The 54,385-nt window shown below is 63.6% G+C and carries 59 protein-coding genes and 4 pseudogenes (1 of these 63 cut by a window edge); 29 read left to right on the top strand and 34 right to left on the bottom strand.

The window, feature by feature from the left end; translation table 11 throughout:
• Together NKH83_RS09045 and NKH83_RS09040 are read left to right on the top strand one after the other, a co-directional pair.
• On the top strand, positions 1–411 hold the 3' portion of the coding sequence (locus NKH83_RS09045; protein ID WP_352803448.1) for a coiled-coil domain-containing protein. It extends 1,023 nt beyond the left edge of the window; only the last 411 of its 1,434 coding nucleotides appear in the window; its start codon lies off the left edge, out of view; it ends in the stop codon at positions 409–411.
• Positions 412–543: 132 nt separating this feature from the next.
• On the top strand, positions 544–2,106 hold the full coding sequence (locus tag NKH83_RS09040) for a serine hydrolase (protein WP_352803445.1): 1,563 nt from the start codon (positions 544–546) through the stop codon (positions 2,104–2,106).
• 29 nt (positions 2,107–2,135) lie between these two features.
• Here NKH83_RS09040 and NKH83_RS09035 read toward each other — a convergent pair whose 3' ends face one another.
• Entirely contained in the window at positions 2,136–3,071 is a 936-nt protein-coding gene (locus tag NKH83_RS09035; RefSeq protein WP_352475600.1) for a hypothetical protein, read from the bottom strand.
• A gap of 265 nt (positions 3,072–3,336) precedes the next feature.
• Between NKH83_RS09035 and NKH83_RS09030 the strand changes: the two genes are divergently transcribed.
• Positions 3,337–3,777, top strand: coding sequence for a lipid-binding SYLF domain-containing protein (locus NKH83_RS09030; protein WP_352475599.1), 441 nt, complete (start codon positions 3,337–3,339; stop codon positions 3,775–3,777).
• A gap of 18 nt (positions 3,778–3,795) precedes the next feature.
• On the opposite strand, the gene NKH83_RS09025 is transcribed toward NKH83_RS09030, so the two are convergent.
• Positions 3,796–4,428, bottom strand: coding sequence for a TetR/AcrR family transcriptional regulator (locus NKH83_RS09025; protein WP_352475598.1), 633 nt, complete (start codon positions 4,426–4,428; stop codon positions 3,796–3,798).
• 706 nt (positions 4,429–5,134) lie between these two features.
• On the opposite strand from NKH83_RS09025, the gene NKH83_RS09020 reads away from it, so the two are divergent.
• From NKH83_RS09020 to NKH83_RS09010, 3 genes are read left to right on the top strand one after another with little or no spacing between them, the layout of a single operon-like run.
• Positions 5,135–5,620, top strand: coding sequence for a (2Fe-2S)-binding protein (locus tag NKH83_RS09020; protein WP_352475596.1), 486 nt, complete (start codon positions 5,135–5,137; stop codon positions 5,618–5,620).
• Entirely contained in the window at positions 5,617–6,600 is a 984-nt protein-coding gene (locus tag NKH83_RS09015) for an FAD binding domain-containing protein (RefSeq protein WP_352475595.1), read from the top strand. The genes NKH83_RS09020 and NKH83_RS09015 overlap by 4 nt, the downstream gene beginning before the upstream one ends.
• A complete protein-coding gene (locus NKH83_RS09010) occupies positions 6,597–8,918 on the top strand; it encodes a xanthine dehydrogenase family protein molybdopterin-binding subunit (RefSeq protein ID WP_352475594.1) in 2,322 nt (773 codons plus the stop codon). Before NKH83_RS09015 ends, NKH83_RS09010 begins: the two co-directional genes overlap by 4 nt.
• Positions 8,919–9,154: 236 nt before the next feature.
• Here NKH83_RS09010 and NKH83_RS09005 read toward each other — a convergent pair whose 3' ends face one another.
• A complete protein-coding gene (locus NKH83_RS09005) occupies positions 9,155–10,165 on the bottom strand; it encodes a zinc-dependent alcohol dehydrogenase family protein (protein ID WP_352475593.1) in 1,011 nt (336 codons plus the stop codon).
• Between the two features lie 106 nt (positions 10,166–10,271).
• On the opposite strand from NKH83_RS09005, the gene NKH83_RS09000 reads away from it, so the two are divergent.
• Positions 10,272–11,201 carry a LysR family transcriptional regulator gene (locus NKH83_RS09000; RefSeq protein WP_352475592.1) on the top strand — a complete coding sequence of 310 codons (930 nt, stop codon included), beginning with the start codon at positions 10,272–10,274 and terminating at the stop codon, positions 11,199–11,201.
• Between the two features lie 49 nt (positions 11,202–11,250).
• Here the strand turns inward: NKH83_RS09000 and NKH83_RS08995 are convergent, their stop codons facing one another.
• The gene (locus NKH83_RS08995; protein ID WP_254819707.1) at positions 11,251–12,015 is read right to left on the bottom strand and encodes a slipin family protein; all 765 of its coding nucleotides are present in this window, start codon (positions 12,013–12,015) and stop codon (positions 11,251–11,253) included.
• Positions 12,012–13,406, bottom strand: coding sequence for an NfeD family protein (locus tag NKH83_RS08990; protein WP_352475591.1), 1,395 nt, complete (start codon positions 13,404–13,406; stop codon positions 12,012–12,014). The genes NKH83_RS08995 and NKH83_RS08990 overlap by 4 nt, the downstream gene beginning before the upstream one ends.
• 85 nt (positions 13,407–13,491) lie before the next feature.
• Here NKH83_RS08990 and NKH83_RS08985 point away from each other — a divergent pair.
• A pseudogene (locus tag NKH83_RS08985) lies at positions 13,492–13,616 on the top strand (HAD family hydrolase); the annotation flags it as partial.
• A 17-nt stretch (positions 13,617–13,633) separates the two neighbouring features.
• On the opposite strand, the gene NKH83_RS08980 reads toward NKH83_RS08985, so the two are convergent.
• From NKH83_RS08980 to NKH83_RS08965, 4 genes are all read right to left on the bottom strand, one after another.
• Positions 13,634–14,188 carry an RES family NAD+ phosphorylase gene (locus tag NKH83_RS08980; RefSeq protein ID WP_352475590.1) on the bottom strand — a complete coding sequence of 185 codons (555 nt, stop codon included), beginning with the start codon at positions 14,186–14,188 and terminating at the stop codon, positions 13,634–13,636.
• Positions 14,189–14,536 carry a hypothetical protein gene (locus NKH83_RS08975; RefSeq protein ID WP_352475589.1) on the bottom strand — a complete coding sequence of 116 codons (348 nt, stop codon included), beginning with the start codon at positions 14,534–14,536 and terminating at the stop codon, positions 14,189–14,191. It lies immediately after the preceding gene.
• A gap of 156 nt (positions 14,537–14,692) precedes the next feature.
• The gene (locus tag NKH83_RS08970; RefSeq protein ID WP_352475588.1) at positions 14,693–15,457 is read right to left on the bottom strand and encodes a pseudouridine synthase; all 765 of its coding nucleotides are present in this window, start codon (positions 15,455–15,457) and stop codon (positions 14,693–14,695) included.
• A gap of 93 nt (positions 15,458–15,550) precedes the next feature.
• Positions 15,551–16,990 (bottom strand): LuxR C-terminal-related transcriptional regulator, encoded by a 1,440-nt coding sequence (locus tag NKH83_RS08965; protein WP_352803436.1) that lies wholly within the window; start codon positions 16,988–16,990, stop codon positions 15,551–15,553.
• A gap of 132 nt (positions 16,991–17,122) precedes the next feature.
• Here NKH83_RS08965 and NKH83_RS08960 point away from each other — a divergent pair, with 132 nt between their 5' ends.
• Entirely contained in the window at positions 17,123–17,431 is a 309-nt protein-coding gene (locus NKH83_RS08960) for a hypothetical protein (protein WP_352803432.1), read from the top strand.
• A gap of 405 nt (positions 17,432–17,836) precedes the next feature.
• Here the strand turns inward: NKH83_RS08960 and NKH83_RS08955 are convergent, their stop codons facing one another.
• A complete protein-coding gene (locus NKH83_RS08955; RefSeq protein WP_352803925.1) occupies positions 17,837–18,481 on the bottom strand; it encodes a peroxiredoxin-like family protein in 645 nt (214 codons plus the stop codon).
• A gap of 487 nt (positions 18,482–18,968) precedes the next feature.
• On the opposite strand from NKH83_RS08955, the pseudogene NKH83_RS08950 reads away from it, so the two are divergent.
• Positions 18,969–19,195: pseudogene (locus tag NKH83_RS08950) on the top strand (tyrosine-type recombinase/integrase); the annotation flags it as partial.
• Between the two features lie 99 nt (positions 19,196–19,294).
• Here NKH83_RS08950 and NKH83_RS08945 read toward each other — a convergent pair.
• Complete coding sequence (locus NKH83_RS08945; protein ID WP_352803429.1) at positions 19,295–20,041, bottom strand: cation efflux transmembrane domain-containing protein; 747 nt, start codon at positions 20,039–20,041, stop codon at positions 19,295–19,297.
• A gap of 62 nt (positions 20,042–20,103) precedes the next feature.
• Here NKH83_RS08945 and NKH83_RS08940 point away from each other — a divergent pair, with 62 nt between their 5' ends.
• Together NKH83_RS08940 and NKH83_RS08935 are read left to right on the top strand one after the other, a co-directional pair.
• On the top strand, positions 20,104–20,529 hold the full coding sequence (locus tag NKH83_RS08940) for a MerR family transcriptional regulator (RefSeq protein ID WP_254819699.1): 426 nt from the start codon (positions 20,104–20,106) through the stop codon (positions 20,527–20,529).
• 335 nt (positions 20,530–20,864) lie between these two features.
• Positions 20,865–21,455: a DUF922 domain-containing Zn-dependent protease gene (locus NKH83_RS08935; RefSeq protein WP_352803425.1), complete on the top strand. Its 591-nt coding sequence runs from the start codon at positions 20,865–20,867 to the stop codon at positions 21,453–21,455.
• Between the two features lie 44 nt (positions 21,456–21,499).
• On the opposite strand, the gene NKH83_RS08930 is transcribed toward NKH83_RS08935, so the two are convergent.
• Complete coding sequence (locus NKH83_RS08930) at positions 21,500–22,243, bottom strand: SDR family oxidoreductase (RefSeq protein WP_352803422.1); 744 nt, start codon at positions 22,241–22,243, stop codon at positions 21,500–21,502.
• A gap of 319 nt (positions 22,244–22,562) precedes the next feature.
• On the opposite strand from NKH83_RS08930, the gene NKH83_RS08925 reads away from it, so the two are divergent.
• From NKH83_RS08925 to NKH83_RS08895, 7 genes are all read left to right on the top strand, one after another.
• Positions 22,563–23,186 (top strand): NAD(P)H-dependent oxidoreductase, encoded by a 624-nt coding sequence (locus tag NKH83_RS08925; RefSeq protein WP_352803922.1) that lies wholly within the window; start codon positions 22,563–22,565, stop codon positions 23,184–23,186.
• Positions 23,187–23,254: 68 nt separating this feature from the next.
• Complete coding sequence (locus tag NKH83_RS08920) at positions 23,255–23,587, top strand: ArsR/SmtB family transcription factor (RefSeq protein ID WP_352475581.1); 333 nt, start codon at positions 23,255–23,257, stop codon at positions 23,585–23,587.
• A 13-nt stretch (positions 23,588–23,600) separates the two neighbouring features.
• Entirely contained in the window at positions 23,601–24,287 is a 687-nt protein-coding gene (locus NKH83_RS08915) for an aquaporin (protein WP_352803419.1), read from the top strand.
• Positions 24,284–24,706, top strand: coding sequence for an arsenate reductase (glutaredoxin) (arsC, locus tag NKH83_RS08910; protein WP_352803416.1), 423 nt, complete (start codon positions 24,284–24,286; stop codon positions 24,704–24,706). The genes NKH83_RS08915 and arsC overlap by 4 nt, the downstream gene beginning before the upstream one ends.
• Before the next feature lie 69 nt (positions 24,707–24,775).
• The gene (locus tag NKH83_RS08905; RefSeq protein ID WP_254819693.1) at positions 24,776–25,108 is read left to right on the top strand and encodes an ArsR/SmtB family transcription factor; all 333 of its coding nucleotides are present in this window, start codon (positions 24,776–24,778) and stop codon (positions 25,106–25,108) included.
• 44 nt (positions 25,109–25,152) lie between these two features.
• Positions 25,153–26,535: an NAD(P)/FAD-dependent oxidoreductase gene (locus NKH83_RS08900; protein WP_352803415.1), complete on the top strand. Its 1,383-nt coding sequence runs from the start codon at positions 25,153–25,155 to the stop codon at positions 26,533–26,535.
• Positions 26,532–27,755 carry an MFS transporter gene (locus NKH83_RS08895; protein WP_352803412.1) on the top strand — a complete coding sequence of 408 codons (1,224 nt, stop codon included), beginning with the start codon at positions 26,532–26,534 and terminating at the stop codon, positions 27,753–27,755. Before NKH83_RS08900 ends, NKH83_RS08895 begins: the two co-directional genes overlap by 4 nt.
• A gap of 23 nt (positions 27,756–27,778) precedes the next feature.
• Here the strand turns inward: NKH83_RS08895 and NKH83_RS08890 are convergent, their stop codons facing one another.
• Together NKH83_RS08890 and NKH83_RS08885 are read right to left on the bottom strand one after the other, a co-directional pair.
• The gene (locus NKH83_RS08890; protein ID WP_254819690.1) at positions 27,779–28,003 is read right to left on the bottom strand and encodes a hypothetical protein; all 225 of its coding nucleotides are present in this window, start codon (positions 28,001–28,003) and stop codon (positions 27,779–27,781) included.
• 231 nt (positions 28,004–28,234) lie between these two features.
• On the bottom strand, positions 28,235–28,600 hold the full coding sequence (locus NKH83_RS08885) for a VOC family protein (protein ID WP_352803410.1): 366 nt from the start codon (positions 28,598–28,600) through the stop codon (positions 28,235–28,237).
• Positions 28,601–28,744: 144 nt separating this feature from the next.
• Between NKH83_RS08885 and NKH83_RS08880 the strand changes: the two genes are divergently transcribed.
• From NKH83_RS08880 to NKH83_RS08870, 3 genes are read left to right on the top strand one after another with little or no spacing between them, the layout of a single operon-like run.
• Positions 28,745–29,056, top strand: coding sequence for a hypothetical protein (locus NKH83_RS08880; RefSeq protein WP_254819688.1), 312 nt, complete (start codon positions 28,745–28,747; stop codon positions 29,054–29,056).
• Between the two features lie 8 nt (positions 29,057–29,064).
• Positions 29,065–29,976 (top strand): sigma-70 family RNA polymerase sigma factor, encoded by a 912-nt coding sequence (locus NKH83_RS08875; RefSeq protein WP_352803406.1) that lies wholly within the window; start codon positions 29,065–29,067, stop codon positions 29,974–29,976.
• Positions 29,977–30,007: 31 nt separating this feature from the next.
• Positions 30,008–30,247 carry a hypothetical protein gene (locus tag NKH83_RS08870; protein ID WP_352649590.1) on the top strand — a complete coding sequence of 80 codons (240 nt, stop codon included), beginning with the start codon at positions 30,008–30,010 and terminating at the stop codon, positions 30,245–30,247.
• Between the two features lie 69 nt (positions 30,248–30,316).
• Here the strand turns inward: NKH83_RS08870 and NKH83_RS08865 are convergent, their stop codons facing one another.
• Positions 30,317–31,474, bottom strand: a complete 1,158-nt coding sequence (locus NKH83_RS08865) for a sulfite oxidase (protein ID WP_352803919.1) — start codon at positions 31,472–31,474, stop codon at positions 30,317–30,319.
• A 655-nt stretch (positions 31,475–32,129) separates the two neighbouring features.
• Here NKH83_RS08865 and NKH83_RS08860 point away from each other — a divergent pair.
• The gene (locus NKH83_RS08860) at positions 32,130–33,650 is read left to right on the top strand and encodes an FAD-dependent oxidoreductase (RefSeq protein ID WP_352803402.1); all 1,521 of its coding nucleotides are present in this window, start codon (positions 32,130–32,132) and stop codon (positions 33,648–33,650) included.
• 26 nt (positions 33,651–33,676) lie between these two features.
• On the opposite strand, the gene dinB is transcribed toward NKH83_RS08860, so the two are convergent.
• The 4 genes from dinB to NKH83_RS08840 form a co-directional block, all read right to left on the bottom strand.
• Positions 33,677–34,918 carry a DNA polymerase IV gene (gene dinB / locus NKH83_RS08855; protein WP_352803399.1) on the bottom strand — a complete coding sequence of 414 codons (1,242 nt, stop codon included), beginning with the start codon at positions 34,916–34,918 and terminating at the stop codon, positions 33,677–33,679.
• Positions 34,919–35,045: 127 nt separating this feature from the next.
• Positions 35,046–35,594 carry a riboflavin biosynthesis intermediates N-glycosidase gene (ybiA, locus tag NKH83_RS08850; protein ID WP_352803396.1) on the bottom strand — a complete coding sequence of 183 codons (549 nt, stop codon included), beginning with the start codon at positions 35,592–35,594 and terminating at the stop codon, positions 35,046–35,048.
• Positions 35,595–35,693: 99 nt separating this feature from the next.
• Positions 35,694–36,152 (bottom strand): GNAT family N-acetyltransferase, encoded by a 459-nt coding sequence (locus NKH83_RS08845; protein ID WP_254819680.1) that lies wholly within the window; start codon positions 36,150–36,152, stop codon positions 35,694–35,696.
• A 71-nt stretch (positions 36,153–36,223) separates the two neighbouring features.
• Positions 36,224–36,586: a hypothetical protein gene (locus NKH83_RS08840; protein WP_352803392.1), complete on the bottom strand. Its 363-nt coding sequence runs from the start codon at positions 36,584–36,586 to the stop codon at positions 36,224–36,226.
• A gap of 188 nt (positions 36,587–36,774) precedes the next feature.
• Here NKH83_RS08840 and NKH83_RS08835 point away from each other — a divergent pair, with 188 nt between their 5' ends.
• Entirely contained in the window at positions 36,775–37,071 is a 297-nt protein-coding gene (locus NKH83_RS08835) for a hypothetical protein (RefSeq protein WP_352507809.1), read from the top strand.
• 220 nt (positions 37,072–37,291) lie between these two features.
• On the opposite strand, the gene NKH83_RS08830 is transcribed toward NKH83_RS08835, so the two are convergent.
• Positions 37,292–37,987, bottom strand: a complete 696-nt coding sequence (locus tag NKH83_RS08830; RefSeq protein WP_352803390.1) for an XRE family transcriptional regulator — start codon at positions 37,985–37,987, stop codon at positions 37,292–37,294.
• An 82-nt stretch (positions 37,988–38,069) separates the two neighbouring features.
• On the opposite strand from NKH83_RS08830, the gene NKH83_RS08825 reads away from it, so the two are divergent.
• The 3 genes from NKH83_RS08825 to NKH83_RS08815 all read left to right on the top strand — a co-directional run bounded on the left by NKH83_RS08825 (position 38,070) and on the right by NKH83_RS08815 (position 39,842).
• Positions 38,070–38,468 carry a hypothetical protein gene (locus tag NKH83_RS08825; RefSeq protein WP_352803388.1) on the top strand — a complete coding sequence of 133 codons (399 nt, stop codon included), beginning with the start codon at positions 38,070–38,072 and terminating at the stop codon, positions 38,466–38,468.
• Positions 38,469–38,590: 122 nt separating this feature from the next.
• Positions 38,591–39,175, top strand: a complete 585-nt coding sequence (locus NKH83_RS08820) for a high mobility group family protein (protein ID WP_352705285.1) — start codon at positions 38,591–38,593, stop codon at positions 39,173–39,175.
• Positions 39,176–39,236: 61 nt separating this feature from the next.
• Positions 39,237–39,842, top strand: coding sequence for a DUF6456 domain-containing protein (locus tag NKH83_RS08815; protein ID WP_352705283.1), 606 nt, complete (start codon positions 39,237–39,239; stop codon positions 39,840–39,842).
• A gap of 44 nt (positions 39,843–39,886) precedes the next feature.
• On the opposite strand, the gene NKH83_RS08810 is transcribed toward NKH83_RS08815, so the two are convergent.
• Entirely contained in the window at positions 39,887–40,195 is a 309-nt protein-coding gene (locus tag NKH83_RS08810) for a hypothetical protein (protein WP_292664589.1), read from the bottom strand.
• A 245-nt stretch (positions 40,196–40,440) separates the two neighbouring features.
• Positions 40,441–40,758, bottom strand: coding sequence for a hypothetical protein (locus NKH83_RS08805; RefSeq protein ID WP_352803383.1), 318 nt, complete (start codon positions 40,756–40,758; stop codon positions 40,441–40,443).
• A 231-nt stretch (positions 40,759–40,989) separates the two neighbouring features.
• Here NKH83_RS08805 and NKH83_RS08800 point away from each other — a divergent pair, with 231 nt between their 5' ends.
• Positions 40,990–41,268, top strand: coding sequence for a DUF2285 domain-containing protein (locus NKH83_RS08800; protein WP_352803380.1), 279 nt, complete (start codon positions 40,990–40,992; stop codon positions 41,266–41,268).
• 228 nt (positions 41,269–41,496) lie between these two features.
• On the opposite strand, the gene NKH83_RS08795 is transcribed toward NKH83_RS08800, so the two are convergent.
• The 3 genes and pseudogenes from NKH83_RS08795 to NKH83_RS08785 all read right to left on the bottom strand — a co-directional run bounded on the left by NKH83_RS08795 (position 41,497) and on the right by NKH83_RS08785 (position 44,306).
• Positions 41,497–43,467 carry an acyltransferase family protein gene (locus NKH83_RS08795; protein ID WP_352803378.1) on the bottom strand — a complete coding sequence of 657 codons (1,971 nt, stop codon included), beginning with the start codon at positions 43,465–43,467 and terminating at the stop codon, positions 41,497–41,499.
• Between the two features lie 193 nt (positions 43,468–43,660).
• Positions 43,661–43,756, bottom strand: a pseudogene (locus NKH83_RS08790) (alkylphosphonate utilization protein); the annotation flags it as partial.
• Between the two features lie 259 nt (positions 43,757–44,015).
• On the bottom strand, positions 44,016–44,306 hold the full coding sequence (locus tag NKH83_RS08785; protein WP_254819668.1) for a hypothetical protein: 291 nt from the start codon (positions 44,304–44,306) through the stop codon (positions 44,016–44,018).
• Positions 44,307–44,592: 286 nt separating this feature from the next.
• Between NKH83_RS08785 and NKH83_RS08780 the strand changes: the two genes are divergently transcribed.
• Positions 44,593–46,584: an AI-2E family transporter gene (locus NKH83_RS08780; RefSeq protein ID WP_502895556.1), complete on the top strand. Its 1,992-nt coding sequence runs from the start codon at positions 44,593–44,595 to the stop codon at positions 46,582–46,584.
• A gap of 15 nt (positions 46,585–46,599) precedes the next feature.
• On the opposite strand, the pseudogene NKH83_RS08775 reads toward NKH83_RS08780, so the two are convergent.
• The 9 genes and pseudogenes from NKH83_RS08775 to NKH83_RS08735 form a co-directional block, all read right to left on the bottom strand.
• Positions 46,600–46,755, bottom strand: a pseudogene (locus NKH83_RS08775) (phosphatidate cytidylyltransferase); the annotation flags it as partial.
• Between the two features lie 28 nt (positions 46,756–46,783).
• The gene (locus tag NKH83_RS08770; protein WP_352803375.1) at positions 46,784–47,470 is read right to left on the bottom strand and encodes a hypothetical protein; all 687 of its coding nucleotides are present in this window, start codon (positions 47,468–47,470) and stop codon (positions 46,784–46,786) included.
• Positions 47,471–47,647: 177 nt separating this feature from the next.
• Complete coding sequence (locus NKH83_RS08765; RefSeq protein WP_352475733.1) at positions 47,648–48,580, bottom strand: phosphatidate cytidylyltransferase; 933 nt, start codon at positions 48,578–48,580, stop codon at positions 47,648–47,650.
• Between the two features lie 22 nt (positions 48,581–48,602).
• The gene (locus tag NKH83_RS08760; RefSeq protein WP_254819667.1) at positions 48,603–49,265 is read right to left on the bottom strand and encodes a lysophospholipid acyltransferase family protein; all 663 of its coding nucleotides are present in this window, start codon (positions 49,263–49,265) and stop codon (positions 48,603–48,605) included.
• Between the two features lie 8 nt (positions 49,266–49,273).
• Positions 49,274–49,702 (bottom strand): hypothetical protein, encoded by a 429-nt coding sequence (locus tag NKH83_RS08755; RefSeq protein ID WP_352803372.1) that lies wholly within the window; start codon positions 49,700–49,702, stop codon positions 49,274–49,276.
• Positions 49,699–51,042 (bottom strand): phosphatase PAP2/dual specificity phosphatase family protein, encoded by a 1,344-nt coding sequence (locus tag NKH83_RS08750; RefSeq protein ID WP_352803369.1) that lies wholly within the window; start codon positions 51,040–51,042, stop codon positions 49,699–49,701. The genes NKH83_RS08755 and NKH83_RS08750 overlap by 4 nt, the downstream gene beginning before the upstream one ends.
• 2 nt (positions 51,043–51,044) lie before the next feature.
• On the bottom strand, positions 51,045–52,832 hold the full coding sequence (locus NKH83_RS08745; protein WP_352475554.1) for a bifunctional alpha/beta hydrolase/class I SAM-dependent methyltransferase: 1,788 nt from the start codon (positions 52,830–52,832) through the stop codon (positions 51,045–51,047).
• Between the two features lie 26 nt (positions 52,833–52,858).
• Positions 52,859–53,461, bottom strand: a complete 603-nt coding sequence (locus NKH83_RS08740) for a CDP-alcohol phosphatidyltransferase family protein (protein WP_254819663.1) — start codon at positions 53,459–53,461, stop codon at positions 52,859–52,861.
• A gap of 109 nt (positions 53,462–53,570) precedes the next feature.
• A partial coding sequence (locus NKH83_RS08735; RefSeq protein ID WP_352803365.1) for a hypothetical protein occupies positions 53,571–54,385 on the bottom strand: 815 nt, incomplete at its 5' end.

Below are 54,385 nucleotides of genomic sequence, written 5' to 3'. Positions count from 1 at the left end.
GCCGCCTCCAACCAGAACAGCGAAGCCGCCAGCGAGATCGCCATGCTCAAGGCCCAGGCGAGCGACGCGGTGGCCGAAAAGCAAATTGTCGAGCAAAAATTGTCTGCTCTCATGAAAGAGAGCGAAAACGACAAGATGAACCTTTCCGCAATCAGCGCAAATTTTTCGCAGCTTTCTCTGCAACAGGCATCCGAACAGATACAGTTCGACGTCCAGAGGCAGGAATGCGAGGATCTGCGAGCCGAAGTCGCGTCGCTTCAAGCCCGGGTCAAGGAACTGTTGCCCTATGAGCGGCTCCACAAGGTCACCAACGCCAGACCGCGTGAAGACGGCGTGGTCGAGATCACCGCCGCGGTGGCGGAGAAGGCCCGCGCCGGCAGGCGGCGCCTCCGCCTGCGCGCTGCATCCTAGCTCAGGCGCGGCTGTCTGAATTTCGACTGGTGTGATGCTGACGTCCGTCAAAGGATGGCGGGTCGAGCGTGAGGCTGGCCTTCCCTGCGTCGGCCTGCAATAGTGCACGCCGGTGAAGCGGAGGGGCTGAGCATGCGGCTGTTCACAAACCGGAATCACCTCCGGTGGAGGAGGTTGGCCTTCATCGCAATCATGACGCTTTTGCCGAAGGCGGCGTCGGCCGAGACCATCCCACCCGACAGGATCGCCGCAGCTCTGTCGAAGCTCGAATTGCTTGCCGAAGGCGTCGTCGCGGATGGTAGCGTGCCCGGTCTGGCCATCGGCGTCGTGCACGGCGACGAGGTGATCTTCCTCAAGGGGTTCGGGCATCGCGAAGCCGGAAAACCCGAGATCGTCGATGCTGACACGGTCTTCCAGATTGCCTCGCTCTCCAAGCCGGTCTCCGCCACCATCGTGGCGGCGCTGGTCAGCGACGGGATCGCTTCGTGGGATTCCAAGATCGCCGACCTCGATCCGGCTTTCCGGCTCGCTCAGCCCTATCCGACCAGCGAACTCACGGTCCGCGACCTGTTTGCGCACCGCAGCGGGCTTCCCGGCACCGCCGGCGATGACCTCGAGGACATCGGCTATGACCGCGCGGAGATCCTGCGCCGCCTGCGGTTCGTGTCGCCGTCATCGAGCTTTCGTGCGGGCTATTCCTACAGCAATTTCGGACTGACCGAGGGTGCCGTCGCGGCCGCGAAGCCGACAGGCAAATCATGGGAAGAGGTCGCCGAAGAGAAGCTCTACCGTCCGCTTGGAATGGCCTCGACCAGTTCCCGCCATTCGGACTTCATCAAACACGCCAACCGCGCCGAGCTCCACGCCAAAATCGATGGCGCGTGGACCGCGAAGGTCCAGCGCTATCCGGATGCGCAGGCGCCAGCAGGCGGCGTCAGTTCCACCGCACGCGACCTCTCGCAATGGATGCGCCTTGTGCTCGGCAACGGGGCCTACGCCGGCAAGAGACTCATTGCCGCCGATGCACTGGACCAGACACATATTCCCTTGATGGTTCGCGGCAAGAACCCCGTCTCCGGAGGCGAGGCCTTCTACGGCCTCGGCTGGAATGTCGAATTCGGCCGGCACGGACCGATCTGGGGTCATGCGGGCGCCTTCAGCGCCGGCGCCCGCAGTCTGGTGATGCTCTTTCCCGAGGAGAAGCTTGGCATCGTCGTCATCGCCAACGCCTTTCCGACAGGCGTGCCGGAGGGACTGTCCGACAGCTTCGCCGATCTCGTCTTCGACGGAACGCTGGGAAAGGATAAGGTAAAGGCTTGGAATGATATCTATGCAGGCATGTTCGGCCCGGTGATTGCGGCGGCCAAGGCTACCTATGCCGCGCCGCCCTCTCCAGCAAGTCCGGCGGCGCCGGCCAGCGCCTATGCGGGCCGTTACTTCAACGACTTCATCGGCGATGCTATTGTGTCAGGCGAAGGAGACGCTCTTGTCCTCAAGGTCGGGCCTGCCGGTGCGCGGTCCTATCCACTGAAGCATTTCAACCGCGACCTCTTCGTGACCTTCCCCGATGCCGAGATGCCGGACAGGCCTTCGGCCGTCAGCTTTGCCCTCGGCCCCGACGGCAACGCGTCGGCCATGACCGTCGAATTTCTCGACGACAATCGTCTCGGCACGCTGCAACGCGTGGGGGATTAGCCGCCGCGGGGCGGGCGATGCTTGCCGGTTCAGGATGCCGGGCCGAACTGGAGCAATTTGAAGCAATCGCCGCTTCCCGACTTCAACTGCGTCAGGAAGCCTTTCGACCGATCGATCCATTCCTGGTGCGACTTGGCATCGGCTTCGATCTCATTGGCCGGTGCAAGCTTGACGAAGCTTTTGCCATTGCTGAAAAGCCAGCACGCACGGCCGAGAAACCGCCTGCTGCGCTGGCGCAGGAGGTCGGCATCATAAAACACGTCGAGCACCTCCTGCTTGATCTTCCGCTCCTTTTCGGGATTGGCGATCGCAACCTCGATAGGCTCGCCGCCGATCGCATCCTGCAGGTCCTTGTAATCAAGGGCGATCTGGGTGGTGGCATATTTGACGTCGCTCTCGTCCCGGACGATGTTGAACCACAGCGTTGGGTTGAGCTCGTTGACGACGAACGATGCTTCGAAATCGCGCGACAGATTCAGGATATCGAACCCTTGAACATCGACGTCGCGCTCGACCAGAAGGATCTGGGAAACCTGCTTGGCGAGCGCCGTTCCGTGGGCGCTGACAGCGGCGTTGTCACCGCCGTGTTCCGGACTGACATAGGCACCGCCATCATCCAGCAGCGCGTCGAATTCGCCGAGGGCCTCCACGACAGCGCTGCCGCGGGCAACACGCGCCGCCAGTTTGGCGAGAACCTGCTGAAGCTCCGCTTCGCGTTTGCGCTGGTCCTGATAATTCTGCTGGAAAAAGAAGATGAACAGGGACACGCCAATCCCGATCATGATCACGCCCAGCTGTGAAAAGATATTGCGATAATATTCCAGCAGCTTTTCACGATGGCGTACGTCGTCGCGCACGCTGTGCGCAACGCGAAGATTGACGATCAGCGAAAGGACCAGGAGCCCGGCACCTACCAGGATCAGGCCGCCGATCAGGAGGTAGCCGTGCCGTGAGTTGAAGTCCATTCCCTTGCCGCGCTCCCGAAGCCCCAGACAGCGCAGACTAATACCATTCCGCCTCAACACCTACGATCATCCCCACCATTCGGCCACTGTTCTTACAGCCAGGACTGCGCTCGCCATCCGCCTCGTTTCGTAGCGGTCTTCTCGCAGCCGGATTCAGGCCGCGTGCTTGGAACCAATGACGGGCGAGACTGTTCAGCTATGACTTTGATACGGCGCCGACGTGCCCGGCCGGCTGGGCATGCGGCGATCTTGAGGAGTTCTCATCATGAAGATTTCGTCCAGATTTCGTTCAGTCGCGGTTGCCGTCATAACTGCGGCGGCAGTTAGCTTTACCAGTGTCGCACATGCCGACAGCGGTACGATCCGCTTCGCCATCTACAAGGCGGCCTTCTTCATCGGCGGCGCCGGAGGCGAGGGCACACTGACCTTCCATGGTCGCCGGTATCCCATCTCGGTCGGCGGCATCTCGGGCGGCCTCGCCTTCGGTGCCTCCAAGACCTATTTCAAAGGTACCGTGCGCCACATACGGCGCGCCCGGGATGTGACGGGGGTTTACGGCGCAGCGGGCGGTGGCGGCGCGCTCGGCAAAGGAGCTCAGGTGATCGTCATGACCAATGACAAGGGTGCCCAACTCGAACTCACAGGCAGGCAGGTAGGCCTGCAAGTCAATGCCGATCTCAGCGGTATGAGCATCTCGCTGAAATAAGGACAGTCACTGCATTCGCTATTCCTTGGATGGGCCGGATTTGGCCGTTCCAAACCGCAGCCCATCCATCAGCAGCGACACCAATCGGCGCGAGCGGTCGCGCCAGTCCTTGGTGTCCGGGGCCGAATAGATGCCGCCCAGCGCATGCAGCACATCGGAGGCATCGACGTCGCTGCGGATCGAGCCGTCGGCGACCGCGGCATCGATCAGCCGCCGCAAGGCGAGCGTCACCCTGCCCGAAACGTCGGAGAACAGGGTGGAGTTGGTCGTGAGCAGGATGCGCAGGCTTGTCGACAGCCCGCGCTTGGTGGCGATGTAGTCGACGAAGCGCTGCATCCATTGTTCAAGCGCCACGTCGGGCGCATGATCGTGGGCGAGTTCGTCAGCCGCCTGGCACAGCCCTTCCACTTCGCGCCGATAAACCACCTCGACCAGATGCTCGCGGGTTGGGAAATGCCGGTAGAGCGTGCCGATGCCGACGCCGGCCTGGCGCGCAATCTCCTCCAGCGAGGCGTCGACGCCATGCGCGGCAAAGGCCTTTGCCGCGACCTCGACCAGCGCGTCGCGGTTGCGCTGCGCGTCGGCGCGCAGCGGTTTTGCAACGGCGGCTTCGGTTTTGTCTCCAGGTATGACGGGCGGCTCCGCGGCCAATTTCTTCTCCAGTGCTGATCCGAAGCATAATCGGATAGGCAGGCCCCGTTTCAAGAACGCAGACTGTTCCACCTTCGTTACGTCTCCGACAAATATAATCGCAAGTAACTATAATCACAGGATCGAGTTTGGGCCGGCGTTCCGGCAGGCGAGGCATCTTGCCCGCCTCCGGTGCACGGCCGGTGGATGACGACGGAGGATATTTCCTCACGGCCCGCACTCCTCATCTGTTCGGCCGATGCCGTGGGGCAAAAATGAGCCCAGGTTGAGCGCGATCCCCTCAGGATCATTGGACTGTCCTGCCCCTACAGACAGTCCAGAGAGCACCACCGGCTTGGGCCGGTGGTGCTTTTTTGTCTTCTGGCATGGCGGCTGCTGCCCACCCCCAATTTTCTCCAATTTCGATCAATTTCGATCCGGGGCTTGAACAGGGCGGAGCACGCTCCTAGGTAATAAACGGAGGCGCCTCCGATTTGTGGAGCGCCTTTATCATGTAATCACGGGATCGGGTATGTCACGTCTTTCGACCTCGCAAGCCGCGACCCTCCCGGAGGTCGCATCAAGTCAAGCGGCCCCCCGCTGCCCTGCCGGGCATCCCCCCGCAAGGGGAGATTAGCCTTCACCTAGCCATAAGCTGACCTTGCCGCACGCTGGCCGGGCGCCAGATCATCCCCTCCCGCGTCAAGCAATTGGAGCCAGACGCCCCATGACAAGCAAAACCCGAACTCCAATCCAACTTCAAATCAACGGACATCGACATGAGCTCGAGGCCGAGCCGCGCGTTACCCTGCTCGACGCCTTGCGCGATCATCTCGGCCTGACCGGCACCAAGAAGGGCTGCGACCAGGGCCAGTGCGGCGCCTGCACGGTCCATATCGACGGCCAGCGTGTGCTGGCCTGCCTGACTCTTGCCGCGCAGGCCGAAGGACGTGCCATCACCACCATCGAAGGGCTTGCCGGGGAGGATGGCGCGCTACATGCGGTGCAGGCCGCCTTCCTCGAACAGGATGCCTTCCAGTGCGGCTATTGCACGCCAGGCCAAATCATGTCGGCGGTCGCCTGCATTCGCGAAGGCCATGCCGGCTCCGATGAGGAGATCCGCGAATACATGGCCGGCAATCTCTGCCGCTGCGGCGCATATCCGCATATCGTCGCCGCCGTGCGCCAGGCAGCCGTGGAGGCCGCATCATGAGGGATTTTTCCTATCTGCGCGCCAATTCGGTCGATGCTGCGCGCCAAGCCTCGGCACAGCCGGGCGCCATGCTGCTTGCTGGCGGCACGACGCTTGTCGATCTCGCCAAATGCGGCGTTGCCGAACCCGAGACCGTGGTCGACATCACTCATCTCACCGGACTGGACACGATCGTGATCGATGACCGGGGCGCCGTGGTCGGGGCGCTGGCCAGGATGAGCACCGTGGCCGACCATGCCGGTATCAAGAGCCGGTTTCCTGCCGTTTCGGAAGCGCTGTGGCAGGCGGCATCGGCGCAGCTGCGCAACATGGCGACGATCGGCGGCAATTTGATGCAGCGTACACGCTGCCCCTATTTCCGCGATCCGTCGAATTTCCCCGCCTGCAACAAGCGCTCGCCCGGCAGCGGCTGCTCGGCGATCGGCGGCGTCACCCGCGGCCATGCCGTGCTCGGCACCAGCGAGGCCTGCATCGCCACCTATCCCGGCGACCTGGCGGTTGCACTCGTCGCTTTCGACGCAATCGTCCATCTCGGTGACCGCCAAATCGCCGTCGATAATCTTTTTCTGCTGCCGGGCAGCACGCCCGACAACGAACATGCGATCGAGCCGGGCGAGGTGATCACCGCGATCGGCATTCCCGCTTCGGCCGCCGCCCGCCGCTCGACCTATCTGAAAGTCCGCGACCGGCAATCCTATGAATTTGCCGCCGCAAGTGCCGCCGTCGGTGTTGAATTCGAGGCGGACGGCCGCACGATCCGCGACCTGCGCGTGGCGCTTGGCGGCGTCGCCACAAAACCGTGGCGGGCGCGTGCCGTGGAAGAGGCGCTGAAAGGCAAAGTGCTCGAGCCGGAGGTCGTCAGGCAAGCCAGCCTGCTCGCCGTCGAGGGCGCCGTCGACCATGGCGCCAACCACTACAAGATCCAACTGGCGCCGCGCGTCGTCGCCCGCGCCATCCTAAAAATGGGAGAAACGGCATGACCGTTCACGAGTTGAGAGCAAGACCCGGCGATGCCAAACACGGCGACGCTTCGGACGGTGCCGTCCTCGCCGATCAGGTCGGCGGCCGGCTGTCTCGCGTCGACGGCCCGGCCAAGATCACCGGTGCCGCCAAATATGCCGTCGAGCAGCGGCTCGACGGGCTTACCCATGCGGTGCTGGTCGAGAGCACCATTGCCGCCGGCCGGGTGCATTCGATCGACACGGCCGCTGCCGAAGCGTCGCCCGGCGTGCTGCTGGTGCTGACGCCTGACAATATCCTGCCGCTGAGAACCGCAACGGATTGGCTGGGCACGCCGCCGCCGGATGTCGCCTATTGCCCGCTGGCGCGCGACATCACCTTCAGCGGCCAGCATGTCGGGGCAGTCATCGCTGAGAGCTTTGAACAGGCGGTCGCGGCCGCGGCGCTGGTCAAGATCGCCTATGACGAGGCGCCGGCGATCGTCGACCTCAGCGATCCGAAGGCCGGCGACGGCATCCCGGTCGACGCCATGACCAAGGAATGGGGCGAGGCGGAGACAGCGTTCGCCTCGGCTCCGGTCAGGATCTGCAACGCTTACAACACGCCGCGCGAATACCAGGCGCCGATGGAGCCGCATGGCCTGATCGCAAAGTGGCAGGGCGACCAGCTGACGGTCTGGGAGCCGAGTCAATGGGTCGACGGCATGGCGCGGACCTATGCCGAATGGTTTGGCGTGCCGTTCGAGAATGTGCGCCTTGTCTCGCCCTATATTGGCGGCGGCTTCGGGTCCAAGGCGTTCGCCTATGGCTACGGCGCGGTGGCGGCAGCGGCCGCGAAAATGCTGGGACGGCCGGTGAAGCTGGCGGTCACCAGGCCGCAGACCTTCACCGCCTATGGCGGACGGGCGGCGACGCGCCAGACGGTAGCGCTCGGCGCCGATCGCGACGGCAAAATCCAGTCGATCGTGCATCGCGGCGTCAACGAGACCTCTGTCGACGGCATGTGGGTCGAGCCGCTCGGCTCGGTCACCTCGGTCATGTACGCGACGCCGAATTTCTCGTCGCGGCAGAACGTCGTGCGGGTCAACACGGTGGTGCCGGGGGCATTGCGCGCGCCGGGCGAGAACCCGAGCGCTTTCGGCATCGAAAGCGCCATCGACGAGCTCGCCTATGAGGTCGGTATCGATCCGCTGGAAATCCGGCTTAGGAACTATGCCGAGCAGGACCCGCATGCCAAGAAGCCGTGGTCGACACGGCAGCTGCGTGAGGCCTTCGCCGCCGGCGCCGAAGCCTTTGGCTGGTCGAAGCGTAGCCCCGAGCCGCGTTCGATGCGCGACGGCAACCAGCTGATCGGCTGGGGTGTCGCGGCAGGCACCTACCCGGTGCGGCGCGCCTATGGCGAAGCGGTCGTGCGCATTCTCGCCGACGGTTCGGTCGAGGTCGAAAGCTCATCGATCGACATGGGGCAGGGCACCTACACGATCCTGGCGCAGACCGCCGCCGAGGTGGTGGGCGTGCCGGCGAAAAACGTCGTCGTCAAGCTTGGCGATTCCCGCTATGCCCGTGCCGGCGTCACCGGCGGTTCGCGGCTGGCTGGGGTGATGACCGGCGCCGTCCACAAGGCGGCGAGTGCCGCGCTCGACCAACTGATCGGGCTCGCCATCAGCGATCCGGCTTCGCCGTTCCATGCACTGCAGGCCAACACGCTCGTCGTCGCCAATGGCCGCATCGTTTCGCCGCGCGGCAACGGCCCTGAAGTTTCCATCGCCGAACTGCTCAGGAGCGTCGGGCGCGAGCATATCGAGGCGAAGGGCGACACCATGCCGGCCAATTCGACGGCCGAGGAGCGCTACAAGAACTACACCACCATCGCCATGGCGCTGCCACACACCGAGGGCGACTACTCCAGGTATAGCTGGTGCGCGCATTTCATCGAGGTGCGCGTCGACGAGGATTTCGGCACGGTCAGGGTGTCGCGCGTGGTGTCGGCGCTGGATTCGGGCCGGCTCTACAATCCCAAGCTCGCCGAAAGCCAGTGGAAGGGCGGCATCATCATGGGCATCGGCCAGGCCCTGCTGGAGGAAGGCATCGTCGACCGCCGGCATGGGCGCATCGTCAACAACAATCTCGCCGACTATCTCATCGCCACGAATGCCGACATTCCCGATATCGAGGTGATCTCGGTCGGCATTCCCGATCCGCATTCCTCGGTGCTTGGCGGCAAGGGGGTCGGCGAACTGGGCATTGTCGGCGTGGCGCCGGCGATCGCCAACGCGGTGTTCCACGCCACCGGGAAAAGGGTGCGGGACCTGCCGATCACGCTGGAGAAGCTGATTTAGGGGCAGACGGCGAAGGTGCCGATCTCCCCCCTCGTGGGGGAGATGGCCGGCAGAGGCAGAGGGGGGCGCTGTCCCGCCGACCTCTTCCATCGCAGTTCACATAACTGCCCAAATTTCTCAGCTCATCATAGGTCGACCGGAATGCCGGCGATCCTTCGCGCCCCCCTCTGTCCTGCCGGACATCTCCCCCACGAGGGGGGAGATCGGCAGCTTCAGCGACGGCGCCTTCTCCAGGCTCACCACGACAGGCTGAACGCAAGCTTGCCGAAATGGCGGCCGCCAGCTGCCATATGGGCGTAGGCCTCGGTCGCCTGGTGCTGGCTGTAGACCGTGTCGATGACCGGATCGATATGGGCGGCGCCGATGGCGCGCGCCGCGTCGCGCAGGTCGGATACCGAACCGGTGTTGTTGCCCACCACCTTGAGTGCCTTGATGATGATAGGCAGCAGGTTCGTGGTGGCCTCGGCGCCGGTGACGAAGCCGATGGCGAACACCGTGCCGCCCGGCGCCGCGGCATTGATGGAGCGGGCGAAGGTGGCAGAGCCGCCGGTTTCGACGATCAGATCGGCGCCGAGGCCGTCGGTCAACTCGAGCACCTTGGCGTCCCAGTCCGGCGTCTCACGATAATTGATGAGGTGATCAGCACCCAAAGCCTTGGCGCGGGCCAGCTTTTCGTCCGACGACGAGGTGATGATGACCGTCGCGCCGGCTGCCTTGGCCAACTGCAGGGTCAGGATCGAGACACCGCCGGTACCGAGCAGGACGACGACCGACCCCGGCCCGGCATCGGCGACGCGAAGCGCATTCCACGCGGTGGTGCCGGCGATCGGCAGCGTCGCTGCCGCTTCGAAGGAAAGATGCGCCGGCATCGGCACGACGGCATTGGCCGGCAGCGCGACATACTCGGCGAGCGAGCCGGGCAGCGTCAGGCCGCGCATCTCTCTGGTCTCGTAAGGCCGAGGACGGCCGCCGATCCAGCGCGGTTTTGCGTGGGCGATGACGCGGTCGTTGATGGCGACCCTCGACACGCCCTCGCCGGTGCCGACGATCTCGCCGGCGCCGTCGACGACGGGAATGAGCGGAAAGCTCGGACCTGGATAGTTGCCGCTCGCTACCGCGACATCGACAAAATTGAGGCTTGCGGCGCGCAGGCGGATCAGCACTTCGCCGCGCTGCGGTTCAGGCGTGGGAACGGTGGTCGCGCGAAACGCGTCCAGTCTCGGGGCAGTCAGTTCGATCACTTTCATGTCTCACTCCGGGTTGATGGCCGATTGACGGGCCGGGATTGAGTGAAACTAGCTGCTGCGCTATTGGTATATAATCCTTGGCTTTTACATTTGAGCCCTGCGCCTGATGCAGCAATCGTACGAACCGGCAGCATTGGCCGAAATGGCCGCCTTCGCGGCAATCGCCGAAGCACGCTCGTTTACCAAGGCGGCGGCTCGCATCGGCCGCGACGCGACGATCCTGTCGCGGCGCCTTGCCTCGCTGGAAGAGCGGTTGGGCGTGCGCCTGCTGCACCGGACGACGCGAAGCGTGTCGCTGACCGAGGCGGGTTCGGAATTTCTCGTCCGCGTCCGCGCCATCCTGGCCGCGGTCGACGAAGCCGAGGCTGCCGCGTCGGCGCATGCCGGCGGCGGGCCGCGCGGCGTGCTGCGGCTGGCGCTGCCCGGCTCGTTCGGGCGCATGTGGATCGCCCCGCTGCTGCCGCAGTTTCTCGCCGAATTTCCCGACGTTCGTATCGAGGCCGAGTTCTCCAACCGCTTCGCCGATCTCGTCGCCGAGAATTTCGATGTCGCCGTGCGTCTCGGCGCACTGGAGGATTCGCGGCTGGTGGCGCGCAAGGTCGCGACACGGCGGCGGCTGCTGTGCGCGGCGCCGTCCTACCTCGCCCGCCAGGGCACGCCGACCGAACCCGAAGCGCTGCTGGAACACAGCTGTCTCGGTTTCTCAGGCTTCCAGACCTTTCCAGCCTGGGAGATGACCGACAGTTCTGGCCGGCGCGTCAGTATCGAGGCCTCCGGCCCCCTGGTCACCGATGATGCCGAGGTGCTGGTCGAAGCCGCCGTGCAAGGCGTCGGGCTGATGATGAGCACGGATTGGCTGGTCGGACGCGAGCTCGCTGACGGCCGGCTGGTGCCAGTGCTGGAGGACTGGACGCTTGCCGATGAGGGCGCCGTCTACGTCGTCATGCCTTCGGCCAAAGGGCAAGCCGCCAAGACACGTGCCTTCGCCGACTGGATCGGCAAACGCTTTGCACCGGTCCCGCCGTGGCGGAGGTGAGGGTGCTGATCTCCCCCCTTGAGGACCCCTCGAGGGGGAGATTACGCGCTCAGCCGCCTCCACCACCCTGCTTGATGAAATGACCGAGCAGGTCCATCGGCACCGGAAACACGACCGTCGACGAGCGCTCACCGGCGATGTCATGAAGAGCCTCGAAATAGCGCAGCTGCATGGCCTGCGGTGTCTCGGCCAGCATCTTGCCGGCCTCGACGAGTTTTGCCGCCGCCTGCTGTTCGCCGTCGGCATTGATCACTTTGGCACGCCGCAGCCGTTCGGCCTCGGCCTGCTTGGCGATGGCGCGGACCATATTCTCGTTGAGGTCGACATGCTTGATCTCGACATCGGAGACCTTGATGCCCCAGGCATCGGTTCGCTGATCGAGGATCTCCTGGATGTCGCTGTTGAGCTTGTCACGTTCGGCCAGCATTTCATCGAGCTCATGCTTGCCGAGCACCGAGCGCAACGTGGTCTGTGCCAGCTGGTTGGTGGCGGTCATAAAGTCTTCGACCTGGATCACCGCCCGCTCAGCGTCGACGATACGAAAATACAGCACCGCGTTCACCTTCACGGAGACGTTGTCGCGCGAGATCACGTCCTGCGGCGGCACGTCCTGGACCACCACTCGCAGGTCGACCTTCACCATCTGCTGCACGAAGGGGATGAGGATGATAAGGCCGGGGCCCTTGACCCCGGTGAAGCGGCCGAGCGTGAAGACCACGCCGCGCTCATATTCCCGCAGGATGCGAATGGCCGCGGATAGGAACATGACCACGACGAGCGCTGCTGCCAGATAGGCCACATAACCGATGATCATTGCCTTGCTCCATCGCTTCTCGCATTGCGGCGCCGTATCGTCAGCACAAGATCCCTGACATCGGCCACCTCGACGCTGTCGCCCACTGCAAGCGGTTCGTCGGCTTTTGCCCGCCAGCGTTCGCCCCGGGCGAGCACGTGGCCCTCGCTGCCCTGCCAGTCGAGGACCTCCGCCGGCAGACCCTGCATGGCCTGTGCGCCAACACGCGGAACGTTCTTGCGGGCCGCCCACAGATAGCTGCCGGTCAACAGTGCCAGGCCGAGTGTCAGGACGGCGGCGGTGCCGATAACGGCCCACGACATCTCGAAGCCGGGCCCCTCGATCCTGAGCAGCATGGCTGCACCCAGCAGAAACGCAGCCACGCCTCCCAGCCCAAGGACCACAGTCGGGTTCAAGGCTTCGACGACCAGGAAGATGATGCCAAGCAGCATCAAGGCCAGGCCGGCATAGCTGATCGGCAGGAGATTGAGCGCATAGAGCCCGAGCAGCAGGCAAATCGTGCCGATCACGCCGGGGGCGACCGCGCCCGGGCTCGTGAACTCGAAGACGAGGCCATAGACGCCGACCAGCATCAGGATGACGGCGATGTTCGGGTCCGTGATGACGGCGAGAAGCCGGATGAGCCAGCCTGGCTCAAGCGTTTCAACCGGCAGCCCTTTCGTCGCCAATGCCTCTTTCTTGCCGGCGATCTCGACGGTCCGGCCGTCGGCCAGTTGAAGCAGCTCGGTGGTGTCGCGGGCGACGAAGTCGATGACATGCTGCTGCAGCGCCGCGCCGGCCGACAGGCTGGCCGCCTCGCGCACGGCCTTTTCACCCCATTCGGCATTGCGCCCGCGCAATTCAGCCAGGCTGCGGATCAGGGCAACGGCATCGTTCGTCGCCTTGGCGATCATCGCATCGCCCGCGGGTGCGTTCTTCTTGTCCTTGTCCGCCTCGGGGCCATCGTTCTTGCCGCCGTCCGGGAACGATGGCAGCGGCCCGCCCATCTCGATCGGCGTTGCCGCGCCCAGATTGGTGCCGGGCGCCATCGCCGCTACATGGGTGGCGTAGAGGATATAGGTTCCGGCGCTCGCCGCATGCCCGCCGGCGGGCGCGACATAGCCAATGACTGGAACCGGCGAGGCGAGAATGCCGGCGATCATCTCGCGCATGCTGGTGACCAGCCCGCCGGGCGTGTCCATCTGCAGGATGAGAGCCTCGACGTTTCGGTCCGCGGCCACCACCAGCGCTTCCTCGAGCTGCCTGGCACTCGCCGGACCGATGGCGCCGTCGATCTCGACGCGCAACGCAATTTTCTCCCGGCCATTCGCCTCTCCGGTTGCGGAAGAGGGACAAACGGCCGCAACAGCCACGAAAGCCGCGGCAAGCAAGACCGCACGCGCGAGTTTCACGCTCAAAGCTCCACACCTAGGATATGGGCTGGATTTTGCCGAAATCCATGACGCTTCGCGGCGGGTGACGCATCGCACGGTCCGGCTGGGCGTCGGCCTGCTCAGCGGCGGCTACGGCACCGAGAAGCTCCGCCAATCGGGCACGTTCCGCGGCTGTGCAGACCCAACGGCATGTTGCGCCATATAGACGAGGTCGGCGGCCGCACCTGACGGTGGCGGGGCCGCCGCTAAGTCCAGTCGATTTCCCCGTGATCGGTCCTTGTCGTTATCGCTCCGGCCGGCAGCCGATCACAAAACGCGACGACGTTCAGGCAGTCATATCGCGCGCTGGGCACGATCAGACCGTCATAATCGAGGAAATATGCGGCCTCGCCGATGTCTTGCGACCTCGGATATTCGGCGTGCTTTTCCTGATACGAAAGCTGGCCGTAGCGCGAGGTGTCGAGGCCAAGGGTCTGCAAGGCGGCCAGGTCGAGCAGTCTGAGCGTCCGGTCCAAAGAAAGATCGATCTCGAAGAGATTGTATCTGACACGTGAAGGGACCACTGGCTGACCCCGCGTCAGGTGGAATCTCATCTCGCTCAAGGCACCTTCGCGCTCTTGCGAGGTGTAGAGCACGTCGAATGTTCCATCGTCCCACCGGCCACCGGAGCTCGAGCACTGGATCGGGCTGCGGCCCTGGCGCACAACACGCCAAACCGTTCCGGAGTATTCGACCGGAACTATTGCCTCGATAGCGTCGATGAGCCGGCTATCGCGTCGTTTCCGCCCGGCGATCGCCAACTAGAGAAAGACCTCGTTCTCAAGCCGATCGATGACTTTGAGCACGTCGAGAGCACGGTCGTCGTGAATGAGATCTATCGCCCTTTCACCGTTCAATTGCGGGTGGCGAGCGTAAAGCCAGGTGCGGATATCGCTTGGCTCGTAGAATTCCTGCAGTCGGCCGACGATATAGTGCAGATCCGATAAAATGAGCTCGCTGCGTGGCTGGGGCTTGATGTCGCCGGCCTTCCACCTCGAAACCGTGGCCTTGGACACGTCGGTGATGTTTGCAATATCGGTTCCCTTGAGACCGCCAAACGTGCCCAATTCGTCCAGGAATCTGGGAACCGTCCGCAACGCCGTAGCCATATTTTCTCTCCGGCTTCCAAGCCAGCTTCGCCCATGCGTGTCAGCCTGACACTTTGACTGCATCGGCGCATTTCGGTTTCACAAATGGAAAATATGAAACGGAGATGCAAATGTCAATTGCCGCTTCGGTTCGACGGGTCTCCAGTGCCTGGTCGCTCAGGCCCGAAGCAGCGCCAGCTCTTCGGCGGTCAGATGGCGTACCTTGCCCTTGGCAAAGTCGCCGAGTTGCAGAGATCCGATCGCGATCCGGACCAGGCGCAGCACCTCGACGTTGTGGGCGGCGAGCAGCCGGCGGATATGGCGGTTGCGGCCCTCGTCGAGCACGATTTCCAGCCAGGCGGTGCTGGTGCCGCCGCGCAGCAGCTCGATCGAGCGGGCCGTCAGCAATTCGCCGTCGACTGTCGCGCCGGCGCGCAACCGCGCCAGGATGGCCTCGTCGGGCAGGGCGCCGATCTGCACGTGATAGGTCTTGGCGACATGCGAGGCGGGGTCGAGCAGGCGCTGCGCGAGGCGCGTGTCGTTGGTCATCAACAGCAGGCCTTCGCTGGCCTTGTCGAGGCGGCCGACGGGCGAGACGAAAGGCAGGTCGAGCCCGGCCAGGCAATCATAGACGGTGCCGCGGTCCTGCGGGTCGACACGGGTGGTGACCAGCCCACGCGGCTTGTTGAGCATCAGATAGACCTTGCGCTCGGCGGCGACGCGGCGGCCGTCGACCTCGATGCGGTCGCGGCCTGGATCGACGCGCATCGAGCCGTTGCGCACGATCTTGCCGGCGACCCGCACGCGGCCCTCGGCAACCAGAAGCTCGGCCTGCTTGCGCGAGCAAAGGCCAAGCTTCGACAACGCGCGACAGAGGCTGACGCCGGGAGGTTGGGTCCCGGGGGCAGGGCGCTGCCGGGCAATGATCGGTCGCGGCGACATGGCGTTGGTTCTCGTTACGCGTTTCCAGTATAACCGGCTGCCGACTGTGTCCACGCAAGGACTGGAATGTCGCCTCGGATGCATGCGGCCCTGTTAGATGAGCCTTGCCAGCCTTGCGGCGTCGCGTATAGCCAGCACGGCATCCGGATTGGTCACGGGATAGGCAGTGATGAAGCGTTCGACCGAAAATTCGGGGAATTCGGCTTTCAAACGGGCGGCAAACCTGGCCGCTTCGCCGGCCTCACCCGTGGCCGCATGCGCGAGCGCCAGAAACATCAGCACGTCCGGCGACTCCGGCGAACTCCGGCGGAGCGCTGCAATGGCTTGCCGGTGTCTGCCGGCGGCGAACAGAATGCGGCCCTGCATGCCGAAATACCAGGGCGGGGCCAGTGGGTTAAGCCGCATGGCACGCTCGATGAGCGGAATTGCCTCGGCCGGATCGCCAACGACAAGCGCCTTGCTGCCGGCAAGTAGCGGCAATATGCCGGCATGATTGAAGCCGTATTCGAGAGCGCGCCGGTGGGCGCGCTCCGCTCCTTCGAGATCGCCAAGGCATGCTCTGAGGTTGCCAAGGCACGCGTGGGCGCAACTGTCCGTCGGGTCGAGGCGCAGTGCGTTTTCGGCCGCCGTCCGCCAGTTCTCGATCGAGGTCAGCACGTCGTCGCCAAAGCCGTTGCAGGCCTCGATCGAATAGGCATAGGCGAGTTCGGCCCAGCAGTTGGCGAAAGTGGGGTCAAGCTCCAGCGCTCGTAAAAACAGACGGATCGCCGCCGCATTGCCGGCGCGGCTGAACGTCGTGTGCTGTTCCACGCCGAGCAGATAGCAATCATAGGCGCGCAGGCTGGCCGGCGGCTTGCGGCGAACCGCGTTGCGGCCGACGGTGGCGAGGGTTCCATAACTGCCGGCCAACACATTGATGATGCTTTCGGTCAGGCTGTCCTGCAGCTCGAAAATGTCCTCGACAGGCCGGTCGTAGCGCTCCCTCCACAGGTTGACGCCGTTACGAGCATCGGCAAGCTCTATCGTCAAGCGAACCCTCTGGTCGTCGGCGCGCAACCGGCCCGAAACTATATAGGTGACGCCGAGCGTCTTACCGTCCGCGGCAAAATCGGCCGGCTTGCTGCCCAGTGATTTCATCGTGTGAAAGGCTATGACAGGCAGGCCTGCGTAGCGCGCCAGGTCGATGGTGATGTCCGACGACAGGCCATCGGCAAAGCGGCGCCATCGCTCTTCGGAATTGAGGCATTCAATCGGGAATATGGCAAGCGTTGGCGGGGCTTCGGACAAAGGCAAAAGCGCTTCCTGCGACGCGCGCGGGATACCGCTAAAGTAGGTCGCGAGCCCGATCTTCGTCCGTACGCCGAGCTTTTCGTAGATACTCGCAAGGTGAGTGCGAACTGTGGTCGGGGCAATGAAAAGCGCCTTGCCGATTTCACGGTAAGTCATACCGGACGCGAATTTTTCCGCAACCGCGCGCTCGCGACCCGACAAGGCGTCGAGCGCCTGCGCTTTCGAAGCGTCGCTGAGCATCATGCTGGAACCCGGTCCCCAGCGGAAGAATACTACAAATGCAGGAGGTCGAATACTGCATCTGCCCGATGCCGCCGCTGACGCACAAACTGCAAGATCGCCCGCAGCAACAGCTGTAGTCAGGGGAGGGCTTCAATGCGTGTCGTTTCGGTCGTTATTGCATGCACGATTTTGAGTTTTTCGGCGGGTCTGTCGCCGTCGTTCGCAAGAGGATGCAGGCAGGTGCTGGAATCGGATGTGAAAATCACGAGCATGCGACTCTACGCCGACATTCTGGCCAATGCCGCTCGTAACGGCTGGGACTACACGCCTGAATCGATCGTCAGCGGCTCAAAGAGGCATTTCGAGGAGATGAAGCTCCAGTTGAACAATGCCGGCTATGAGATCGTGCCCGTCGGCGTCCGCCTGTATTGCAAACGGTCCGACAAGCTCGCCGCCCGCTAGCAACCAGCGATCCGCCCCTTTGCGGCGCAAGCTTTCGGCAATGTTGAGCAGAAGTCCGCGCCGGATCCATCTTGATCCGCTCAGCACCGTGGGCTGTCAACGCGGCCAGGACTCTTCCCGATGCTGCCGCCCGACACCGGGCGACACCTCAGGTAAACGCGCCGGGTACACACCCGGGCAGCAGACCATCCCAGTGCCCACCGGACGTCCTAACTCATGCGGGGGATTTTATGGGGCTCGAAGACGACCACGCGCCACTCCGCCTGGACCACGCGCTGTACCACTTGGACGGCACGCCAGCCGGCCGTTAGCCCTCCACGCCTGAGCATCTCGATGATGGTTGAATCCAAAATCACCACAGTTCGGTGCTCGTCGAGCGAGCTTTCAGCAGCCTGGTTCCGCAGCCTAAGTATGTGCAACTTCGGAAGCTGCCGACATCAATTCCTCGGGATTCGGCGCTCTGAAGGTGTTGAGGCCATCCTCCAGAACTTCAGTGAAGTTCCAGCGTACGATGCCCGCCCGGTCGATTAGGAACTGACCGACAAGCTGCGCCTGGCTGGAAGCCATCGCCTGCTGATCGACTTCCGTAATCTCATAACCTTCCTTCTTGTTAAGAAATTCATTCATTGCCATGACGTCCATAGGCTCGGGCAACTCGCCCGGGAGATGGAACGGTATCGCCATGACCGTTTCCATCCCGACCTCGCGCAAGCCGAAGGCACGGTGCGAGGCCCGCTCCGGGTCGGATGCAGCGAGAAGATCGGGTGCCGGGTGGTAACGGAAATAGAGCCGCGCCCGCTCGACTGGCGTATTGACCACCGCCAGGCATTCGACGCCTTGCTCACGCAGGGCCGGCTTAAGTTGCGCCATCGCCGCGACATGGCGCCGGCAGAACGGACAGTGCAGGCCTCGGAACAAACCGATCAACAACGGGCTACGGCCTCGAAAATCATCGAGCGCGATCTTGCCTTCGCGTGAGATCGCATTGAGCACAACATTCGGTGCCCGATCGCCCGGCTGCAGCGGGCGGTCAACACTACTCGTGGACATGGACAACCTCCTCGCCCGGGTCAGTCAGGGAAAGCAGCACACCCAGCGTTTCGGAGGCGATCAAGTTGCCGGGGGCGAAAGCTTCCTGTGCCAAGGCAATAGCTTTCGACCTCTGCCATATTGCCGAGGTCGAGATTACGCGTGTTGCAAGCTCATCATAACACGAAAAATTCATCTGCGGGTCGCCCGTTTCGCGAGCCGTCTCGAGCGCCGCGGAACAGTGGGTCGCCTCATCCGTGGGGGCGACCCAGCGGCGAAGTCGATTTATGCTCCAGATGGGCGTCCTTGGTCGACTTGAGCCCTTACGCTTTTTAGAGGCGCAGCGAATGGCGCGACTGCGCGCATTGCGTGGTCCACTTCATCGGACGCGGCGCAAGTCGGTAACCTTCCGAACAGAATCCTGGGAGGCGGCTCCAGGTTAGACGTTGCAATTTCGCAGGCCCGCATCGGGCGCTGCGGCTGTGGAGGGCGGCATAGGAGAAGAACCATGCGCAGTTGGAACACGGGCCACATCGTCGGCCAGAAGTCTCCGCCCAAGGCACGAGAGGTCTGGAGCATCCGAACGCGACTGCAGTATCAGGTGCGGAACGCGATCTTGCGCTGTTCAATCTTGCCATCGACAGCAAGCTGCGGGGTTGCGACCTGGTCACGATCACCGTCGGAGACGTCGCCCTTTCGGGCAGCGTGCGTGATCAGGCGGTGATCGTGCAGAAGACAGGGAGCGGCGCTTTCACAAAGCGTCGCTCCGTGACCCGATTACAGACAACCAGACGGGTATCCTGGACATCCGCTCTTGCCCACATAACCGACAGATCATTCGGCAGGCACAGTCGTTCGGTCCGGTGCGCCTTCGCGGTATTCGCTCCAGGCCTGCCGCAGGATTCGCACCGATGAGGTTAGAAAGATACCGGCCATAAGCGCGGCGACGGCCAGATCCGGCCATGCGCTTGACGTACTCCAGACGCCAAGAGCTGCGGCGATCACCACCATGTTGCCGATCGCGTCGTTGCGCGAGCACAGCCAAACCGATCGGACATTCGCGTCACCATCCTTGTAGGGCATCAGAAAACCAACGGAAGCAAGATTGGCGGCAAGGGCCAGAAAGCCGAAGATGCCCATGACTTCCGCGCTGGGTACGCCGAGGATCAGCGTCTGATAGACGGTCGAGCCGAAAACCCAAAGCGCCATCAGGCTGAGCGACAGACCCTTGAGCAGCGCAGCCGTTGCGCGCGTCCTCAAGCTCGCGCCGATGACCGCGAGGCTCAGCCCATAGGTGAGGGTGTCGGCGAGGAAATCCAGCGCGTCGGCCTTCAGCGCCTGAGAACCGGCAAGTGAGCCGGCAGTCATTTCGGTCAGGAACATGGCCGCATTAATAGCGATGACCGTCCACAGCACACGCTTGTAGCGCGGGTTCATGCCGTCAAAGACCGGCACGCCGCCCGAACAGCATGAGGCTTCCGCTGCACGATCATGCGAATGACCGTGCAGCTTCGCCGGCAGAACCAGCGGCGGCGGTCCCGCACAGCTTTTGGTTTTATGATCGCAGCAAGCTTCAGACATGGGTGACTCCTCAATGAAGACACTGTAGGATCTCTAGTGGCTAGAGGTTCAAGAGGCTTTTTATGGATTTGTCGATCGGTGAATTGTCTCGTCGCGCGGAGGTGAAAATACCGACGATCCGCTACTACGAGCAAATTGGCCTGTTGCCCGAAACGGGTCGAACCGAAGGAAAGCAGCGACGCTATGGAAGGAGGGCAGTAGCGCGGCTTGCCTTCATCCGGCACGCGCGAGAACTCGGCTTCGAGGTTGATGCGATCCGTACGCTGCTTTCGCTGCAGGATGATCCGGATCAATCATGCGCCCGCGCCGACGAGATCGCGAAGGCGCGGCTGGTCGAGGTGGAGAAGCGCATCGCCAGTCTCAAGGCTCTGCGCAGGGAATTGCGGAAGATGGTCGAGGAATGCGCCTGCGGGCGGGTCGGCGAGTGTCGCGTGATCGAAACGCTCGCCGACCGAACGCATGCGCATGGGAAGTTGGCGGCAAGTTGATCGGAGAGGTGATGGCAGCGTTCGCGGGCGGCGGCAACCGGCGCTCCTTCACAGAATGTCAACCCCGACTCGAAGCATTCAGGCGTCGCTAGAAGCGATAACGCACTCCGACTTGCGCGAGCACAGGCCAAGCTTGGACAGCGCGCGGCACAGGCTGACACCGGGAGGCTGGGTTTCGGGGGGCAGGGCGTTGCCCGGCAATGTTCGGTCGCGGCGACATGGCGTTACCTGTGGATTCTTGTATACGAGCATCCCAGCATAGCCGGCTGCCGGCTGTGTCCACGGAAGGGAACTGCTCGCCACTTGCATCGATCACGGCGGCTGCGAGGACTTGCATGAAAACAGCCGTTCGCCTTTGCCTGCTGCTCGCCTTTCTGCCGACATCGCTGGCGCATGCCGGCTGGCAGGCGGTCGAGAAGGTCGAGACCTATGCCATCTCGGGGCAGTCCGGCCCGGAGCTCTATGCCTCGATCGGCGGGCGCGGGCCGCTGCTCGGCGAGCGCCGGGTCATCGCGCATACCAATTTCAAGCTGACCTGGGTGAGGGACTACCAGCCGCAAGGCGACGCCTGCGTACTGGTGTCGGCGCGACCGAAGCTGATCATCACCTACACCTTGCCGAAGCCGGCTGCGCGGCTGCCGGGCGCAATCCAGAAGAACTGGGAGATCTTCTCAGCCGGCCTTGCCGCCCACGAGAAGGTGCATGGCGCCAGCATCATCGACATGGTGCATAAGATCGAGGCGGCCACCATCGGCCTGACCGTCGCCGATGACCGTGGCTGCAGCAAGATCAGGAGCGAAGTTACGAGACGTCTCGCCGGAATTTCGCAGGCACAGCGGCAGGCGAGCCGCGATTTCGACCGGGTCGAATTCGGCCCGGGCGGCAAGCTGCGGCAGCTTGTGTTCGCGCTGATGACCGGCGGATGATGCTGCAGGGCTGCGGGGGCGGCAGGGTACCACCTTTGCGGCCCTCACGCCTGCTCGGTCGGATAGAGGGTCAGGATGTTGACGTTGACCCGTGGCGGCTGGGTCACCGCGTACAAGATGGCGGCGGCGATGTCCTCGCTTTCCAGCTGCTCCATGTCGCCCAGCCTTTGCTCGACCGCTTGGCGCACATCGGCGCGCATATTCCGGGTGAACTCGGTCTTGACGGCGCCGGGCTCGATGCAGGTGACGCGGATACCGTCCTTGCCGATCTCGCGGCGCAGCGATTCCGCCATCGCGCTCACCGCGTGCTTGGTGCCGGAATAGACCACCGAAGGGTGGATATAACGGCCGGTGCCGGACGAGACGACGACGATGTGGCCGGCGCCTTGCCGCTGCATCGAGGGCAGTGCCGCATGGATCGGATAAAGCAGCCCGAGAATGTTGACGTCGACCATCCGGCGGTACTCTTCCGGCGTCGTGTTGCGGAACGGCGCGGCGACGCCGACGCCTGCAACCGCAAGCAGAATGTCGAGCCGGCCGTACTCCTGCTGGACCCGTTCGACCATCGCCGTGGCTTGCGTCTCGTCGGTGACGTCGACGACAATCGGCAGCGCCGCACTGCCGGTCTCACGGATCCGCCTCGCCAGCTTGTCCAGGCGCTCGGTGCGCCGCGCAGCAATCACCAGCGTGGCGCCCTCGGCCGCCAGCGCCAAGGCGGTGGCCTCGCCGATGCCTGAGGAGGCACCAGTCACCAAGGCGATCTTGCCGCTCAGTTTTCCTGTCTGCATCTTTTTCTCCCGAGGTTTGGATACGCCCTGAAGCTAGGTGCGGATGCTCTGAAAGCAATGCTTATGGGCGACTGAAGGACCGGACGGCTTGCGGGACAGAAGGGCCGGGACAGCGCCCTCCGGCAAGCCCATGTCTGCGCAATTTTCTTTGAGCGAACGAGCGGGCCTTGACGTGACTGGAGCTGTTGCGTCTTGATACGGGCTGCGGGGCTTCGCATGAAAACAGCTGATGGACTATGTCTGCGGGTGGCTTGTTTGCATGCGACGCGCCTGCAGGCACCACCGCGATCCCCTCGTGACCGACCGGGCTGAGCGCAAGATGAAGGTCCTCGTCGTCTATTGCCATCCCTGCACGGACAGCTTCAATGGCGCCGTCCGCGATATGGTGCTGGAGACGCTTGCCGAACGCGGCCATCAGGTCCACCTGCTCGACCTCTATGCGACCGGCTTCGATCCAGTCATGCGCACGCAGGAGTGGCGCGGCTACCACGACAAGGCGGCGAACCTGCAACCCGTGCACGAACATGCGCAGGAGCTGCTCTGGGCGGAGGCGGTCGTCTTCATTTACCCGACCTGGTGGTATGGCCTGCCGGCGATGCTGAAAGGCTGGCTGGAGCGCGTGCTGGTGCCGGGCTTCGCTTTCGAGATGCCGACCGCACGCCGCGGTCCACGGCCCAAATTGCGGCACATACGCCGGGTGATGGCGATGACCACATGCGGTGCCACGCCGCTGATGTCGTGGATCATGGGACAGCCCGGCCGGCGAACCCTGCTGCGCGGCTTCCGCTCCGTCTGCCATCCGCTGTGCCGGACCAAATTCCTGGCGCTCTACCGGATGGACAGCGTCTCGGCCGCCGGACGCCAGGCGCATCTGCAGCGGGTCAGGAAAACGGTTGCAAGCCTTGGTCGCGCTGATGCGGTCGCCGCCACAGTGCCTGGCTGATAAGCTAGGCGGGCCGTCACCGGCATAGGCGCGTTGACTCTATTCCCCATTTCTGGAAATCTGGAAATATGGACAAGACGCTCGCCCTTTCCGCACTTGCCGCGCTCGGCCAGGAGACCCGGCTGGACGTTTTTCGCCTTTTGGTGCGGGCCGGCGCCGAGGGCGTGGCTGCGGGCGAGATCGCCTCACGGCTCGCCGCGTTGCCGAATACGATGTCGGCCCATCTCAAGATCCTGTCGCATGCCGGCCTGGTGCGGACCGAACGAGAGGGCCGCAGCGTGCGCTACTTCGCCGATATGACCGGCTTTCGCGATCTGCTGGCCTACCTCATGGAGGATTGCTGCAATGGCGCGCCGGAACTTTGCCAGCCGGTCATCCAGGCCGTGACCTGCAACTGCTAGGGGGAGGTTCGTCTTGGCCAATCTTTCCCGCCGCCTTGCCGCCGAAGCCCTCGGCACAGCTCTGCTGGTCGCCACCGTGGTCGGTTCCGGCATCATGGCTGACAGGCTGAGCAATGATGTCGCCGTCTCCCTGCTCGGCAATACCTTGCCGACCGGGGCGATCCTGGTCGTGCTCATCACCATATTCGGGCCGATATCCGGAGCGCACTTCAACCCGGCGGTGACGCTGGTATTTGCGCTTCGACGCGAAATCGAAACGAACGCAGCGCTTGCTTATGTCGCCGCCCAGATTGCCGGCGGCATCGCCGGAACGTTGCTCGCGCATGCGATGTTCGAACTGCCGATCCTGCAAGTGTCGGCGACGGTGCGGACCGGAAGCGGGCAATGGATTGCGGAGCTGGTTGCCGCCTTCGGGCTGGTCTTCACCATCCTCGCCGGCCTGCGCTCACGTCCGGATTCGATCCCCTGGCTGGTCGGGCTCTATATCACCGCCGCCTATTGGTTCACCGCGTCGACATCCTTCGCCAATCCGGCCGTCGCAATCGCCCGTGCGTTCTCCAACACGTTTGCCGGGATCCGCCCCGCCGATCTGGCGGGCTTCATCGCCGCCGAGCTTTTGGGCGCGTTGCTGGCCATGGCACTGGCAGGGTGGCTGCTCGCCCAACCGAAGCCAGTCGGACAGATGAAAGCTGCGCAATGACCATCACCATCTACCACAACCCCGATTGCGGCACCTCGCGCAACACGCTGGCCATGATCAGGCAGTCCGGCGAGGAGCCGGAGGTGATCGAATATCTGAAGAACCCGCCATCGCGGCAAAAACTCGTCGAGCTGATCACGGCGATGGGCATGACGCCGCGCCAATTGCTACGAGAGAAGGGCACGCCCTATGGCGAACTCGGCCTGGGCGACCCCAAGTGGAGCGACGACGAGATCCTCGATTTCATGCTGGCGCATCCGATCCTGATCAACCGGCCTATCGTGGTGACGCCGCTCGGCACCATGCTCGCCCGACCCTCCGAAGCGGTGCTCGATATCCTGCCCAATCCGGATATCGGCCCGTTCACCAAGGAGGACGGCGAGGCCGTCATCGACGCCAGCGGTAAGCGCGTCGGCTAGATATCGTCTTATTTCGATCTTTGTCGAAATTCTCTTGACGTGCAGCGATTCTGGAAATAGCTTATTTCCATGAAACTCGAAAAAGCAGCCGCGCAACTTGAAGCCCTCGGCAACCCGACGCGGTTGCAGCTCTATCGGACGCTGGTGCGAGCGGGCGATGAGGGGCTGCCGGTCGGGCGCATCCAGGACAGGCTCGGCATCGCCGCCTCGACGCTGTCGCATCACCTCAAGCGGCTGGTCGACACCGGCCTGGTAACGCAGGAGCGCCAGGCGACCACGCTGATCTGCCGGGCCAACTATCCCGCCATGAACGGGCTCATCGGATACCTCGCGGACGAATGCTGCGCCGACGGCACCTGTGCGCCGGCATCGGCGGAAGCGGTCGCCAAAACGGCGGCGTGATTTTTTTGGCATTATAATTCGAAATTACCGGAAGGACGGAAGATATGGATACGATCGAAAAACTCCCTGTGGCGGTGATCGGCGCCGGGCCGGTCGGTCTGGCGGCAGCGGTCCACTTCATCGCGCAGGGCATTCCTGTCAAAGTCTACGAAGCCGGCAATGCGGTTGCATCCAATCTCAGGGATTGGGGCCATGTCCGGGTTTTCACGCCCTGGCGCTATTGCGTCGATCGGGCGGCCAGAGACCTGCTCGAGGCGCATGGCTGGCGGATGCCCGAGCCCGGGGCATTCCCGACCGCGGACGACCTCGTCGCGGACTATCTCGAGCCGCTTGCAAAGCTTCCGCAATTGTCGCCGTCGATCGAAACCGGCGTCCGCGTCTTCGGCATTTCGCGCTGGGGCGCCGACAAGGTGCTGAGCAAGGGACGCGGGAACCGGCCATTCATGCTGGTAGTCGAAACCGCCACCGGCACCAGGCGCGACAGCGCCCGCGCCGTCATCGATGCGTCGGGAACCTGGCAGATGCCGAACCCGCTCGGCGCCGGCGGAATTCCTGCAGAAGGCGAAGCCGAATTTGCCGACCGCATCGCCTACGGCATACCCGATATTCTCGGCCGCGACCGCAGCCTTTATGCGGGGAAGACGACGCTGGTCGCCGGCTCCGGCCATTCCGCCGCCAATGCGGTGCTGGATCTCGCCAGCCTGGCAAATGTGGAGGCCGGCACGGCTTTCATCTGGACAACGCGCGGCACCGATCTGGTGCGCATCTATGGCGGCGGCGATGCCGACCAATTGCCGGCACGCGGCGAACTCGGCGCCGAAGTGCGCGAACTCGCCGAGAGCGGCGGCGTCAGGCTGGTGACGGGCTTTGCGGCTGTTTCGATCCGCGATGCCGACGGACGGCTGGTCGTCGAAGGCCAGACCAAGGACGGCTTGCAGGCGCTTGGCCCGGTCGACCGTATCATCGCCGCGACCGGACAACGCCCGGATCTGTCGCTGACACGCGAGCTTCGGCTCGAGCTCGATCCGTGGCTGGAAAGCGTCAAGGCACTGGGGCCGCTGATCGATCCCAACGAGCACTCCTGCGGCGACGTGCCGCCGCACGGTCACCGCGAGCTCAGCCATCCAGAGCAAGGGTTCTATACGGTCGGTATCAAGAGCTATGGCCGCGCGCCGACCTTCCTGCTGCTGACCGGCTATGAGCAGGTCCGCTCCGTCGCCGCAGCGATCGCCGGCGACATGGTGGCGGCCGACAATGTCCAGCTCGTGCTGCCGGAGACCGGCGTCTGCACCGTGCCGACGATCGGTACTGCCGACAAGGGGTGCTGCGGCGGCCCGGCGCCCGCCGCTTCGGATGCCTGCTGTGTCGCCGATGTCGAGGCGAAGACGATCGGCAAAAGCGGTTGCGGCTGCAGCGTCGCGGCATGAGCCTTTCGCCGCCTTCGACGGCCGTCCTGCGCAGCCGCGGCATGATCATAACCACGCTTGGCCTGACGCAGATCATGGCGTGGGGATCGTCCTACTATCTTCCCGCGGTCATTGCACCGGCGGTCTCCTCCGATACCGGCTGGCCGCTGGCATGGGTTGTCGGCGGGCTGTCTCTCGGCTTGCTCATGGCGGGATTGATTTCTCCGCGCGTCGGTTCATCGATCGAGCGGCATGGCGGCCGCAACGTCCTGGCATTCAGCGCCGGATGCATCGGGGTCGGCCAGATCGGGCTAGCCCTTGCTCCCAACCTTGCGGCCTATATCGCTGCCTGGCTGATCATCGGACTGGGCATGGGTGCGGGGCTCTACGATGCCGCTTTCGCCACGCTTGGCCGCCACTACGGCCACGGCGCGCGCTCCGCCATCACCGCGCTGACGCTGTTCGGCGGTCTTGCGAGCACGATCTGCTGGCCGATCTCAGCCTTGCTGCTGGGGGAGGTCGGCTGGCGCGGCACCTGCCTGGTTTACGCCGCCTTTCAGCTGGCAATTGCGCTTCCGCTCTATCTGGTGATCCTGCCCCGCGCGGCGCCGCAACCGGCAGTCAAACCAGAATTGCAGGAGGCGGCACCGGTCCTGGAAAACAATATGGATCCGTCGATCATGATCGTTTTGGCCGCGACCCTCACGCTTGCGGCGGTAATCTCCTCGACGCTGTCGGTGCATCTGCTCACCATCCTGCAGGGCAGCGGCATGGCGCTGGCCGCAGCCGTCGAGCTCGGCGCTCTGGTCGGCCCGTCCCAGGTGGCGGCGCGCGCGATCGAGATGATGATTGCGCGCTACCACCATCCGATCCTGACCAAGTTCGCCTCGGTTGCCTTTGTGGCGATCGGCGTTTCGGCGCTCTGGGCCGGCATGCCAATCATCCCGGTGGCGCTCGGTTTCTATGGCGCGGGCATCGGCCTCGAATCCATCGCACGGGGAACGCTGCCGCTCGCGCTGTTCGGCTCGAACGGCTATGCGAGACTAATGGGTCGCCTCGCCATGCCGAGCCTGATCGCCCAGGCGGCGGCACCCTCGGCCGGCGCATTGCTGCTGGAGCGCTTCGGCCCGCATGGGACGTTGGCCGCGCTTTCCGGTCTGGCGCTGGCCAACGTCCTCCTGGCATGCGGCTTGGGCTGGCGGATGCTCCGCCGGCGGGAATCGCAGGTTCAATCCCGATAGGATTTGACCAGCGTTCACCCCCTTCACCTGGGTAGCGGGAGATCTTCTAAGGGGTCGGCAAGGAAGGATGCGGCGATCAGATCGTCGGCATCCAGCCGCAGGGAGCCTTCGGCGCCTCCCATGATGGCGGCAACTTTCTGAAACGTCTTCATCTCGTGCTCGGTGATCTGGGCGCTTCGCATTCTGGCTTTGAGGTCAGCAACGCGCAGCCCCAAACTGTGGGACATTCCGATTTTACGGTTCGACATGGTAAGATGCTCCTCCCCGGCCCATGTTTGTTTTGCCACCCGCCCTTATTCGCATTTCCTCCGCCTGCCTAAATATGAGGCATCGCGAATACAGCGCCCGAACGCCCGATGCAAGGGAAGGTTCCGGCGCGCAGAGGTCACGAAATAATAATGCGAAGGAAGCACGGCCGATGGTCCGGCCGGAGGTAGGACTTAGGTACGACGCCCCGCCAGACAGAGGGTTCCGGAGGCTTATCGGCTGGCGAGGACCATGCGGTTGCCTTCGCTGTCGCGAAACTCCGCCACCGTGCGGCCCGGCTGCCACGGCGCCTCATGCGGTTCGGTGACGATCTCGACGCCGCCCGCTTTCAACGCCGCGCTCATTGCTCCGACATTTTCGTCGACCAGCACCAATACCGGCTCCGCGGCGGGGGTGTCGTCGGCGCGCCTGATGAAATGCAGGTTCGTCACGGCATGCGGAAACGCCAGCTCGATCCAGCGCCAGCCGCCATCGCCCATCTTCTGGTCGGCCAGCACCTGACAGGCGAGATGCCTGGTGTAGAACGCCTTGGCACGGTCCTGGTCGAACACTGGAAGCTCGGCAAACTGGATATGCATGATCGTCTCTCCTGCTTGATGGCTGCCGCGCAGCCGCCCACGCGGAAAAGACGATGCGGGCAACCGAAAAGATTCTTCGGTAGTGAGAATCTTTTCGGCGCGGCCGGTCGTCCTTCGTTCATACCAACCAGTCAGGAGACGACGATGAACTATGCGCTCATTCGATATGGTGTGAACCAAGCCGACCTGGACAATAACCGCGCGCTGGTCGAAAAAGTGTTCGAAGCGCTGGGCGAGGCGGCACCGCCGACGGTGCGCTATCTCGTGCTCGAGCTGGACGATGGTTCGTTCGTCCACATCGTCGGTCAGGACGGCGATTCGTCGGCGCTGACCGGGCTTGCGGCCTTCAAGGCGTTTACGGAAAACCACGCCCAGCGCCGCTCCACCCCGGCAATGCGATCGCCTGTCAAAGTCATCGGCAACTACCGTATGCTGGCGGATCAAAAAGCCGGGTAGCGCCTGCCATGCCGCTCGCGCAGAAATGGGACGCTACGCCGAAAATGAACAGGGCGACTTTGGAGGCGATGCTCGTCGGGTTGCGGCCAAGGCTGCATCGTTACTGCGCGCGCATGGCCGGCTCGGTGATCGACGGCGAGGATATCGTCCAGGAGGTGCTGATCAAGGCGCTGCAGGCGATCGACGGCGGCGCCATGGTCGAACGGCCGGAGCAATGGCTGTTTCGCATCGCCCACAATGCCGCGCAGGATCATCTGCGGCGGCGCAATCGGGAAAGGTCGCGCATGACCGAGGCCGACATGAGCGTCATCGAGGATCCCTCCGGCAGCGCCGACAGCCGGCTCGCCGCCCAGACCGGCCTGCGCTCCTTCATGCAGCTTTCGGTGCCGCAGCGCAGCGCCGTGATCCTGGTCGATGTGCTCGGCCTCAGCCTGCACGAGACCTGCGAAGTCACCGGCGCGACGCTCGCCGCCACCAAGGCCGCGCTGCATCGCGGGCGGGCGCAGCTCAAGCTGCTGGCCCTGCAGCCCGAGCAGGCGCTCGCGCCGAGGCTCGACGCCGATGACGAGCGCCGGCTGCGGCGCTATGTCGACCTGTTCAACGCGCGCGACTTCGACGCGGTCAGGGCTCTGATCGCCGAGGACGTCCGGCTCGATGTCGTCAACCGCGTCCGCCTGCGCGGCAAGGCCGAAGTGTCGACTTATTTCGGCAATTACGACCGCGCGACCGATTGGGCGCTGTCGCTGGGCTTTGTCGACGGCCGGCCGGCGATTCTCATCCGCAACCCTGGGGACCCGGACGGCGCCGTGCGCGGCTTCATGCTGGTCGAATGGCGAGACGAGCAGGTCGTCCAGATCCGCGATTTCCGCTACGCACCCTGGTGCTTGCCCGATGCGGAGATCAGTACGATAGAGCGGTGAGGGGCTTGCCGAGATGGCGCGCGGAGGCGACGTGGCCAAGGTTGCGCCACCGAACAAGTCTGCCATCGCCTCGGCCACCAAGCTGAAGGGGTCCGCGTCCGATTTCGGGGAGCGGTATCGTCGCGAAGAGGATCTACGGCCCACAGCCGTCATGCTCGATATAGAGCGGCGCCAGCTTTCGGATCAGGCAGCCTCTTCCTGGTTGACCCAAACGCAATTGCCACATGGCAGCAAGTTCTTAGAGCGGTTCCGGCTCTCCTGGAACCGGTAGCCCGCTCTAACTATTTGTTTTGCCGCATTTATGCGGACGCAAAATGATTCCATTTGGCTGCAAAATGCTCTAGCCGATACGCACGCGGCGCGTCACCTGGCCATTGCTCTCCCAGTATGTGTGTTTCTTGGCAATCAAGGGATCGTCCATCGCCGGTTGAATTTGTCCCGTGGTGCTGACCGCGCGCGAGGTCACCGTGTGTTCTCCAGGAGAGGGATTTGCCCAAGCCAGGGACCAAATTTTCCAGGCGTGTTCTGCCTCCTCACTGTGGTCAATGGTCGCTGGTGCCCAAGGCCCCTGGTCGATTTGCACTTCGACCCGGTCGATCGGCGCCCCCCAGGCTGCGCCAACGATGCGGTAATCTGAGTCTTTCCGGGTAACCTTCGCAGGCGCGGACTTTATCAGCGCTCGCCCGACTGACGTCTCGGCCCATACGGTCTCGCCGTTGTGGTCCTCCTCCCGGATGGTGACATAGTCACGGGCCATCAGAAGGCTCATGAACCGCGTATCGCGAACCTCGATGCGCTTTAGCCACTTGACGTTGGCGATCCCGTACCAGCCTGGCGCAATGAGCCGTACCGGGAAGCCATTGGGCGCCGGCAAGACGGCTCCATTCATTTCATAGCAGAGGAGATTATCGGGGTTCATCGCGTCGGCGAGCGACATGCTGCGGGCGAAGTTCTGCTGCATCTTGACGTCGCGTATTGCGACCTCGCCTATGTCAGTACCGAAAAAGACGACCTCGATGCCCTTCTCCAGAACGCCGGCTTCCTCGAGGATCGGGGCGAGCGGCGTCCCAGCCCAGCGGGCATTGCCGATGCCGCCGGTGAAAAAGGGAAACCCGTGGTTGCCCGAGCATTCCACTGTGAAAACGACCTCCTGCCGCGGTCGTGCCCTGATGTCGGCGAGCGTCAATTTTAAGGGCTTCTTGACCAGGCCTCCGATCTCCATCGACCATGTCTTCTCGTCGATCGTTGGTCGGTTGAAATGCGAGATGCTGAAGAACTTGTCGTTTGGCGTTATCCAGCTATCCAAATCCTCCCAGACAAGCTGCTTCTGGATACCTACCGGATCGGGATTTTCGGTCGGCTGATCCAGCCATGGAATAACCTCCTCGCTCGGCCGTGTTGGAAAAGCGTAAGCCCGACGCGAGGTATAGAGAGCAGCAATTGCGGCAAGAGCCGCGCTTCCTTGAACAAGAAGTTCTCTGCGCTGAAAATCAGGCATGTTGTTTACCTCCCAGTTGATCCGGAACGGGCTGCAACGTGCCTTCGGCCGTAGCCTGATCACGGATAGGCGACACAATGTGAGGTCTGCCAACCCGGAAATATCCGGATAGCTCAGACGATCACCGACGCAAGTCAGGCATGTGAAGCGTTGGACGAAACTCTGGCTCGCGTTTCGCATGCCAAGAGTGCGCCTTTGAGAAGGAAGTGTCCACAACTTGGACGGGACATGATGATGATTGAGACATTCCATGCCGATTTTCGGTCCTGCCAAATCGTTGCTGCTCGGATCGCTGCCGAACGCCCGCTTCTGGGTCATTTCGGGACCTTCGTGGGTTCTCGTCGAACCGGTGTTTCCTGGTTCTCGTCGAACCGGTGTTTCCTGCCGGCCGGTGGGTTGGCCGTGCGGCCGGCACCGCCCTGATCGCTTGGGGCGGTGCAACGCTTGTGGTCTGACGACCAGGGCTGCTTCGAATCTCGCATTTGCAGGAAACGATACCTCCTGACGCAAAGTGCATCGCACCGCCCCAGCCAGGCCGGCTCACAACGCGTCGGGGCGGACCGGCGGTGACGTCAAGCTTACGCAGGCATTCAGGCGTCGAGGAACTTTGAACCCTCGCGTCCGTTTACCGGCTATCACGTCTGGAAGTTCCGCCATGAATGTCAGCGATGAAAGGACTGTATCGCTTTGGGCGGCAACCGAAGTCGCGCCTGAGGCGGTTCCGCTCGAGCGGAGTGAACAGGTCGATGTCGTGGTCGTCGGATCTGGCATTGCCGGACTGTCGGTCGCCTACGAACTGGCCCTCGCCGGGCAAAAGGTGGCGGTGCTCGATCGCGGCCGGATCGGAAGCGGCATGACGGCACGCACCACCGCGCATCTGTCGTCGATCTGCGACGACTATTTTTCGGAACTGATCAAATTGCGCGGCGAGGAACTGGCGCGGATTTACTACCAAAGCCAGTCGGCGGCTATCGACCGTGTCCAATCGATCCAGGAAGCAGAGGGTATCGCGTGTGATTTCCGCCGCCTCGACGGCTTTCTGTTTCCGGCGTCAGGCAGAAGGGAATCCGTCATCGAGCGCGAACTGGGCGCCGCTCTGAAGATCGGTGTCGACGTCGAGAAAACCGCAGGCGTGTCGTTTGCAGGCTTTTCGGATACGCCCGTCCTTCGCTACGCCAATCAGGCGACATTTCACCCCCTCGAATATCTCCGCGGGCTGGCTGCGGGCATTCGCGCGCGCGGCGGCATGCTTTATGCGGAGACCATCGTCGACAAGGTCGCGGAGACCGACGGCGGCGTCCGCGTAAGCACGGTCTCGGGCTTTACCGTGTCTGCCAGATCGGCCGTTGTCGCCACTAATTCGCCGATCAACGATCGGGTCGCGCTCCACACCAAGCAAGCGCCGTATCGGACCTACGCGATGTCGTTCGAGATCGCGCGCGACGTTTTGCCGGATGCACTCTATTGGGACACGCTGGATCCCTATCACTACGTTCGCCTGCAGCCTGGTGAAGGCAAAACCGACTTTCTGATCGTCGGTGGTGAGGACCACAAGACAGGGCAGGCCGACGATGCCGACAACCGCTTCGCGGCCCTGGCGGACTGGATCAAAAAATTGATGCCCGATATCGGCGCGGAAACCAATCGATGGTCCGGGCAGGTGATGGAGACCGTCGACTATGCCGGGTTCATCGGCCGCAATCCCGGCAACCGGCATGTCTTCGTGGTCACCGGCGATTCCGGTCAGGGCATCACCCATGGGGTTGTTGCCGGCCAATTGGTTTCCGACCTGATCCTGAAGGGGGAAAGCCCCTGGCGGGAACTTTACGAACCCTCCCGCAAGACGGTACGGGCGATCGGCGACTATTTGGCGGAGAATGCGACAGCGATCAGGAGTTTTGCCGAGTATGTCGCGCCTGGCGAAATCGATTCCGCCGATAAGCTGCGGCCGGGAGAGGGCGCCATCGTGCGCGAAGGGCTTACCAAAGTCGCGGCTTTTCGCGATGAGGACGGCACGCTCCACAAGCGCTCGGCCGCATGCACCCATGTCGGCTGCCACGTCCATTGGAACTCATTGGAACGCTGCTGGGACTGCCCCTGCCACGGCTCGCATTTTGCCGTCGACGGCACGGCTTTGAACGGGCCGGCCGTATCGCCCCTGGCTCCTGTCGGATAATTTTCTTTTCGCCCCCGCCGCGCAACTCACAATTCCTTCTCGGCCAGCTCCCGAAATGCGTCGGGAACCGACCGCTGTAGTCCGAGCGCGACCGAGGCGTAGCCGACCGCCTCCCAGCCGAAGCGGTCGCGGATCTTGTCGATGGCGCGATCCGCGATCCAGCGCGCCGCGCCCTTCCGGGTGCCGGGGCGGCGGCGGTCGTCGTCGAGCCCGAGCGGCAGCTCCAGTTGCAGCCCGGCATGCTGCTCCAGATGCGATACGGCGATCGCCAGCAGCGAGATGGTCTTTTCGTGCGGATGGTCGATGAGCACCTTGCGCACCAGCGCCTCGGCGATTTCGGCCAGCATGGCGGTTGCCGAAATCGGCTGGTCGAGCGTGACCGAGCGCGTCACCGAGCGCAAATCGGCAAAGCGGACACGAACCGTCACCGTGCGGCCGGGCCGGGATTTCGCACGCAACCTGGTGGCGACCCTGTCGGCCAGATGCAGCAAAGCGGGGACGAAGACCTGCTCGTCGGCCGGTTTTCGGCCGAGCGCCGATTGCGCGCCGGCCGAGCGCGCCCGGCGCTGCGTCTCAAGCTTGCGCGGATCGCGGTTCCACGCCAGCGCATTCAGTTTCTCTCCCGCCGCCGGCCCGAGCAGGCGCTCCAGCGCGCCACTGTTGGTCTTCGCCAACTCGCCGATGGTGTTGACGCCGATACCGGCCAGCCGCTCCCTGGTGACCGGGCCGACGCCCCACATCAGCTCGACCGGCAGCTCATGGAGGAATTCCAGCTCGTGGCGCGGATCGACCACCACGAGCCCGTCGGGCTTGGCCACTTGTGAGGCGATCTTGGCCAGATGCTTGGTGCGGGCCACTCCGACCGAGATCGGCAGGCCGAGCTCGGCCCGCACGCGGCGGCGTATCTTGCCGGCGATCTCGGCCGGCGAGCCGAACAAATGGGTGCAGCCGGCGACGTCGGCAAAGGCCTCGTCGATCGAAATCCGCTCGACCACCGGCGTGAAATCGCCGAGCACCTTGATTGCCGCATCGCCCAGCCGCTGATAGTCCTTGAAATGGCCGCCGACGAAAATGAGTTGCGGGCAGAGTTCCCGCGCCCGCCGTCCCGGCATGCCGCCGCGCACGCCGAACGCCTTGGCCTCATAGGATGCGGCAAGCACTACCCCGCCGCCGACGGCAATCGGCTTGCCGCGCAAGGCCGGGTCGAGCAATTGTTCGACCGAGGCATAGAAGGCATCCAGATCCGCGTGGAGGATGTTGGCTTCCATCCGGCCCGTTCGCTCGCGGCGGCTCGAACGCCGCATTGTCTCAAGTGTGATAGGAACATAAAGAGAACATTGCCGGCGGATTGTCAAGCAGCGGAAGCTGCCGCTGATGACGAGCGGGTGCCAATGTTCAGCCGCGCAGCCGGTCCCGGGCCTGCATCAGCGCGAATCCCAACAGGTTCTCGCCGCGCCACAGCAGCGGGTTCACTGCCCTCTCGTCATCCGCCGCAAGACCAATGCCCCACACCCGGTCGACAGGGCTGGCCTCGGCCAGCACCTTGTCATGCGTCGACAGCAGATAATCGCGCAGCACCGCATTCTGTCGGAACTTCTGAAAGCTCCCTTCGCAGACGATGCGATATTTGTCGGCATCCCATTTGGTGCCATCGAAGCCGCTCACCTGACGGCCAAGCTGCTTTGCCTGCTTGGGGCTCGTCGCCCTGAGGATTTGCGTTGCCGTCTGAGCATCACCGAACAGGCGAGCCTTCTCGGCCATCATCCAGTGTTCGGCAGTCGGATAGCTCAGGCCATCGATGGTAAAGGGCGCATGCCACCACTGGCTGAAGCACGACGCGGTTATGCGGCCGTCCTTGGACGGCTGATGGCCCCAGAAGAACAGAAACTTCTGCCGGGGCTTTGCGCGAAAGGCTTTTTCAAGCCACGGTCGGTCGTAAATCATGGGCGAATGGAGCAAGGCGATAGGCCGGCTTGTCAATGCTCCATCCAGGGTGGGGTAGCGAAGATGAGCAGTCGGCGCTGAATGCGATGAAATGCTGATCTACAGCGCCATCTTGTAGCCCAGATGACTGGCGGTGAAACCGAGGCGCTCGTAAAAAGCGTGCGCCTCCCGTCGACCTTTGTCCGTGGTGAGTTGGACGAAGCTGCAATTACGCGAACGGCACGTTTCAATCGCCCATTCGACCATCAGCTTGCCGACGCCGCGCGAGCGCCATTGCCGGGCGACGCGAACGCCTTCGATCTGGCCGCGCCAGGCACCCTTCCTGGAGATACCCGGAAGGAAGGTGAGTTGCAGGGTCCCGACCACTTGCCCGGCCTCGACAGCCACGGCCAGCAACTGGTTGGGATCGGCATCGATTGCGCTGAAGGCATCGAGATAGGATGGCGCAAGCGGCGTGGATGGGTCTTCCCGGTCTGCGCCGAGCACATCGTCGGCAAGCATTGCAACGATCGCCGGCAGGTCGGGCGCCTGCGCGCGACGGAATTCGATCTCGCTCATCGCGCGAAGACATACGGTGCGACGTCGGCGATCGCAATATCCGTTTTGACTTGCAAGGGAGGCCAGCGCCTTCAGGTGCTCTCGAGCGCCCAGAGGCGATGGCCGTAGCGGCGGAAGAAGCGGGCGAAGAGGCGCTGCTGTCTGGCACGGGCGAGGTCGGCGGCGCGCCTTTCCTGCCGCCAGCGCGGCATGTTGCGGAACATCGACAGGAAGCGGGCGGCGTCCTCGAGTGCCTCCTCGGCTGTCTGCGCCGGGCGGAACGCCGCCAGGAACAGAACGCGGCTCGGCTTCATCTGGTCAATCGCCGCCTTGCGCTGGCGATGGCCCTGGCGTGCCTTGCGGATGCCGTCCTGGCGGATGGCCGCGAAAGCGGCAAGCAGGGCCGGGCTGTCGCCGCTATAGCCGCAGGCATGGGCGAACTGGGCTGGGTTCATCGTCGTTTCCTTGCTGCCGGCCGGCTGCGGTTCTGTGGCTGGCGCCGATTCCAGCCCGCATGATATATAAGCATAACTCAAATAGTTGAACAAGCGAAACTTTAACTCTGATGTAAGCGGAACCGACTCGACTCCGCCCCGAAAACCGATAATGATGTGGAACAAAGCAGGAACAATGGGGATGGGCTATGGCATTGGCGGGCAAGGAAGCGACGATCGCCGATGTCGTCTCGATTGCCGTCGAGTGCATCGATTGCGGCCGTAACAGGTGGTGGAAGCCGGCCGAGCTCAAGCGGCATGGGGTGAGGCCGGAGACGCCGCTATCAGCGCTTTCGGGGCGCCTCATCTGCAAGGCTTGCCGTGCCGATGGCCTGCCGGGCGCCGCCGTTTCGATCCAGGCCGCCTTCATCGACGACCGGCAACGGGTGCGCGCCGAGGCGCGCCTGCTCAACGGTCGAGAGCCGGAGCAGTCGAGGCGGGCTTGAGGGGAGGGCGTGCTGCTCTTCCCTTCTCCCCTTGTGGGAGAAGGTGGCCGAGCGAAGCTCGGTCGGATGAGGGGTGCTGGAAGGATCGCTACTAGGAAGATGTAAGGCTCTAAAAATCGTTCCGTATTTTTGACGCCGAGTTTCTTCCAGCACCCCTCATCCGGCTCGGCGCTGTGCGCCGATCCACCTTCTCCCACAAGGGGAGAAGGGAAAACCCTCCTCAATACCCCAGCAGTTCCTTGAGCGGGATGACGCGGAAGACGTTCTTGATGGCGTAGCGGTTGAAGGTCAGCGTCTTGGGCGGATTGTACTGTTCGACGATCAGCTCGGCGGCGGTGCGCTTGACCAGCTTCTTGATGAAGGCCTTGCCGTTTTGCTCGTTCTCTTCGGGCAGCGTCTCGATCACCACATGGTCGCCGGGCACGGCGTCGCGGCCGCCGCAATAGATCATCTCGCCGGGCTCGTAGCGCGGCACCATCGAATCGCTCAGCACGTGCAGCGCAAACACATTGCGCAGATGCCGGATCCCCGGCGGCCGCTGGACATAGCCGGCCGGCTGGCCGTTGAAGGTGAAGTCGCCATCGTCGCCGCCGACGGCGGTGCCGAGAAGCTGGATGTCCATCGGCCCGGCGGGCAGGGGGCCGGGATCGGTGACGATCTCGGCATCGGCGACCGGTCCGGCGTCATCGAGGAAGACGACCTCGCCCTTGCCGAGCGCCACCGGGTCGACGCGCAGGAAAGCGGCGGTCTTCAAAAGGTTCTCGGTCTTGGGCAGGTTGCGCCCGGTCTCCCAATTGCCGACGGCAGCGACGTCGGTGTCGTTGTGCTCGGCAATGTGGCGCATCACCAGGCCGCGCTGCTTGCGCGCCCGGCGGATCGCCGCTCCGACCTTGATCGACAGTGCAGTTTTCGCCATGGCTCCATCTGAGACGTAAGATTCGGTTTCGTCTATGCAAGAATCGCTTGCATTGTGATTTGAGTTATGCTCTTATGTTGGCATGCACAAGTCGCTTCACCAGCTCTCGGTCATCGAATCCGCCGTTCAGCGTGCCGGCAGCGTTCGCCTGGAGGCGGTACCCCAACCGATCGCCGAGGCCATGCATGTGCCAACCCTTTCCCCTTCGTCGCGGCTGTCCTCCTCCCCGGCCGGGACGATGCCCGAGGCTCGCGCCTCGGATCCGGCAGCGCAAGCGGCCGGAACGGCCGGAGCCGTTCCCCTCACGGCTCCGGCCACGAATTACCTGCCGGTCGGCAATGCGGATGCTGCGGTTTCCTGCATCCGCACCGAAGACGGCACGGGCATCGCGTTCGACAAGCGGACGGGCAAGGCAGTGTCCGGCGCAACAAGGCAGGCGGCCGAGATGAAGCTCGACCGCAGCAGACCACGAGAAGGCTGACCGCCTTTCAAGCCTGAGGCGGGCGAAGCCGGCGCCGCACACACAACCATCTTTGCAGGGAACAAAACATCATGGCCGCCCGCTATTCCGCCTCTGAATTGGAACAAATCGAGAACTTATTGATGAGCGGGCTGTCGGCCGCGAAGATCGCCACCCGGTTGACCGCGCTGGGCGGCCGCCCGGCCTCGCGCGCAGCCATCATCGGTATCGTCCACCGCACCGCCCGTCTGCGCGCCATCGGCCTTGCCAGATCCAAGGGCCGGTGTGGCGGACGCTCGGGCGGCCGGCTCGGAGATTCGGCGCCTGAGCCATCAAATGCCGCAAGCCAAGCGGAGGCCGATCCGAAGGCCGAGCCACGCTGCCGCCCCGCCAGGCTGTCGGCCAGGCTGGCGCCGCCGGCCTGGCAGCCGGGTCCGGCTCGGATCACCGGGTCCGATGGCGGGCCGCTCGAAATGCCGGCGCCGCGCCCGATCGCCGCCGGCGGCCGCCAGCCACATTTCGCCGCCATGCGCTTCATCGATTGCCTTTTCGACCGTTGCCGCGCGCCGCTCGACACGACGCTGCAGGAGGATGCCGAAAACGATGCCACCGGCAGTCGCCCCGGTTTGGACATGCTGTGCTGCGGGCTGCGCACAAAGCCTTCGAAAAGTTACTGCGCCTATCACGCGGCGCGCTTCCTGCGCACGCTGCCGGCCGAAACGATTTGAGCCCAGTGGATGACGGAAATTCGCCAGAGCCCGACGACAAAAAACCAGGAGGACCGAGCCGATGAGCAGCAAAACCGCCCAGAAGACCAAAGCCAGGCCGCCGCGATTGCCGAAGGGCGAGGCCGAGCAGGTGCGCATCCGCAAGGAGATCGGCCATGATTTCGCGCTGAAAGACGACAGGTTCGGCCGCAAGCGGCTGGCCAAAGGAACACAGGAGGCGGCGCGCCTCTATGAGGTCTCCAATGACGGCCACACTGCGACCGGCGGCATCGTGCGGGTGCGCAATGTCGACCCGCTGAGCGGCCTCACCTCGCTGTCGCGCCAGCAGCGCGAGGCGGGGATGCGCTACCGCCAGGATTTCCGCAGTTCGTCGGAGGCAACCGCCAAGCCGATGGCTTGGGCCGAGCGTGTCGACGGCGGCCGCACTGGCAGCGGCGTCGCAGAACACATCCTGGCCGCCGGCCGCGACCATGCCGAGGCCACCAGGGCGCTTGTTCATTGGGAGATCGCCGGCATCGTGCAAAAGGTCTGCTGTGCCGACGCAACGGTCAAGAGCCTGGCCGAACAGGCGGGCGAACCGCGCGACGTGGTGGTGAAACTACTCAAGATCGGGCTCGACATATTGGCCGTGCATTACGGCATGATGCTGATGCGCAAGCCGAGATGAGGAGCCCCGCCGATCCGGCCGGCACTACCGGCCGGATCGATCCGTCAACGACGGCAGACACGGATTCTTTCGATGATCCGGTGGTGATGACGCCAGTGCCTGATGACTTCGGTATGGCACCGCCGGTGGTACCGGTACCGGTAGCGCGGCGCGTAGTCCTCGTTATAGACATCATAGCGGTAACGGGGGACGTACTCATCGTCGTAATCGGAATACCGATGGTGGCGATAATAATAGTCGTCGTCATAGCCGTTGCCGATGCCGATCGTGACGCTGCCGCCGGCATTGGCCGGGCCAATCACGGAAGCCGCCGACGCGATGGCGATCACCGAGGCAAGCAGGAGCTTCTTCATAGCTACCTCCTTCATTAACGTCCCTCTAATAGAAAAACCCGCGAGGGGCAGGCTCGTTCCACAAATTAGCAAGATGCCCCGAACCGAGAGCCCCAATTAGCGCCGCGTGGGCGAAAACGCCTCTGGCTGTGCGGCAGGGTGGCCGTCGACGCAAGCCTCGAGCTGTTGTGGTCCGCGCCGTATGTATCCCGGTGTCCCGTCAAACAGCGACAATCAGGCGGTGCCAGTCCCGTCACCTTGCCGATCTATAGGACATGCCCCAGTTCCAGCAAAACGAAAGCGGTCGCACCCAGCACAGCAAGGGCGTAGGCCGCATAAAGAACAAGCAGCATCACCTCAAAGTCCCGGACGAAACTAGCGGCAATCCTGGTCTCCTGAGGCTCCGCTTTCTCGATGCGGTCGGCTTCCAGCTGCTCCGTTGCCACGACGAGGCAGACTATCCTGTCGTTGTCGGCCGCCTGCAATATCCGTTCGGTCAAATCGACTGCAATCACTGGGTCATCGGCCAACTGATCCCGCGATAGCCGGCTTTCAGTGACGGTCTGGATTTCACGCTTTCTCACGCACGCATAATTGTGCCGACTAAATTAGGTTCCACTGAAATACATAGTAAAATACATAGATTGCGTCCACCCGATCGCGATGGGTGAGGCGTGAGCCCAACTGGGCGGGGAACCCCCGCCCGGGGTCCGCATTTGTCGACCGTCGAGGCGAAATCTCTATCCGCATCCTCCGATCAAAGGGCGCGGGCTTCTTCATAGGCTGCTACGATGCGCCAGTGCTGGTAGGTCGCAATGCTAAAGCCGCCAAACCTTCATATCGCGAACGCAGCGCCGACGTCTTCGGTTCTGACCGGTTATGACGAAGATCGCATGCTTACTTATATCCGGCTGCTCGACGCTTCGGCGGAAGGGACCGATTGGCGTGAGGTCGCCCGCATCGTTCTGCATATTGATCCGGAGCGGGAGCCGGAGAGGGCTTTCCGGGCGTGGGCGACACATTTGGCGCGTGCACGATGGATGACCAGGAAGCGGAACGAACTGCGCCAATTGCATGATGAGTGGTGGGGATGAGCACCATCTAGGAACCGCCGTCCCGGTCTGGCCGTTGAGGGAGGAGGCCAACATGGAAAAGCGACCAATGACTTCTTGGCGAGCCAATACTTTCGAGCTGTGCTGCCTTCTTGCAGTTCCGCTGTCGCTTATCCTTACCGTTTTACTGGCTGGTCTCATCCTTAGCTGACCTGGCGTGGGTTGCTCGCCAAGGGCTGGTCGGTCGTGATCCGACAAGATCCCGCACTGTTACTTCACAGCCGCCGCCATCACATTCGAAAACAGCGCCCGTTCCACCGCCGGCTCCAGCGTTTCGGCGAAGGGCGTTGCCAGGTGGTGGCGGTCGCGGAAGGCTAGTTTGCCGTCGATGAAGACGTGGCAGGTGGTCTGGTCGCAAAACCGGTCGGTCATGTCGATGTAAGTGGCGTTCGGCGTCGAGCGCACGATGTCGCGCTCGACTGTGGCGATGTCGTCGTTTGCCGCCATGATCCTCGGCGTGTCGCATGTCGCGGGCGTCTGGCCCCGCCACAGCGCGCGCGCCACGCATTTGTCGGCGTAGCTTGCATTGTAGGGAACGTCCCTGATGACCGCGACCTTGATGCCGGCCTGGCTGAAGGCCTGAAGCGTCCAGGTGAGGCCCGTCCGCCACTGCGCTTGCCAATCGGCGTGCTTCAACTCCTCGGGCGATTCCTTCATCACATTGCCGATCGAGAATTCCGAAATCACCACCACTTGCGGGTGCAGCGCGATGATGTCCTTGACCGACTGCTCGCGCCACTGGTCGCATTCGGTGTAGTCGCGCTTCAGCCGCCAGTTCCAGGTCGTCACCCGCGAAGCTCGGCAGGAGGATTTGAGAAAGGTGACGACGCGAAAATTGTTCTTCTCGGCCGCCTTGATCAGCGGCGTCGACCAATGGTCGGCATGCGAGTCGCCGAACAGCACGACCGAGCGTTGGGCATCCTTGCGGCCGAACATGCAGGGCTTCGGCTTGACGGTCTCGAAATCGAGCACGCAGCCGCCATTGGTCGCGCGCACGGTGGAGAGTTGGGCGGCGCTGTCGGCGATGACGTGCTGTTCGGGGCTGAGATTGTGCTCGGCAAAGCGCGCATTGCCATAGGCCGCCACCACGCCGGCGCCGGTCAGCGCGACGGCGGGCACCAGCGCCCGCGCTGCTCCGGCCATCAGCCAGCCATTGCGGCGGATCGGGTTCTCGACGAAATGATAGGTGAACATCGACAGAAGCAGCGTCAGCGCCGCGCAGGCAAAGCGGTCCAGGATGGACAGGTTGGGAACCACCATTGCCGCGTAGACGATGACTGGCCAGTGCCAGAGATAGAGCGAATACGACAGCCGGCCCAGCCATTGCATGGGCGGCAGCGCCAGCACTGCGCTCGGCAGATTGCGGCCGCCGCTGCCGCTGAGCAGCAGCAGCACGGTGCCGGCGACAGGCGCCAGCGCATTCACCCCGGGAAACGGTGAGTCTTCGTCCAGCATCAGATAGGCCCAGGCAATCAGCACCAGACCGAGGCATGCCTGGAGCGTGGCGAGCAGCGGCCGGTCGCGCCAGATCTTTGCCGGCGCCATGGTCGCGAGCCCGCCGGCGGCGAATTCCCAGGCCCTGAGCGGCGAGAAGTAGAAGGCCCAGGGCTGCGACACTTCCGTCAGCCAGGCGCAGGCGGCGAAGGAGGCTAGGCCGGCGAGGCCAATGACGATTATAGCGGTGCGCTTGCCCGGGCGCAGCCATGCGGCCATCAAAAGCAGCGCCGGCCATGCCAAATAGAATTGTTCTTCGACCGACAGCGACCAGAAGTGGATGAAGGGGTTGTTGGTGGCGTCGGCGGCGAAATAGTCGAACGACCAGCGGATCAGCCAGAGGTTGATCATGTAGGCGGAGGCGAACATAGCGCCTTTCGAATAGAGCGCCTGTTCCTCCGGCGACAGGATGAAGTAACCAGCAAACAGCGTGGCGAGAATGACGAACAGTGCCGCCGGCAGCAGGCGCCGGGCGCGCCGGGCGTAGAAGCGCCAGAGGTTCAGCCGCCCGGTTTCGGTTATTTCCGTAACCAGGTGTTTTGTAATCAGGTAGCCGGAGATGACGAAGAAGATGTCGACGCCAGCAAAGCCGCCGGGCAGGCCGGAGAGACCAAAATGGAAGGCGATGACACCCGCCACCGCCAGTGCGCGCAGCCCTTCGATGTCAGGCCGAAATGATGCCGACACAATCACCTCGTGCAAGGAATGCCCACCTCGCAGAGGCTCGACCCGATGCGCCGATATTGCAATGCAACAAATCTAACGCAGTGCAACATAGGGCGAGGGGACAGGCTCCTCCCACTCGTCGCATGGGCGATTCGCTCACATTGGCGGTTCAGTCATGAGGCGATTGATATGGAAGCGAAGGGTGCCGAGGCGATCAGGCCTTTTTCAAAAACTCGGTCTTCAGCACCAGGCCCTTCACCTGCCTGGTGCTGCATGCGATCTCGCCTGGATTGCCGGTGCCGGCAATGCCATGCGGAGGCTAACCGGCGGGCTGCGAGCAGACGGGACCGCTCGGGGTGGCATTGCCACTCCGCGACATGCGTTCCGACCAGGCCATGCCGATGGCGCCACGGCAATCGAACAAAAGCCGTGGCCTTCATTGCGCGGACATTCCGGCGTAGCGACATCAAATGGCTGAACGCCCGCCGGTGCAGACTGGAAGGTCGCACAATGGCGGACCTGCCCGCCTTTCGCTTGGTCCGTTATTGCAATCGGCAAGAAGCCGGCGGTCACTTGTTACCGAGCTGGTTGGCCATCTTGCAGAAGTCGGCATGCGTCTTGGCAATGCCGGCGTCGCTGCATTCCTTCAACACCATGGCCCGGTCGCTCGTGGACATGGCCATCCATGCGGTCTTGAATTCGGCTTCCGACTTCATGCTCTTCATGCCGGCGTCGGTGAAGAAGGGTGACATTTTCTGCGGATCGTCGAGCGCCGAAGTGCCAGTGGCACCGGCGGCGAGCGCTGCGCCGGTCATCATCGAAAGCGCCATCGCGCCCATGCAAAGCATCTTGATGTTCATGATCATTCCTCCTGAGCTGCTGCTTTGAGGTTGTCCATCAGCGATCTACGAAGGAACGGTGTTTTGACCCAAAAGTTCCGCGTTCTGGCGCAGACATGGAACAGGATTGCCCGTGACGCCATTTATGCAAAAAATTCTACCGTGACTGAATAGCCGCGCTGCCGATCTGAAGCCCGACAAAGCCAACGAAGGTCCAGGCAATCGGTGTCCAGTTGGGGGAGGCGCTGCGACGTTGCACGCCGGCTCAATATGCCCGATCATGACGACGGCGGGGCGGAGGTATAAAGTGGCGGCAAATCGTCGAAACGGCGCGCACCTGGCGGAGCCCCGGCGGGCGGGTATTGTTGCCGCTGCCAGGGCGCTTCCGCACACATCGTTGCCCAGCGTAGCGTCGGTCGTGACGGCCGTCGCGGCGCTCTATTTCGGGCGCGAGGTCTTTCTGCCGATCGCAATCGCCCTGCTGCTTACCTTTGCGCTTGTACCGATGGTGTCGGCACTCAAGCGCGCCGGCATTCCGCGTCTTCCTGCCGTGATCGCGAGCGTGCTCGGCGCATTCACGGTGCTGGCGCTGTTCTCCTTCATCGTCGCCACGCAGGTTAGTGAACTGGCGCAGAACATCCCGCTTTACCAGGCTAATATCCTGACCAAGGTCCGGTCCCTCAAGGACACCGGCGTCGGCGGCGGTATCGTTTCCAGATTGAGCCGGGTGATCGAACGCGTCGGCCAGGAACTCGACAGACCCGGACCTGTGCAACCCGCCGCCGATCAGCCTCCGCGGGAGCCGATCCCGGTCGAAATCGTCGCGCGCGAACGACCGCTCGAGGTTCTCCAGAATCTGATCGGCCCGCTGCTGAGCCCGCTGGCATCGGCCGGGCTGATCGTCGTGGTCGTCATATTCATGCTGCTCGAGCGGGAAGACCTGCGCGATCGTTTCATACGTCTCGTCGGCTACGGCGATCTGCATCGAACCACCGAGGCGCTGCAGGATGCCGGCAAGCGGGTCGGCCGATATCTGCTCATGCAATTGGTCGTGAACATCGTCTATGCCGTACCGATTACGTTCGGGCTTTGGGTTCTGGGCATACCCAATCCATTGTTGTGGGGCTTGCTGGCGCTGGCGCTGCGCTTCGTTCCCTATATCGGCCCGGTCATCGCGACGCTGCTGCCTCTGTTCCTGGCGCTGGCCGTGGCGCCCGGCTGGTCGCTCGTGCTATGGACCGCCGGGCTTTTCGTCGTGGTGGAACTGATCACCGGCAACGTGATCGAACCTTGGCTCTACGGCTCGCGCACCGGGCTGTCGCCATTGGCCATCATCGTGGCGGCGATCTTCTGGACCTGGCTTTGGGGGCCATTGGGCCTGGTTCTGTCGACGCCGCTCACGGTCTGCCTCGTCGTGCTCGGCCGCCATGTGCCGCAGTTCGAATTCCTCGACGTTCTGTTCGGCAACGAACCCGTGCTCGAACCGCACGCCCGGCTTTACCAGCGGCTGCTGGCCGGCGATCCCGAGGAAGCGACAGACCATGCCGAGGAGATGCTGGAGGAAAACTATCTGGTCGAGTTCTACGACAAGGTCGCGATTCCCGCACTTCTGCTCGGCGAGCAGGACCGTGTGCGTGGTGTGTTGAGCGATGAGCAAAGACAGCAGGTCGCCGGCAGCGCGCTGACGATGGTGGCGAACCTCGACGACAGCGCGCAGGAGGAGGCGGAAGCGGACGATACGGCCGCGGCCGAGGACAACGGCGTACGCGAGGACAAGCAGATTCAGGGGGAGGACGAGGACGACACCGAACTGCCGGATGGCACGGGCATGTCGGTGCTGTGCGCCGGAGGGCGCGGCGAACTCGACGACGCCGCTGCCGCCATGCTGGCGCAGGTGCTCGAAGTCCAGGGCGCTACGGTGTTGAGGGCGAGCTTCGCCGATCTGGAACCGGGAAGCATTCGCCGCCTTGAACTCGACGCCGTCGATACCGTCGTCGTCGGATTTTTGAACCGCGATTCCGTCAAGCACGGCCGGTTCCTGGTCCGTCGGCTGAAACGCGCCAAACCAAGGTTGCGGGTGGGCGTCGTATTGTGGTCGGAGCCCGACAGCGACAACCAGGAGGCAGACGCCAGATTGGCCAATGAGATCAACGCCGATTTCGTCTCACACGGCATGGTCGGCGCGGTGATCGGCGCGTTGTCCAGCGCTCCGCCGGTGGCGCTGAAGGCCACCGCCAAACGCCGCATGCGCCGCCTGACGCCGGCGCGCAAGAAAGAGCCGCTCGCCGCGGCAAAATGAGACCGCAGCTCGCTCTCAAATCCAGAAATACCGCACGGTATGAAAAAACACCGGGGCGGCGAAGACCAGGCTGTCGGCACGATCCATCATGCCGCCATGGCCCTCGATCAGATGGGCCCAGTTCCTTCACCCCTGGTCGCGCTTGATGGCGGAGGCGACCAGCCCGCCCAGAGAGTTGCCCCTCCTCGGTGGCCTGACCTTATTCAGCCACCTTCGCCACGATGCAATCCAGCGAAGGAAGTGGCGTCAAACCGTCCCTAGTTCCTTCTCTTGGCTCGGCGTTTCCGTCCCCTTCAGCAGCACATTCATAGGTCGCTTGAATCACCAAGCCCCGGATTGTCGCGTCGGGAAGCGTCAAGTAGTCGAAGTATCCATCCTTCGTTGGAAATCCTTGCAAGTAATCAAGTGCGGCATGGACGCATCCGTCAAGCGTTCCCGTGTCCTTGTCGCGAAAGTTGAGCTCGTTTACCAAAACGACACCTACGGACGCCCAAGTGTCTCTGCTTATAAACTTATAAGCCGTACATCCGTTTAAACTGACCTCCGCCTTTGCAACGAAATCTTTGTATGATGGCAGCAGGCGGGAACTGGTTAAGGCCGACGCGGCAAAGGCCGGGAAAAGACCATTCAGATCGCCTCTGAGAACTTTATATCGCTCGATCGAGCTGCTTACGTTCAGGCGATCGGCTACAACTTCGTAGGGCCGACGCCATATTGGCCAAACATAGATTTTCCTATCATACGGCAGCGATCGCAAATAGTTAACGGCTGCGTCTTTAGTGGCCTGCGCACGAACAACTTCTTTTTCAGTCGGCCAAGCTCGACTGCTCAATAGCATCACTGACAGCGACGCGTATAACCATATCTGGAGCGCCCTATAGGTCATCATCCCACCGCCAAAGAACGTGCCAGAACTCTCTGGCTGGAGGAGGCTTAACAGACCTTAGAACGAAACGGCCAGCCAGATTGCTGCATTAGCTCGATTCTTAATGACGGAGGGGGGCCTTTAAGTGCCGAATGCGATCAGCCGTGTCGGGCACCCCGCTTGCAGCTGAATCGCCCCTCACGTCCAGAAATACCGCACGGTATGAAAAAACACCGGGGCGGCGAAGACCAGGCTGTCGGCACGGTCCATCATGCCGCCATGGCCTTCGATCAGATGGCCCCAGTCCTTGACGCCCTGATCGCGTTTGATGGCGGAGGCGACCAGCCCGCCGAGGAAGCCCATCAGGCAGGCGATGAAGGCGACGCCGGCTGCCTGCAGCGGCGAAAACGGCGTCAGAAACGACAGCAGCGCGCCGAGCAGGCTCGATGCCGCTAGCCCGCCGACCAGCCCCTCCCAGGTCTTCGACGGCGAGACCGTCGGCGCCAGGAGATGCCGGCCGAACAGCTTGCCGAAGATATATTGCAGCACGTCGCTGCCTTGCACGGTGATGATCAGGAAAGCGATCAGCAACAGGTTGCGGCCTTCGAAGCCAGGCACCTCGAGCGTCAGCAGCGCCGGCACGTGGCTGACGCAATAGACCGAAATCATGACCGCCCATTGCTGCGCCGAGACGCGCTCGAGAAAGCGCTCGGTGTCGCCGTGCAGCGCGGTGATCGCCGGCATTAGCAGGAAGCAGTACACCGGGATGAAGATGGTGAACAGGCCATACCAGGCGGTCCACACCAGCCAGTACTGGAACGGGATGACGATGCCGAACATGCCGAGCAGCACCCAGTGGTCGCTGCGGCGGCTGTGCGTCAGCGTCACGAATTCGCGCAACGCGGCGAAGGAAATCAGCGCGAACAGGATGGTCATGCCGGGGCGGCCGAAGAAGAAGGCAACGGTGATCGCCACCACCATCACCCACCAGGCATTGATGCGCTGGGTGAGGTTGACCAGCGTCGGCGACAACGGCTTTGGCGCGCGCCATGACAAGACGCCGGCGACGACGCTGGCGCTGATCAGCACCGCCAGCAGGCCGACAATCAGAATGAGGGTTTCGTGCATCATCGGCAGCATTTTGCCTTGGTCCTCAATCGTCTCGCTCCGGCCGGGGGTTCAGCGCCAGCAGCGTTTCGCGGGCGCGGTCGAGAAAGGCGCGGCGTTCCTCACCAGGTTGAATGGCGATCGGCGCGCCGAAGACGACGCGGCAGAGCAGCGGCACCGGCACGAATTGCCCCTTGGGCAGCACCCGCGACATGTTCTCGATCCAGCAGGGGATGAGCTCGACATCGGGCCGCGCCATCGACAGATTGTAGAGGCCGGAGCGGAACGGCAGGAGCGGTTCGTCGGTCATGTTGCGCGTGCCTTCGGGAAACAGGATCAGCGAATGGCCCTGGTCGAGCACCGACAGCATGATCGAGATCGGGTGCTGCGTTTCATCCGTCCACTGCCGGTGGATCAGCACGGAAGACAGCATGTCCTCAGCAATGAACCGGCGCAGCCGCGTCTTGCCCCAATAATCGGCGGCCGCCACCGCATGGGTACGGGCGCGTTCCTTCTCGCTGAGGCAGGCCGACAGCAGGATGAAATCGCCGTGGCTGGCATGGTTGGCGAAGTAGATGCGCTGCCGGTCCGATGGCTGGCTGCCGTTCCAGATCGGCCGCACGCCGGTGACCGCCCAGGCCAGCGCCGACAGGCCGACCGAGGTCACCGTCTGCAGCAGGGTATAGGTGCTGACGCGAAGCTTTGTCATGGACGGGCTCAAAAGAATGCCGCGACGAGCGAGGCCGCCGCGAACAGGCCGAACGCGATGCGCTGCTTGGCGAGCAGGCGGCGCGTGCCGGCCATCCGCTGCTCGAGCGAGCGGCCGCCGGCCGCCGTGGACTTCAGCCGCATGCGCGCCAGCACGTCGTCGATCGCCGCGCCGCCGCCTGCCTCGCTGGCGTGGCTGGCCATCAACCGAAACAGCAGCGCGTCGAACAAAAGCAGGGCCGAGAGAATGATTGTGGCTATGGCACTTGCGGCGGCGATCTGCCAGGCTACCGCGGACAGCGACGATGTTTGCGGCGCAGCCGCCAGGCCGATGACCGGCGCCGCCAGGAAGGCAGCAGCAATCAGCAGCAGCGGCCATGCCACCTGCACCATCAGCCCGGCAGCGAACGCTTCGGCCCTGTCACGATAGAGGGTCATGCCGGTGCGTCCGTGCAAAGATGCACCGGCCGGCCCGCGGCGGCGAGCTTGCCTCGCGCCTGATCGGGCGTGGCGGCCCGGCCGCTGGCGACCAGCCATTCGGCGACCACGGCGGCGCTGCGTTGGAAGCCGAGCGCACAGCAGACCAGCACCGCGCCCTGCTTCTGCGCCGCCTCGATCGCCGCCACCGCTTGCGCACGCGCCTCGCGAGACGGCGGCAAAAGGTCGACCATGGGCAGGCTCACCCAGCGGATCGAGGCGCCACGCGGCCTTTCCAGTTCGCCGGCAAGGTCGATCACCGTGCCGAAAGGGTCGGCTTCGGCGGTGGTCGGAAAACGGCCAAGGGAAACACCGTCGGCAATGACGATATGCGCCGGAAGCTTTCGCGTCCATGCCCACACATTGGCCTTGGCGCCAAGGCGGTAGGGCCAAAGCAGTAGACGGCTGGCCAGCGACACGCGGCCATCGGCTGTTTTCTGGAACACTTTGGCGCCGGCGCCGGCATAGGCGAAAGCGACTATGGCCAGCGCCAGTGCCGGCCACAACAGGATGAGCCACAGCGCCGAGACCAACGCGCCGGCAGCGGCGCCGGTCAGAGCAAGGCTTGCGCCGAGCGCATAGAACAGCGCCAACCGCCGCGCCTTCGGGTCAGCGCTCAGGCGGAAGCCGGTGAACGGCAGCTCGCTGTTGCGCGGAAACAGCCACAGGGCGAAAAGGCCGAGCAGCGCGCCGGTCGGAATGTCGATGAAATGGTGCTGCCACGTCGTCAGCACCGAGGCGCCGATCAGGAAACACCAGACATGCCAGGCGAAGCCGGCGATGCCGGTCAATCTGTAACGCCAATGGTCCCAGATGATGACCAGCAGCGCGATATGCAGCGACGGCGCCTGGTTGAAGGGTTTGTCGAAGCCGCCGAGCACGGCGAACAGGAAGCCGGGCAGGCCGCTCGTCTGCGGGCGCACGAAGGTTGCCGTCAGCGGGAACAGGATGAAGCAGGCGACGGCGACGAGCTGCGCCGTCAGATAGCGGCCGGCAAGGCGGTCGACGCCGCTCTTCGAATTGTTCAACAGCAACGACAAACCATAGAACAGGTTGATCGACCAGTAGGGCGCGATCGTCCAGGCAAGGAACGGGATGCCATGCTCCCAGCCGAAGACGATGCTGCCCACATCGTCGCGCCGCGACGCCAGCCAATTGGCGAAGCCGTAGGTGGCGTAGAAGAACGGCGCCAGAAATGCCAGCCACAATGCGGCGCGCAGGACTATCCCGGGATACGGCTCGCGCGGCAAGGCCGGAAGGGCAGGGGCATCGCGAGGTAAGGCAGAGGCAGGCAAGTCCATGTTCAGACGCGCCGCGCGACCGAAACGGTGAAGATGCCCCACTGGTCGATGCGCTGGTCGAGCTTCTCAAACCCGGCGGCCGCCACCAGCTGGTCCATCTCGGCCTGTGTGCGGCGGCGCATCACCCAGGCCTGGCCGCCGCGATGCGAGGTCAGGCTGCGCGCGATCATCTCGAGCTGCGGATGCCAGGGCTGGTTGGTATAGACGAGCAGGCTTCCCGGCTGCATGGCGGTGGCCAGTCCACCGAGCGAGCGGGCGATCACGGTATTGTCGGAAAACAACTCATAGAGTCCCGAGACGATGGCGAGATCCGGCGCCGGGTCGAGCCCGGCCAGCATCGTGGCGTCGAAGGCGTCACCTTGATGGAAAGTGACGCTCGCCGGCAGCTGGCGCTCGGCGATCAGCTTGCGGCCGAGCGAGACGTTGAGCTCGGAGAAATCCTGCAGCCGTACGGTTGCCGGCGGCTCGGCGCATTTCTGCACGGCATCGAGCACGTAGCGGCCATGGCCGGCGGCGATATCGACGATATGGACCGGCCGGCCGGCGGCCTTGAACGAGGCGGCGGCGCTGCCGATCAGTTCTTCCAGATGCAGCTTGCGCTGGCGGATGCCGCGCCAGCCGATGGCATCGAGAAAGGTGCGGTCGATCATGCGGCCGATGGGGCTGATGCCCCGCGCCTCGTTCTCGTAGACATAGTCGAGCGTCGAGCCCGAATCGAAGCCGGTGGCAATCCCCGTCTTCATACCGGACGACAGCCAGGCGCCCATGCGGATCGAAGCGCGGCTCATTGCCCAGTAGAGGCCCCTTAGCGACAGCAGCGGCAGCGGCGAGGCCAGCCGGTCGGCCTCGTCGCGCGTGTAGCTGGCGCGGTCGGCCTCGGTCAGGTCGATTGGCTTTTCCGACGCCGCGAATTGCTTTTCAAGGAAAGGCCTGATCAGGTCGAGTGCCTTGTGGCGGTCGCGCTCGCCCAGCGTGTCGTGGAAGAAGCCGGGCAGCACATGCCGCTCCTTGGCCGGGCTCGCCAGATTGACGAAAAACTCGTGCTGCGGTTCATGCCGCACCACCCAGTCACTGCCGGAGATCAGAAGCTGTGTCGGCACAGTGATGGCGCGGGCGTCGGCGACGATGCGCGCGGCATGGTCGTAGAGCTCGACCAGGATGTTGGAGGCGATCGGCCGGGTGATCAGCGGGTCGGCGTCGAAGGAGGCGATACGCTCGGGGTCATGCGTCAGGAATTTCGCCTTGACGTAGGAATTCACGAAGAAGCGGCCCTTCAGCTTCTGCCACAACGCAATGCCATGCTTGGCGAAGGGCACGTAGAGCTTGACCGAGAAGGCTGGCGAGGCCAGCACCAGGGCGCGAATGTCGGGCGCGTAATCGTGCACCCAGGCGGCGGCAAGTACGGCGCCGAAGGATTGCGCGATCAGCGCGATGTCGCGCCGGGCAAAACCGTCGCTGTCGATCTCGCGCACAAAACAATCGATGTCGCGCACCAGCGCGGCAAACGACGGCGCATAGCCGCGTTCGCCGGCGGAGCGGCCATTGCCGCGCGCGTCCCACGCATAGAAGGCGTGGTCGGGCATCTGGAACTCGTCGACCAGATGCGCCATACGGCCGCCATGCTCGTGGCCGCGGTGGAACAGCAGGATGGCGCCCTTGGGGTTTTCCGACAGCGCCGGCCAATAGCGATAGAAGATCTCTGTGCCATCGTGGCTCTTGAAGCTGCGCTCCTGCGCCACCCGCTCGATATTGACTGAAGCCACGGCGGCAACCGTCTGTTGGTGAAGCATATTGTTCTCCCTGGCGAGACCGGAATTCAGCTACCGCTCCCGTTAAGGCCGCTGCGTATCCGGTTGATGGCGGTCGCCAGCGAGAGTGTAGCCATGGCCGGAAACACGAGCGGCGTGAGCGCCGGGACCCACAGGCCGGACGCGATAAGCACGGCGAGGATGCCAAGCGCCAGCGCCCGGTCGCTTTTGCCGAACGGGCCGGCATAGTTGCGCCCAGCTCCGGCCGCGATGCCGAGCACGCCGGCGAATTCCGCGATCATAGCCGCGATAGCGAATGCAACGACGCCCCAGGCAGGAAAAATGACGGTAAAGGCCAGGATCAAAGCGAGATCGGAGACGACATCACAAAGCTCGTTGAGATACATGCCGAGCGTCGAGGCCTGGCCATGTTCCCTTGCGAGCATGCCGTCAATGGCGTTTAGCGCCATTCGCGTAAACAGCACGAGCGGCATCAGCAGAAAGACCGCGCGGCGGCCTGCAAGGGCTGCCACCGCAAGGCCGGCGGCGAGCGAGAGGGCAGCGGCCAGCAGTGTGATCTGGTTGGCGGTGACGCCGGCCTTGGCCAGGCCGTCGGCAAGCGGCCGCAGCCTGGCCTGGAAGGCCGGTTTCAGCGCATAAAGCGTCGGCATGTGCGAACCCCCCGGCCGCGGTGCAAATGATGTTGGCGAGGATGGTCAATTGGCGCGCAAGACGCAAGGGCGGCGCCCTGCCACTTTTCGACATCCGGATATGTCGGCGCTAGCTTTTCCTGTCATTGTCGACCGGGAACCGTGCTGGCAAGCTTTCTTCGGCCGTGGCCCAGGCGCGACTATGATAACGCCGCAGGACGAGAATGCATGTCGCGAAGACCGCCAGCCCGCAAATCACGCCGGGCGACATGCCTCCGCCGAAAGCGGACTTAACAACGATGCCGGTGAAGGCGCCGGCGATGGCGCCGTTGATCGTGCCCACCATCCCAGCGGTGGTCATGAAATATTGCAGCGGCGAGGGGCGGAGGCCCTTGTCGACCAGCACCGCCGAGAGGTCGTCATGCGTGGAGTTGACAAGGTATCTTTGCAGGACCGGCGCCAGCTCGACGAAATAGTGGCGGATCCTGGCCATGCCGCGGGCATGCACCATGTCCTCGATGGCAACCTGCACAGCGCGCACGAAGGTGACCAGGCCGATGAAGAAAAGGCAAGGTAGCAAGATAAGGCTGAACAACACGAACGGCCTGCCCATCTCCGTGACCTGGGCGACGAAGGACAAGGCAATCGTTGCGCTCGAGACCGAGGTCAGGAACAGATTGGCTCGCTGGTTCGCTTCCTGAATGGTCGCGGCGCGAGCGTTTTGCAGCACGACATGCTCGGTCGTCAGGCACCGCAAGACTTGCTGCGCCTGGTCAGGCGGAACCGGAGCGTCAGGAGAACGGGTCATCGACATTGCCCGCTTCTGCCCGCCGGAACCGGCAGGGCAGAAGCGGGCATCGTCCTGCTGCGAGCCATCAGGACTTGCCGTTGCCGCCGTTGATGGCGATACGCTTGGCCTTGGCCTGAGCGCGCTCCGTCTTCGGC

Source organism: Mesorhizobium sp. M0909, from assembly GCF_040319515.1.
Taxonomy (GTDB): Bacteria; Pseudomonadota; Alphaproteobacteria; order Rhizobiales; family Rhizobiaceae; genus Mesorhizobium.
This window is presented reverse-complemented; position numbering and strand designations above follow the sequence as displayed.

Excerpts from the sequence above, each read along its gene's own strand:
- NKH83_RS08885 (WP_352803410.1), bottom strand. The coding sequence starts at position 28,600 with ATGCATATCCAGTTTGCCGAGCTTCCAGTGTTCGACCAGGACCGTGCC.
- NKH83_RS08895 (WP_352803412.1), top strand. The coding sequence starts at position 26,532 with ATGAGCCTTTCGCCGCCTTCGACGGCCGTCCTGCGCAGCCGCGGCATG.
- NKH83_RS08880 (WP_254819688.1), top strand. The coding sequence starts at position 28,745 with ATGAACTATGCGCTCATTCGATATGGTGTGAACCAAGCCGACCTGGAC.
- NKH83_RS08840 (WP_352803392.1), bottom strand. The coding sequence starts at position 36,586 with ATGAACCCAGCCCAGTTCGCCCATGCCTGCGGCTATAGCGGCGACAGC.
- NKH83_RS08890 (WP_254819690.1), bottom strand. The coding sequence starts at position 28,003 with ATGTCGAACCGTAAAATCGGAATGTCCCACAGTTTGGGGCTGCGCGTT.
- NKH83_RS08830 (WP_352803390.1), bottom strand. The coding sequence starts at position 37,987 with ATGGCGAAAACTGCACTGTCGATCAAGGTCGGAGCGGCGATCCGCCGG.
- NKH83_RS08765 (WP_352475733.1), bottom strand. The coding sequence starts at position 48,580 with ATGATGCACGAAACCCTCATTCTGATTGTCGGCCTGCTGGCGGTGCTG.
- NKH83_RS08820 (WP_352705285.1), top strand. The coding sequence starts at position 38,591 with ATGAGCGGGCTGTCGGCCGCGAAGATCGCCACCCGGTTGACCGCGCTG.
- NKH83_RS08945 (WP_352803429.1), bottom strand. The coding sequence starts at position 20,041 with ATGTCTGAAGCTTGCTGCGATCATAAAACCAAAAGCTGTGCGGGACCG.
- NKH83_RS08925 (WP_352803922.1), top strand. The coding sequence starts at position 22,563 with ATGAAGGTCCTCGTCGTCTATTGCCATCCCTGCACGGACAGCTTCAAT.
- NKH83_RS08975 (WP_352475589.1), bottom strand. The coding sequence starts at position 14,536 with ATGGCTACGGCGTTGCGGACGGTTCCCAGATTCCTGGACGAATTGGGC.
- ybiA (WP_352803396.1), bottom strand. The coding sequence starts at position 35,594 with ATGATTTACGACCGACCGTGGCTTGAAAAAGCCTTTCGCGCAAAGCCC.
- NKH83_RS08860 (WP_352803402.1), top strand. The coding sequence starts at position 32,130 with ATGAATGTCAGCGATGAAAGGACTGTATCGCTTTGGGCGGCAACCGAA.
- NKH83_RS08815 (WP_352705283.1), top strand. The coding sequence starts at position 39,237 with ATGAGCAGCAAAACCGCCCAGAAGACCAAAGCCAGGCCGCCGCGATTG.
- NKH83_RS09040 (WP_352803445.1), top strand. The coding sequence starts at position 544 with ATGCGGCTGTTCACAAACCGGAATCACCTCCGGTGGAGGAGGTTGGCC.
- NKH83_RS08865 (WP_352803919.1), bottom strand. The coding sequence starts at position 31,474 with ATGCCTGATTTTCAGCGCAGAGAACTTCTTGTTCAAGGAAGCGCGGCT.
- NKH83_RS08750 (WP_352803369.1), bottom strand. The coding sequence starts at position 51,042 with ATGGACTTGCCTGCCTCTGCCTTACCTCGCGATGCCCCTGCCCTTCCG.
- NKH83_RS08800 (WP_352803380.1), top strand. The coding sequence starts at position 40,990 with ATGCTAAAGCCGCCAAACCTTCATATCGCGAACGCAGCGCCGACGTCT.
- NKH83_RS08995 (WP_254819707.1), bottom strand. The coding sequence starts at position 12,015 with ATGATCATCGGTTATGTGGCCTATCTGGCAGCAGCGCTCGTCGTGGTC.
- NKH83_RS09015 (WP_352475595.1), top strand. The coding sequence starts at position 5,617 with ATGAGGGATTTTTCCTATCTGCGCGCCAATTCGGTCGATGCTGCGCGC.
- NKH83_RS08905 (WP_254819693.1), top strand. The coding sequence starts at position 24,776 with ATGAAACTCGAAAAAGCAGCCGCGCAACTTGAAGCCCTCGGCAACCCG.
- NKH83_RS09030 (WP_352475599.1), top strand. The coding sequence starts at position 3,337 with ATGAAGATTTCGTCCAGATTTCGTTCAGTCGCGGTTGCCGTCATAACT.
- NKH83_RS08745 (WP_352475554.1), bottom strand. The coding sequence starts at position 52,832 with ATGCTTCACCAACAGACGGTTGCCGCCGTGGCTTCAGTCAATATCGAG.
- NKH83_RS08900 (WP_352803415.1), top strand. The coding sequence starts at position 25,153 with ATGGATACGATCGAAAAACTCCCTGTGGCGGTGATCGGCGCCGGGCCG.
- NKH83_RS08970 (WP_352475588.1), bottom strand. The coding sequence starts at position 15,457 with ATGTCGCCGCGACCGATCATTGCCCGGCAGCGCCCTGCCCCCGGGACC.
- NKH83_RS08875 (WP_352803406.1), top strand. The coding sequence starts at position 29,065 with ATGCCGCTCGCGCAGAAATGGGACGCTACGCCGAAAATGAACAGGGCG.
- NKH83_RS08740 (WP_254819663.1), bottom strand. The coding sequence starts at position 53,461 with ATGCCGACGCTTTATGCGCTGAAACCGGCCTTCCAGGCCAGGCTGCGG.
- NKH83_RS08845 (WP_254819680.1), bottom strand. The coding sequence starts at position 36,152 with ATGAGCGAGATCGAATTCCGTCGCGCGCAGGCGCCCGACCTGCCGGCG.
- NKH83_RS08965 (WP_352803436.1), bottom strand. The coding sequence starts at position 16,990 with ATGATGCTCAGCGACGCTTCGAAAGCGCAGGCGCTCGACGCCTTGTCG.
- NKH83_RS08835 (WP_352507809.1), top strand. The coding sequence starts at position 36,775 with ATGGCATTGGCGGGCAAGGAAGCGACGATCGCCGATGTCGTCTCGATT.
- NKH83_RS08930 (WP_352803422.1), bottom strand. The coding sequence starts at position 22,243 with ATGCAGACAGGAAAACTGAGCGGCAAGATCGCCTTGGTGACTGGTGCC.
- dinB (WP_352803399.1), bottom strand. The coding sequence starts at position 34,918 with ATGGAAGCCAACATCCTCCACGCGGATCTGGATGCCTTCTATGCCTCG.
- NKH83_RS08920 (WP_352475581.1), top strand. The coding sequence starts at position 23,255 with ATGGACAAGACGCTCGCCCTTTCCGCACTTGCCGCGCTCGGCCAGGAG.
- NKH83_RS09020 (WP_352475596.1), top strand. The coding sequence starts at position 5,135 with ATGACAAGCAAAACCCGAACTCCAATCCAACTTCAAATCAACGGACAT.
- NKH83_RS08770 (WP_352803375.1), bottom strand. The coding sequence starts at position 47,470 with ATGACCTATAGGGCGCTCCAGATATGGTTATACGCGTCGCTGTCAGTG.
- NKH83_RS09035 (WP_352475600.1), bottom strand. The coding sequence starts at position 3,071 with ATGGACTTCAACTCACGGCACGGCTACCTCCTGATCGGCGGCCTGATC.
- NKH83_RS08940 (WP_254819699.1), top strand. The coding sequence starts at position 20,104 with ATGGATTTGTCGATCGGTGAATTGTCTCGTCGCGCGGAGGTGAAAATA.
- NKH83_RS08935 (WP_352803425.1), top strand. The coding sequence starts at position 20,865 with ATGAAAACAGCCGTTCGCCTTTGCCTGCTGCTCGCCTTTCTGCCGACA.
- NKH83_RS08810 (WP_292664589.1), bottom strand. The coding sequence starts at position 40,195 with ATGAAGAAGCTCCTGCTTGCCTCGGTGATCGCCATCGCGTCGGCGGCT.
- NKH83_RS08760 (WP_254819667.1), bottom strand. The coding sequence starts at position 49,265 with ATGACAAAGCTTCGCGTCAGCACCTATACCCTGCTGCAGACGGTGACC.
- NKH83_RS08825 (WP_352803388.1), top strand. The coding sequence starts at position 38,070 with ATGCACAAGTCGCTTCACCAGCTCTCGGTCATCGAATCCGCCGTTCAG.
- NKH83_RS09010 (WP_352475594.1), top strand. The coding sequence starts at position 6,597 with ATGACCGTTCACGAGTTGAGAGCAAGACCCGGCGATGCCAAACACGGC.
- NKH83_RS09005 (WP_352475593.1), bottom strand. The coding sequence starts at position 10,165 with ATGAAAGTGATCGAACTGACTGCCCCGAGACTGGACGCGTTTCGCGCG.
- NKH83_RS08785 (WP_254819668.1), bottom strand. The coding sequence starts at position 44,306 with ATGAACATCAAGATGCTTTGCATGGGCGCGATGGCGCTTTCGATGATG.
- NKH83_RS08955 (WP_352803925.1), bottom strand. The coding sequence starts at position 18,481 with ATGTCCACGAGTAGTGTTGACCGCCCGCTGCAGCCGGGCGATCGGGCA.
- NKH83_RS09000 (WP_352475592.1), top strand. The coding sequence starts at position 10,272 with ATGCAGCAATCGTACGAACCGGCAGCATTGGCCGAAATGGCCGCCTTC.
- NKH83_RS08755 (WP_352803372.1), bottom strand. The coding sequence starts at position 49,702 with ATGACCCTCTATCGTGACAGGGCCGAAGCGTTCGCTGCCGGGCTGATG.
- NKH83_RS08960 (WP_352803432.1), top strand. The coding sequence starts at position 17,123 with ATGCGTGTCGTTTCGGTCGTTATTGCATGCACGATTTTGAGTTTTTCG.
- arsC (WP_352803416.1), top strand. The coding sequence starts at position 24,284 with ATGACCATCACCATCTACCACAACCCCGATTGCGGCACCTCGCGCAAC.